At 63.5% G+C, this 53230-nt stretch carries 61 protein-coding genes, 4 tRNA genes and 1 riboswitch (2 of these 66 only partly in view); of the genes, 36 read left to right on the top strand and 29 right to left on the bottom strand.

Annotation, left to right across the window (positions count from 1 at the left end):
* Positions 1-577 carry the 5' portion of a DUF445 domain-containing protein gene (locus NEK97_RS12190; protein ID WP_257370174.1) on the bottom strand. It extends 770 nt beyond the left edge of the window, so 577 of the gene's 1347 nt are visible here — the first part of the coding sequence; the start codon lies at positions 575-577; its stop codon lies beyond the left edge, outside the window.
* A 50-nt stretch (positions 578-627) separates the two neighbouring features.
* Here NEK97_RS12190 and NEK97_RS12185 point away from each other — a divergent pair, with 50 nt between their 5' ends.
* From NEK97_RS12185 to NEK97_RS12170, 4 genes are read left to right on the top strand one after another with little or no spacing between them, the layout of a single operon-like run.
* Entirely contained in the window at positions 628-1515 is an 888-nt protein-coding gene (locus NEK97_RS12185; protein ID WP_257370173.1) for a glycerophosphodiester phosphodiesterase family protein, read from the top strand.
* A gap of 36 nt (positions 1516-1551) precedes the next feature.
* Positions 1552-1986: a hypothetical protein gene (locus tag NEK97_RS12180; protein ID WP_257370172.1), complete on the top strand. Its 435-nt coding sequence runs from the start codon at positions 1552-1554 to the stop codon at positions 1984-1986.
* Entirely contained in the window at positions 1983-2741 is a 759-nt protein-coding gene (locus NEK97_RS12175; RefSeq protein WP_257370171.1) for an AzlC family ABC transporter permease, read from the top strand. Before NEK97_RS12180 ends, NEK97_RS12175 begins: the two co-directional genes overlap by 4 nt.
* On the top strand, positions 2738-3049 hold the full coding sequence (locus tag NEK97_RS12170) for an AzlD domain-containing protein (protein ID WP_257370170.1): 312 nt from the start codon (positions 2738-2740) through the stop codon (positions 3047-3049). The genes NEK97_RS12175 and NEK97_RS12170 overlap by 4 nt, the downstream gene beginning before the upstream one ends.
* Here the strand turns inward: NEK97_RS12170 and NEK97_RS12165 are convergent.
* Positions 3046-3675 (bottom strand): TetR/AcrR family transcriptional regulator, encoded by a 630-nt coding sequence (locus NEK97_RS12165; protein WP_257370169.1) that lies wholly within the window; start codon positions 3673-3675, stop codon positions 3046-3048. The two genes, NEK97_RS12170 and NEK97_RS12165, sit on opposite strands and share 4 nt — an antisense overlap.
* A gap of 92 nt (positions 3676-3767) precedes the next feature.
* Between NEK97_RS12165 and NEK97_RS12160 the strand changes: the two genes are divergently transcribed.
* The 3 genes from NEK97_RS12160 to NEK97_RS12150 are packed head-to-tail and all read left to right on the top strand — an operon-like array spanning position 3768 to position 5319.
* Complete coding sequence (locus NEK97_RS12160) at positions 3768-4100, top strand: thiamine-binding protein (protein ID WP_211710833.1); 333 nt, start codon at positions 3768-3770, stop codon at positions 4098-4100.
* Between the two features lie 40 nt (positions 4101-4140).
* The gene (locus NEK97_RS12155) at positions 4141-4812 is read left to right on the top strand and encodes an O-methyltransferase (RefSeq protein ID WP_257370168.1); all 672 of its coding nucleotides are present in this window, start codon (positions 4141-4143) and stop codon (positions 4810-4812) included.
* A 3-nt stretch (positions 4813-4815) separates the two neighbouring features.
* Positions 4816-5319, top strand: coding sequence for a GNAT family N-acetyltransferase (locus NEK97_RS12150; protein ID WP_257370167.1), 504 nt, complete (start codon positions 4816-4818; stop codon positions 5317-5319).
* Between the two features lie 19 nt (positions 5320-5338).
* On the opposite strand, the gene NEK97_RS12145 is transcribed toward NEK97_RS12150, so the two are convergent.
* Complete coding sequence (locus NEK97_RS12145) at positions 5339-5494, bottom strand: hypothetical protein (RefSeq protein ID WP_257370166.1); 156 nt, start codon at positions 5492-5494, stop codon at positions 5339-5341.
* A 106-nt stretch (positions 5495-5600) separates the two neighbouring features.
* Here NEK97_RS12145 and NEK97_RS12140 point away from each other — a divergent pair, with 106 nt between their 5' ends.
* A complete protein-coding gene (locus tag NEK97_RS12140; protein WP_257370165.1) occupies positions 5601-6509 on the top strand; it encodes a fused MFS/spermidine synthase in 909 nt (302 codons plus the stop codon).
* Positions 6510-6518: 9 nt separating this feature from the next.
* Here the strand turns inward: NEK97_RS12140 and NEK97_RS12135 are convergent, their stop codons facing one another.
* Complete coding sequence (locus NEK97_RS12135) at positions 6519-7415, bottom strand: LysR family transcriptional regulator (RefSeq protein ID WP_257370164.1); 897 nt, start codon at positions 7413-7415, stop codon at positions 6519-6521.
* A gap of 137 nt (positions 7416-7552) precedes the next feature.
* Here NEK97_RS12135 and NEK97_RS12130 point away from each other — a divergent pair, with 137 nt between their 5' ends.
* A complete protein-coding gene (locus NEK97_RS12130; RefSeq protein ID WP_257370163.1) occupies positions 7553-8944 on the top strand; it encodes an MFS transporter in 1392 nt (463 codons plus the stop codon).
* Positions 8945-8948: 4 nt separating this feature from the next.
* Entirely contained in the window at positions 8949-9698 is a 750-nt protein-coding gene (locus NEK97_RS12125; protein ID WP_257370162.1) for a 3-hydroxybutyrate dehydrogenase, read from the top strand.
* Between the two features lie 81 nt (positions 9699-9779).
* Here NEK97_RS12125 and NEK97_RS12120 read toward each other — a convergent pair whose 3' ends face one another.
* Positions 9780-10157: a helix-turn-helix domain-containing protein gene (locus NEK97_RS12120; protein ID WP_235520178.1), complete on the bottom strand. Its 378-nt coding sequence runs from the start codon at positions 10155-10157 to the stop codon at positions 9780-9782.
* Positions 10158-10258: 101 nt separating this feature from the next.
* Here NEK97_RS12120 and NEK97_RS12115 point away from each other — a divergent pair, with 101 nt between their 5' ends.
* Positions 10259-11122, top strand: a complete 864-nt coding sequence (locus tag NEK97_RS12115) for an SDR family oxidoreductase (RefSeq protein ID WP_257370161.1) — start codon at positions 10259-10261, stop codon at positions 11120-11122.
* A gap of 76 nt (positions 11123-11198) precedes the next feature.
* Here the strand turns inward: NEK97_RS12115 and NEK97_RS12110 are convergent, their stop codons facing one another.
* Positions 11199-12635 carry an amino acid permease gene (locus NEK97_RS12110; RefSeq protein ID WP_257370160.1) on the bottom strand — a complete coding sequence of 479 codons (1437 nt, stop codon included), beginning with the start codon at positions 12633-12635 and terminating at the stop codon, positions 11199-11201.
* A 243-nt stretch (positions 12636-12878) separates the two neighbouring features.
* On the opposite strand from NEK97_RS12110, the gene NEK97_RS12105 reads away from it, so the two are divergent.
* Entirely contained in the window at positions 12879-13685 is an 807-nt protein-coding gene (locus tag NEK97_RS12105) for an IclR family transcriptional regulator (protein ID WP_211710815.1), read from the top strand.
* A gap of 4 nt (positions 13686-13689) precedes the next feature.
* On the opposite strand, the gene NEK97_RS12100 is transcribed toward NEK97_RS12105, so the two are convergent.
* Positions 13690-13833, bottom strand: a complete 144-nt coding sequence (locus tag NEK97_RS12100; RefSeq protein WP_257370159.1) for a hypothetical protein — start codon at positions 13831-13833, stop codon at positions 13690-13692.
* A gap of 229 nt (positions 13834-14062) precedes the next feature.
* Between NEK97_RS12100 and NEK97_RS12095 the strand changes: the two genes are divergently transcribed.
* The 3 genes from NEK97_RS12095 to NEK97_RS12085 all read left to right on the top strand — a co-directional run bounded on the left by NEK97_RS12095 (position 14063) and on the right by NEK97_RS12085 (position 17833).
* Positions 14063-15790: a urocanate hydratase gene (locus NEK97_RS12095; RefSeq protein ID WP_257370158.1), complete on the top strand. Its 1728-nt coding sequence runs from the start codon at positions 14063-14065 to the stop codon at positions 15788-15790.
* A gap of 4 nt (positions 15791-15794) precedes the next feature.
* The gene (gene hutH / locus NEK97_RS12090; RefSeq protein WP_257370157.1) at positions 15795-17387 is read left to right on the top strand and encodes a histidine ammonia-lyase; all 1593 of its coding nucleotides are present in this window, start codon (positions 15795-15797) and stop codon (positions 17385-17387) included.
* Positions 17388-17584: 197 nt separating this feature from the next.
* Positions 17585-17833: a hypothetical protein gene (locus tag NEK97_RS12085; RefSeq protein ID WP_257370156.1), complete on the top strand. Its 249-nt coding sequence runs from the start codon at positions 17585-17587 to the stop codon at positions 17831-17833.
* A gap of 106 nt (positions 17834-17939) precedes the next feature.
* On the opposite strand, the gene NEK97_RS12080 is transcribed toward NEK97_RS12085, so the two are convergent.
* The 5 genes from NEK97_RS12080 to NEK97_RS12060 all read right to left on the bottom strand — a co-directional run bounded on the left by NEK97_RS12080 (position 17940) and on the right by NEK97_RS12060 (position 21488).
* The gene (locus tag NEK97_RS12080) at positions 17940-18161 is read right to left on the bottom strand and encodes a hypothetical protein (protein WP_017198995.1); all 222 of its coding nucleotides are present in this window, start codon (positions 18159-18161) and stop codon (positions 17940-17942) included.
* Positions 18162-18353: 192 nt separating this feature from the next.
* Positions 18354-18427, bottom strand: a tRNA-Cys gene (locus NEK97_RS12075).
* 74 nt (positions 18428-18501) lie between these two features.
* Positions 18502-18963: a hypothetical protein gene (locus NEK97_RS12070; RefSeq protein ID WP_257370155.1), complete on the bottom strand. Its 462-nt coding sequence runs from the start codon at positions 18961-18963 to the stop codon at positions 18502-18504.
* A 60-nt stretch (positions 18964-19023) separates the two neighbouring features.
* Entirely contained in the window at positions 19024-19971 is a 948-nt protein-coding gene (hutG, locus tag NEK97_RS12065) for a formimidoylglutamase (RefSeq protein ID WP_257370154.1), read from the bottom strand.
* A 74-nt stretch (positions 19972-20045) separates the two neighbouring features.
* Complete coding sequence (locus NEK97_RS12060) at positions 20046-21488, bottom strand: NCS2 family permease (RefSeq protein ID WP_257370153.1); 1443 nt, start codon at positions 21486-21488, stop codon at positions 20046-20048.
* A gap of 113 nt (positions 21489-21601) precedes the next feature.
* Here NEK97_RS12060 and NEK97_RS12055 point away from each other — a divergent pair, with 113 nt between their 5' ends.
* Together NEK97_RS12055 and NEK97_RS12050 are read left to right on the top strand one after the other, a co-directional pair.
* Positions 21602-22234: a copper resistance CopC family protein gene (locus tag NEK97_RS12055; RefSeq protein WP_257370152.1), complete on the top strand. Its 633-nt coding sequence runs from the start codon at positions 21602-21604 to the stop codon at positions 22232-22234.
* Positions 22235-22384: 150 nt separating this feature from the next.
* Positions 22385-22577, top strand: a riboswitch (cyclic di-AMP (ydaO/yuaA leader).
* 3 nt (positions 22578-22580) lie between these two features.
* Positions 22581-23366, top strand: a complete 786-nt coding sequence (locus NEK97_RS12050; protein ID WP_257370151.1) for an NlpC/P60 family protein — start codon at positions 22581-22583, stop codon at positions 23364-23366.
* A 113-nt stretch (positions 23367-23479) separates the two neighbouring features.
* Here the strand turns inward: NEK97_RS12050 and NEK97_RS12045 are convergent, their stop codons facing one another.
* Positions 23480-24181, bottom strand: a complete 702-nt coding sequence (locus NEK97_RS12045; RefSeq protein ID WP_257370150.1) for an FAD-binding protein — start codon at positions 24179-24181, stop codon at positions 23480-23482.
* Positions 24182-24595: 414 nt separating this feature from the next.
* Here NEK97_RS12045 and NEK97_RS12040 point away from each other — a divergent pair, with 414 nt between their 5' ends.
* Both NEK97_RS12040 and NEK97_RS12035 read left to right on the top strand, forming a co-directional pair.
* Complete coding sequence (locus tag NEK97_RS12040; protein WP_257370149.1) at positions 24596-25633, top strand: universal stress protein; 1038 nt, start codon at positions 24596-24598, stop codon at positions 25631-25633.
* Between the two features lie 18 nt (positions 25634-25651).
* Positions 25652-28420, top strand: coding sequence for a PEP/pyruvate-binding domain-containing protein (locus tag NEK97_RS12035; RefSeq protein ID WP_374111529.1), 2769 nt, complete (start codon positions 25652-25654; stop codon positions 28418-28420).
* Here the strand turns inward: NEK97_RS12035 and NEK97_RS12030 are convergent.
* Together NEK97_RS12030 and NEK97_RS12025 are read right to left on the bottom strand one after the other, a co-directional pair.
* Complete coding sequence (locus tag NEK97_RS12030) at positions 28417-29337, bottom strand: cation diffusion facilitator family transporter (RefSeq protein WP_257370148.1); 921 nt, start codon at positions 29335-29337, stop codon at positions 28417-28419. The genes NEK97_RS12035 and NEK97_RS12030 overlap by 4 nt on opposite strands.
* A gap of 10 nt (positions 29338-29347) precedes the next feature.
* Positions 29348-29848, bottom strand: a complete 501-nt coding sequence (locus tag NEK97_RS12025; RefSeq protein ID WP_257370147.1) for a metallopeptidase family protein — start codon at positions 29846-29848, stop codon at positions 29348-29350.
* 90 nt (positions 29849-29938) lie between these two features.
* On the opposite strand from NEK97_RS12025, the gene NEK97_RS12020 reads away from it, so the two are divergent.
* A complete protein-coding gene (locus NEK97_RS12020; protein WP_235520162.1) occupies positions 29939-30862 on the top strand; it encodes a carbohydrate kinase in 924 nt (307 codons plus the stop codon).
* Here the strand turns inward: NEK97_RS12020 and NEK97_RS12015 are convergent.
* Entirely contained in the window at positions 30859-31800 is a 942-nt protein-coding gene (locus tag NEK97_RS12015; RefSeq protein WP_257370146.1) for a DMT family transporter, read from the bottom strand. The genes NEK97_RS12020 and NEK97_RS12015 overlap by 4 nt on opposite strands.
* A gap of 234 nt (positions 31801-32034) precedes the next feature.
* Between NEK97_RS12015 and NEK97_RS12010 the strand changes: the two genes are divergently transcribed.
* From NEK97_RS12010 to NEK97_RS12000, 3 genes are all read left to right on the top strand, one after another.
* Positions 32035-32107 (top strand) — tRNA-Glu (locus NEK97_RS12010).
* An 85-nt stretch (positions 32108-32192) separates the two neighbouring features.
* A tRNA-Asp gene (locus tag NEK97_RS12005) sits at positions 32193-32266 on the top strand.
* Between the two features lie 46 nt (positions 32267-32312).
* Positions 32313-32388: transfer RNA gene (locus NEK97_RS12000), tRNA-Phe, on the top strand.
* A 161-nt stretch (positions 32389-32549) separates the two neighbouring features.
* Here NEK97_RS12000 and NEK97_RS11995 read toward each other — a convergent pair.
* Positions 32550-33269, bottom strand: coding sequence for a hypothetical protein (locus NEK97_RS11995; RefSeq protein WP_257370145.1), 720 nt, complete (start codon positions 33267-33269; stop codon positions 32550-32552).
* A gap of 232 nt (positions 33270-33501) precedes the next feature.
* Entirely contained in the window at positions 33502-34152 is a 651-nt protein-coding gene (locus tag NEK97_RS11990) for a DUF6318 family protein (protein ID WP_257370144.1), read from the bottom strand.
* A gap of 186 nt (positions 34153-34338) precedes the next feature.
* On the opposite strand from NEK97_RS11990, the gene NEK97_RS11985 reads away from it, so the two are divergent.
* The 6 genes from NEK97_RS11985 (at position 34339) to NEK97_RS11960 (ending at position 37313) form a co-directional block, all read left to right on the top strand.
* Positions 34339-34785: an Asp23/Gls24 family envelope stress response protein gene (locus tag NEK97_RS11985; RefSeq protein ID WP_257370143.1), complete on the top strand. Its 447-nt coding sequence runs from the start codon at positions 34339-34341 to the stop codon at positions 34783-34785.
* On the top strand, positions 34782-34973 hold the full coding sequence (locus NEK97_RS11980) for a DUF2273 domain-containing protein (RefSeq protein ID WP_089593421.1): 192 nt from the start codon (positions 34782-34784) through the stop codon (positions 34971-34973). Before NEK97_RS11985 ends, NEK97_RS11980 begins: the two co-directional genes overlap by 4 nt.
* Positions 34970-35350, top strand: coding sequence for a hypothetical protein (locus NEK97_RS11975; RefSeq protein ID WP_257370142.1), 381 nt, complete (start codon positions 34970-34972; stop codon positions 35348-35350). The genes NEK97_RS11980 and NEK97_RS11975 overlap by 4 nt, the downstream gene beginning before the upstream one ends.
* On the top strand, positions 35347-35988 hold the full coding sequence (locus tag NEK97_RS11970) for a DUF6286 domain-containing protein (protein ID WP_257370141.1): 642 nt from the start codon (positions 35347-35349) through the stop codon (positions 35986-35988). Before NEK97_RS11975 ends, NEK97_RS11970 begins: the two co-directional genes overlap by 4 nt.
* On the top strand, positions 35985-36596 hold the full coding sequence (locus NEK97_RS11965) for a hypothetical protein (protein ID WP_257370140.1): 612 nt from the start codon (positions 35985-35987) through the stop codon (positions 36594-36596). Before NEK97_RS11970 ends, NEK97_RS11965 begins: the two co-directional genes overlap by 4 nt.
* A 78-nt stretch (positions 36597-36674) precedes the next feature.
* Positions 36675-37313, top strand: coding sequence for a DNA alkylation repair protein (locus tag NEK97_RS11960; protein ID WP_257370332.1), 639 nt, complete (start codon positions 36675-36677; stop codon positions 37311-37313).
* A gap of 12 nt (positions 37314-37325) precedes the next feature.
* Here the strand turns inward: NEK97_RS11960 and NEK97_RS11955 are convergent, their stop codons facing one another.
* Positions 37326-37727: a helix-turn-helix transcriptional regulator gene (locus tag NEK97_RS11955; RefSeq protein WP_257370139.1), complete on the bottom strand. Its 402-nt coding sequence runs from the start codon at positions 37725-37727 to the stop codon at positions 37326-37328.
* A gap of 247 nt (positions 37728-37974) precedes the next feature.
* On the opposite strand from NEK97_RS11955, the gene NEK97_RS11950 reads away from it, so the two are divergent.
* The 4 genes from NEK97_RS11950 (at position 37975) to NEK97_RS11935 (ending at position 42518) form a co-directional block, all read left to right on the top strand.
* Positions 37975-39318 carry an ABC transporter substrate-binding protein gene (locus NEK97_RS11950; protein WP_235520144.1) on the top strand — a complete coding sequence of 448 codons (1344 nt, stop codon included), beginning with the start codon at positions 37975-37977 and terminating at the stop codon, positions 39316-39318.
* 95 nt (positions 39319-39413) lie between these two features.
* Positions 39414-40379: a carbohydrate ABC transporter permease gene (locus NEK97_RS11945; RefSeq protein WP_235520143.1), complete on the top strand. Its 966-nt coding sequence runs from the start codon at positions 39414-39416 to the stop codon at positions 40377-40379.
* Complete coding sequence (locus NEK97_RS11940; RefSeq protein ID WP_257370138.1) at positions 40376-41341, top strand: carbohydrate ABC transporter permease; 966 nt, start codon at positions 40376-40378, stop codon at positions 41339-41341. The genes NEK97_RS11945 and NEK97_RS11940 overlap by 4 nt, the downstream gene beginning before the upstream one ends.
* 112 nt (positions 41342-41453) lie before the next feature.
* Positions 41454-42518, top strand: coding sequence for a LacI family DNA-binding transcriptional regulator (locus tag NEK97_RS11935; RefSeq protein ID WP_257370137.1), 1065 nt, complete (start codon positions 41454-41456; stop codon positions 42516-42518).
* On the opposite strand, the gene NEK97_RS11930 is transcribed toward NEK97_RS11935, so the two are convergent.
* The 5 genes from NEK97_RS11930 to NEK97_RS11910 are packed head-to-tail and all read right to left on the bottom strand — an operon-like array spanning position 42515 to position 46726.
* Positions 42515-43399 (bottom strand): hypothetical protein, encoded by an 885-nt coding sequence (locus NEK97_RS11930; protein WP_235520140.1) that lies wholly within the window; start codon positions 43397-43399, stop codon positions 42515-42517. The genes NEK97_RS11935 and NEK97_RS11930 overlap by 4 nt on opposite strands.
* Before the next feature lie 34 nt (positions 43400-43433).
* On the bottom strand, positions 43434-44240 hold the full coding sequence (locus tag NEK97_RS11925) for an exodeoxyribonuclease III (RefSeq protein WP_235520139.1): 807 nt from the start codon (positions 44238-44240) through the stop codon (positions 43434-43436).
* 60 nt (positions 44241-44300) lie between these two features.
* On the bottom strand, positions 44301-44867 hold the full coding sequence (locus NEK97_RS11920) for an HdeD family acid-resistance protein (RefSeq protein WP_257370136.1): 567 nt from the start codon (positions 44865-44867) through the stop codon (positions 44301-44303).
* Between the two features lie 27 nt (positions 44868-44894).
* The gene (locus NEK97_RS11915) at positions 44895-45521 is read right to left on the bottom strand and encodes a response regulator transcription factor (protein WP_257370135.1); all 627 of its coding nucleotides are present in this window, start codon (positions 45519-45521) and stop codon (positions 44895-44897) included.
* Positions 45518-46726 (bottom strand): sensor histidine kinase, encoded by a 1209-nt coding sequence (locus NEK97_RS11910; RefSeq protein ID WP_257370134.1) that lies wholly within the window; start codon positions 46724-46726, stop codon positions 45518-45520. Before NEK97_RS11910 ends, NEK97_RS11915 begins: the two co-directional genes overlap by 4 nt.
* A gap of 195 nt (positions 46727-46921) precedes the next feature.
* Here NEK97_RS11910 and NEK97_RS11905 point away from each other — a divergent pair, with 195 nt between their 5' ends.
* Together NEK97_RS11905 and NEK97_RS11900 are read left to right on the top strand one after the other, a co-directional pair.
* Positions 46922-47497, top strand: a complete 576-nt coding sequence (locus tag NEK97_RS11905) for a heme-binding protein (RefSeq protein WP_257370133.1) — start codon at positions 46922-46924, stop codon at positions 47495-47497.
* A 2-nt stretch (positions 47498-47499) separates the two neighbouring features.
* Positions 47500-48189, top strand: a complete 690-nt coding sequence (locus tag NEK97_RS11900; RefSeq protein ID WP_257370132.1) for an ankyrin repeat domain-containing protein — start codon at positions 47500-47502, stop codon at positions 48187-48189.
* Here NEK97_RS11900 and NEK97_RS11895 read toward each other — a convergent pair.
* The 3 genes from NEK97_RS11895 to NEK97_RS11885 are packed head-to-tail and all read right to left on the bottom strand — an operon-like array spanning position 48186 to position 50834.
* Positions 48186-49400, bottom strand: a complete 1215-nt coding sequence (locus NEK97_RS11895) for an acetyl-CoA acetyltransferase (RefSeq protein ID WP_257370131.1) — start codon at positions 49398-49400, stop codon at positions 48186-48188. The genes NEK97_RS11900 and NEK97_RS11895 overlap by 4 nt on opposite strands.
* The gene (locus NEK97_RS11890; protein WP_257370130.1) at positions 49397-50098 is read right to left on the bottom strand and encodes a CoA transferase subunit B; all 702 of its coding nucleotides are present in this window, start codon (positions 50096-50098) and stop codon (positions 49397-49399) included. Before NEK97_RS11890 ends, NEK97_RS11895 begins: the two co-directional genes overlap by 4 nt.
* A 19-nt stretch (positions 50099-50117) precedes the next feature.
* Entirely contained in the window at positions 50118-50834 is a 717-nt protein-coding gene (locus NEK97_RS11885; RefSeq protein ID WP_257370129.1) for a CoA transferase subunit A, read from the bottom strand.
* Between the two features lie 175 nt (positions 50835-51009).
* On the opposite strand from NEK97_RS11885, the gene NEK97_RS11880 reads away from it, so the two are divergent.
* On the top strand, positions 51010-51777 hold the full coding sequence (locus NEK97_RS11880; protein WP_257370128.1) for an IclR family transcriptional regulator: 768 nt from the start codon (positions 51010-51012) through the stop codon (positions 51775-51777).
* Here NEK97_RS11880 and NEK97_RS11875 read toward each other — a convergent pair.
* Entirely contained in the window at positions 51770-52342 is a 573-nt protein-coding gene (locus NEK97_RS11875) for a GNAT family N-acetyltransferase (protein ID WP_257370127.1), read from the bottom strand. The genes NEK97_RS11880 and NEK97_RS11875 overlap by 8 nt on opposite strands.
* 94 nt (positions 52343-52436) lie before the next feature.
* On the bottom strand, positions 52437-53230 hold the 3' portion of the coding sequence (locus NEK97_RS11870; RefSeq protein ID WP_257370126.1) for an MFS transporter. The gene runs 430 nt beyond the window's last position; the window shows 794 of its 1224 coding nt (coding positions 431-1224); its start codon lies beyond the right edge, outside the window; the stop codon is at positions 52437-52439.

The raw sequence follows: 53230 nt of genomic DNA, 5'->3' as shown, positions 1-53230 counted from the left end.
TGCCTTCGATGACCGCTTGGACGTCGTCGTCATTAAGGACGGTGAACACGCCGCGGATCGCAGCACCGCCTTCCTTCGCGACGCGTTCGGCACCACCCGGACCGGACAACCAGGCCCCGGCCTTGCGGGCAATATCGATGCTCGCCAACTTCTCCTGCACAACCTCCTGGGACAGGAAGTTGCTTTCCACGAACTCGCTGAGCGATTCGCCGATCTGGTCCTTGCGCCGCGGGATGATGGCGGTGTGCGGGATCCTAAGACCCATGGGGTACTTGAACAGGGCGGTGACGGCGAACCAGTCAGCCAGCGCGCCAACCATGCCACCCTCGGCCGCTGCGCGAACGTACTCAAGCCACGGGTACTGCTTCTGGAAGGCGAATGCCACCGTGAAGATCACGGCCATCCCGATCAGCAGGGCCAACGCCAGCCGCTTCATCCGTCGAAGCGCGGCTGCTTTTTCCAGGTCTCCCGCCGAAAGATCGACGACGGCGGGACCGGCCGGGGCGGGTACGGGACCTGACGCCGGACGGGGGTTGGTGACGTCTTCAGTTGGGATTTGTTCAGAGTTCACCTGCATTAGCCCAGCGTAGCCCCCGTGCGTACAACCGCGTGGGCTACCGTATCTCCATGACAAGCGACGACTTCGCCACCGTAAGGCCCAAGGTCTACGCCCACCGTGGCTCCAGTGCCGCCTTTGCCGAACACACCAGGGCCGCCTATTTGAGGGCCATCGACGACGGGGCGGACGGAGTCGAGTGCGATGTGCACCTCACCCGGGATCAGCACGTGGTGTTGTTGCACGACTCCAACCTGGACCGGACCTCCACGGGGACAGGACCTGTAGCCGAGCAAACCCTGGAAGAGCTCCGGGAGCTGGACTTCTCGTCATGGAAGGGTGCGCGGATCCCTGAAGCCTATGGGGGAGTGGCCGACCAATTCCTGACGCTGCCGGAGCTGTTGGATATCCTCCGCGGGGCCGGCCGCGACATCGGCTTGGCCATCGAACTCAAGCACCCAAGTCCCTACGGGCTGAAGCTTGAGGACCGGGTACTGGCCCTGTTGGCCGAGGAAGGCTGGACACCGGAGGAGTCCAGGCTGGAGAACATCCAGGTCTCCTTCATGAGCTTCGATTCGGACTCTGTACAGCGGTTGCTGGAGACTGTTCCCCCGCAGCATGTCTGCCAACTGGTGGATGACTACACGGTCCAGGAAATCCGGGAGGAACTGGGCCTGGGCTTCCTCACCGGCGGGGCGGTAGCCAACGTCATGAAGGCGATGCAGGAGGAAGCGGAGCGCGTGCTGGACGAGGGACAGGCGGGAATCGCGGGCCCGGGAATCGACTATGTGCGCGAGCATGCACGCAACGTGCAGCGGTGGTTGGAGGCTGGCCGCGTATTCCGGGTGTGGACTGTTGATTCCCAGAAGGATGTAGCGCTTTGCCAAGGTCTCGGCATCCATGAGATCACCACCAACAAACCGGCGCAGGTCCTGGCGCAGCTCATGGTTTCCAGCTGACTTTGGGGCTTACCGCGCTTGTGATTGAGTGGTCTCATGTCACTTCGCTGGTCACCCAAGGCAACACATACCGTCTCAGCAATAGGCTTGGGCGCCCTGCTCCTGGCCAGTGCCGCAAAGCATTTCCGGACCCCCGCCTTCTATTACCCCGTGGTGCCGGATTACCTGTGCCGCAGGGATGAGCCGGGGAGCCGTCCCAATGGGCCGTTGGCAGTGATGTCGCGGGAGGAATGGGTCGCGTCGTCGGGCCTGCTCGAGGTGGCTGCCGCCGTCGGTCTCCTGGTACCTGCCACCCGCAAGGTGGCGGCTGACGCAACCACAGCGATGTTCACTGCATTCCTTGCGGGGCATATTGATGCCCTCAGGCGCGCTTACGGACCGAAAGGCACTCCTGCCCAGAGGCGTATCCACACCGTGCGGCTGCCCCTGCAGATTCCGCTGATCCTCTGGTCGTGGAGCCTGCGGAAATGACCAGTGGTTCCGCGCCCCTGAAACTCAGGGAGTCGCCGGCGTTCAAGATCGCACTCTCCTTGAGCATCGCGACAGGACTCTACGGGGTTTCGTTTGGTGCCTTGTCTGTCGCGTCCGGCTTTGATTTCTGGCAGACGATGGTTCTGAGCCTCCTGCTCTTCAGCGGTGGATCGCAATTCGCGTTCATTGGTGTGGTGGCAGGCGGCGGCTCCGGGGTGGCGGCCATGACCGCCAGCGCACTCCTGGGTTTGCGCAACGGCATTTACGGCATGCAGATCAATGCGATGCTCCGGCCCGGCGGCTGGAAGCGCTACCTTTCCGCGCACGTCACCATTGACGAGTCGACGGCGACGGCGTCCGGCCAGACGGATCCGGATGAGCAGCGCCGCGGATTCTGGACAGCCGGAATTGGAATATTCATCTTGTGGAATATTTTTACGGCCGTTGGCGCCTTGGCAGGGGATGCCATGGGAGATCCCAAGCAGTGGGGCCTCGATGGTGCCGCCGTAGCAGCGTTCCTGGCCTTGCTCTGGCCCCGGCTGAAGGGCCGGGAACCGTGGGCCATCGCCGCAGCCTGTGCACTGGCCACCGTCATGGCGGTGCCCTTCGTGCCGTCAGGTGTTCCGATTTTGGTTGCTGCCGTCGTGGCCGGAATCATCGGGTGGTTCAGCCACGCGCGCATGGATGAAGGGCTTGAGCCGGACGTGGATCCCTACGCGGAAAAGCGCCAACAAGAACCCAGGAGCAACGCATGAACCTGTGGCTTTGGATCCTGATCGCGTGCGGCCTGGCCTACCTCACTAAGCTGCTGGGCTACTTTGTGCCCGCCAAGCTGTTGGAAAGCCCACGGATCATGCACGTAGCCGGCACCATGACCATCGGCCTGCTGGCCTCACTGACGGTGGTCAATGCTGTCGCTTCGGGGCAGGCCCTGGTTCTGGATGCCCGCATCGGGGCGTTGGCTGCGGCCGCGGTGGCCTTGTGGCTCCGGGCACCGTTCCTGGTGGTGGTGATTTCCGGCGCTGCCGCGGCCGCCCTGCTCAGGCTGCTGGGGTGGGGCTAGACAGCGTCAGTGAACGTCACGCCCGGGATGCCCGATTGTTCGGGAAGGGGCCGCGAAGGGCGCTCGGTGCGGATGGCGTCCTCGATCAGGGCGACGGGCCGCTTCCACGCTTCGGATCCCGGTTCCATCGTGTCCACAGCACCTATCAGCATGGCAACCAGCCGGACCATGTCCTCGATGGTGATGTCCCGGCGGAGTGAACCCTGGCCTTGGCCGCGCTCCAACAAGGTGGCCATGGAGCCGATGAGGCCACCGGTGATCCCCATGAGGAGTCCGCGGCGTCCGGCAACGGCGTCAAGGAGGTTGGCGTCTTCACTGGCTACCTGCATCACGGCATCGATGACGTTGATGAGGCCCTCGGCGGCGTCCATGCCGTCAAGGGCTGCGGCAGCCACGGGATCCACGTGCTGGCGGAGCTGGCGCGACAGGGCAGCGAGCACCAGCTGCTCTTTATCCGAAAAGTTGCGGAACAGTGTAGCCGGGCCAACTCCAGCGGTGGCGGCGATGGTCTGCAACGGCACTTCGGGGCCATGCTCCCGGAAGCACTGCCTTGCAGCGGTAATGATCTTGTCCACATTGCGTGCGGCGTCTGCCCTGAGGGGCTTGCGTTCCAAGGGCTGTTCCATGCTTGTCAGGGTAGCAACGGTCAGGTCCCTGCCTGTTGTTACGCGGGAGTAGGCCGTCATATGACAAACCGGTACGTGAAACACTGGATTCCATGTTGCTTGCATTCTCAGTCGCGCCTTCGGGCCAGCCCGCATCCGCTGCCAACGGTGGACCCACCCCCGACGCCTCAGTGCACGACGCCGTAGCCGCCGCCGTCAAAATCGTCCGGGAGTCCGGACTTCCCAACCAGACGGACTCCATGTTCACCACCATCGAGGGCGAGTGGGACGAGGTCTTTGACGTGGTCAAGCGCGCCACCGAGGCGGTGGGCCGTTACGGCAGCCGGGTTTCGCTGGTGATCAAGGCCGATATCCGTCCGGGTTACAGCGGCGAATTGACCGGAAAAGTGGAGCGCCTCGAAGAGGCCATCACCGCCACGGACTAGTTCCTTCCCCCAGCCTGCTGCGAGTGCAAGACTGGGGCGCATGATTGAACACGTCACCGAGCCTGGTTGGGTCGATGTGGAGCGGTACCTGACCGACGTCGTCGTGCGCCCTGATCCTGCCCACAAGCGTGCCTTGACGTCCGCCGTGGAGGCAGGCATGCCTGCGATCGAAGTGGCGCCCAATGCCGGCAAACTGCTGCGCATGCTCGTGCAGATGTCCGGGGCCAGGCGCGTGCTTGAGATCGGCACCTTGGCCGGGTTCAGCAGTATGTGGATGGCCCAGGGACTGCCCGACGACGGCAGGATCGTCACGTGCGAATTCCTCCGGAAACATGCGGACGTCGCGCGAGCCAACCTGGATGCTGCCGGCGTAGGACACAAGGTGGACATCCGTGTAGGTGCTGCCCTGGATACCTTGCCCACGCTTGTGGGCCAGGACCCGTTCGACTTCGTTTTCATCGATGCCGATAAGGAAAACGACGCCAACTACTTGGACTGGGCCATCAGGCTGGGCCGCCCCGGGACGGTGATCGTGGTGGACAACGTCATCTGGGATGGCGCCATCCTGGACCCGCAACGGGATGAGGTTAATGCGCCGGGCATCGTGAAGATGCTGGAGATGATGGGACAGGACCGCCGCTTGGACGCCACCGCCATCCAGACGGTTGGAAGCAAAGGCTGGGACGGCTTCGCGATGGCACGGGTGAGGTAGGCGGTGGATTTCACGATTCGTCCGGCGACGGTGGAGGACGCCGAAGAGATGGCCATCATGCACCTCCAGTCCTGGCGTGAGAGCTACGGGCGGTTGCTGCCGCCGGAGTTCTTCGCCAAACAGGAAGCCGCCTTGCCGGACCGCATCAACCGGTACCGGGAGTCCATTGCTGCCGGCCACTCCCGGAGGCTGGCCCACGGGCCGGACGGCGACCTTGTAGGTATTGGGGCCGCAGGCTCGGGCAGTGACGAGGACAAGCCCTGCGATATGGAGCTGTTCATGCTGTACACACTCGAACGTATCCATGGCCGCGGTGTGGGCCAGGCTTTGGTGGATGCCTTGATTGGAGACGGGCCGGCGTATCTCTGGGTCCTGGACGACAACCCGCGGGCCCAAGCCTTCTACCGGCGCAACGGCTTCGTCCCCGACGGCAAAAGGCAGCTCTGCGACCCGTCCTGGTACTCGCTGCCGGAGCATCGGATGGTGCGTACCGCCGTCGGCCGCTAACCGCCGCTAAAACCGGACACTATTCCAGCTCGCCGCTGGCCCCTTCTTCGTCGTCCAAGGACGAATCCAGCAGGCTCGGCGGCTTGGGCACGCGGGCCAGCAGCAGGAAGACCACGGTCAGCCATGCCGCAGCGGCGGTGAACAGTTCCGCCCATACCCACTCGCCAAGGTTCATGGATTGATCTTATGGCCCAACCGCCCATTATTGTAAGTATCCTTACTACTCACTGGGCTGCAGGGCTCCACTAGGCTGGAACCATGACTGAGGCAGGACGGAAGTAGTGGCAAAACGCGGCAGGGTGAGCAAGTCACAAAGGTCGACGGCGGGAGTCGTCGACGTGCCTTCCGGCACCCGTCTCGACGGCCCGGTAGAGGGTGTCTACTACATCGATACCGGCGATTGCGAGCTGATCCAGGACCAGGACAACTCCAACGGCTGGTTGCTGAAAATCAATGGCGTGATGAGCTCGCACATCGACCTTGCCGATCCGCTGTTCCTGGATTTCGAATACATGCGCTGGATCGCGGCTTTGGTGGAATCGCGCTGGCCCAGGGAACAGAAACCCAAGTTGCGCGCGCTCCATCTGGGCGGGGGAGCGTGTTCCATGGCCCGGTACTTCCACGCTGCCTACCCCGAGGCGCGGCAGGTTGTGGTGGAGCTCGATGGCAAGCTCGCGGAGTATGTCCGTGGTTGGTTCGAGCTGCCCAAGGCGCCCCTGTTGCGGATCCGGGTTGGCGAGGCGCGGCAGGTGACAGAGTCGCTGACTCCCGATACCCGTGACCTCATCATTCGCGACGTCTTCGCCGGAGCCTTTACGCCCCGCGCCCTGACAACGCGTGAATTCACGGCCCATGCGGACGCGGTACTCGCAGCCGATGGGCTGTATGTGGTCAACTCCGGCGACGCCCCGGACCTGAAGAACGCCCGCGCCGATGCCGCAACCATCGCGGACACCTTCGAGCACACCATGATTATCGCCGACCCCGCCATGCTCAAGGGTCGTCGCTACGGCAATATGATCATGGCCGGCAGCCACACGCCCTTCGGTGATGACCCCACCCTTGCCAGACGGCTTCTGGGCGGCGGCGTCCCAGCGCACATCTGGGACGATGCCCAAGTGCGCGCCTTCGCGGCCGGGACTCCGGTGCGCCACGATCCTCCTGCGGAAACGGAGCCGGCCCCCGCATAGGCGGCGCGGCTAGTTGGCCCCCAGCAGTTCCTCCCGTCGTTGCTCCGTCTCCTCGCGCAAGGCCTGGACGACGGCGGCTACCGCAGGCCGGCGCATCGAGTCCGGGCGGAGGACCATCCAGTAAGGAAGCAGCTCCGCGAAGTCCGATGGCAGGAGCCGCACCAAATCCGAGTGCCGATCGGCCATGAAGCAGGGAAGGAACCCAATACCTGCCCCGGCCCGGGTGGCCTCGACATGCACGAACACGTTGGTGGAGCTAAGGCCGTCGCGCATGGTCGGAACCAGCCTCCGGGGCGCATCCAAATCGTCCACCTGGAGCATTGAATCCACAAAGTAGACCAGTTGGTGTCGCGTGAGTTCCTCGATGCTCCCGGGCGTCCCGTGATCCGAAAGGTAGGCGCGGGACGCGTACATTCCCAGCCGGTACTCGCCCAGCCTGATCGCTTCGGCCCGGTGCACCTGCGGCGTCCCCACCACCACTTCGATGTCCAGGCCGGATCGTTGCTGCAGTGCCCGACGCGTCACGGTGACGATCTCCACGCTCAGTCCCGGGTGCTCCCGTCTCAGTCGCGCCACGGCAGGTGCGGCGATGTACGCGCTGAAGCCGTCTGTTGCGGTCATCCGTACGACGCCGGTTATGGGGTCGGGTGCGCGGTCGCTGGGTCCCAGCGCACCCACCGCAGCTTCGATCCGTTCCGCGACCAGTACGGCTTGGGCGCCCAGCTCGGTCACTTCCCAACCCCCGGCGGCTCGCGCCAGTACCCTGCCGCCCAGCGCCTTTTCCAGTGCCGCTATCCTGCGAGAGACGGTGGTGTGGTTCAGTCCCAAGGCTTGGGCCGCCGTCGTGAATTTTCCTGAGCGTGAGACGGCGAGGAAGATGAGGAGGTCGTCTGGATTGGGATTCATATCTGCAATTCTGCACACCTAAGGTGCCTTATTGGTCATTGAGGCATAACGAATCTGCGGCAATACTCAGTGGAGCATTCCGTGTTGTGGATCACATCACGTTCAAAAGGGTCAAAGAGGACACTGAGGAGATGGATATGAGCGTTGAGCAGCGCTCCGCATCAAGAGCCGGAAAAGATGCCGGCAAGGGCTCCGGCCTGAAGAAGATCGTCGCAGCCTCAATGGTGGGCACTGTAGTGGAGTGGTACGAGTTCTTCCTCTACGCCACTGCGGCAACCCTGGTCTTTGGGAAGTACTTCTTCCCGAGCACCGGCAACGAGCTGGACGGCATCATCCAGGCGTTCATCACCTACGCGGTGGGCTTCGTTGCCCGTCCGCTGGGCGGAATCGTCTTCGGCCAGATCGGCGACAAACTGGGCCGCAAGCCCACGCTGCAGTTGACCATCGTGATTGTGGGCGTCTCCACGTTCCTCATGGGCTGCCTCCCCGGCTTCGTGGACATCGGCTACTGGGCGCCTGCCCTGCTGGTGGCCCTCCGCTTCATCCAGGGCTTCGCGCTCGGTGGCGAGTGGGGTGGTGCGGTGCTCCTGGTGGCTGAACACAGCCCCAATAAATCCCGTGGCTTCTGGTCATCCTGGCCGCAGGCAGCCGTGCCGGTTGGAAACCTGCTGGCCACGCTGGTCCTGTTCGTCATGTCCACCACGCTCAGCAGTGAAGCCTTCCTCGGCTGGGGCTGGCGCGTAGCGTTCTGGCTCTCCGCCGTGATCGTGTTCGTGGGCTACTACATCCGCACCCATGTCACCGAAGCCCCGATCTTCCTTGAAGCCAAGGCGCAGGTGGAGGAATCCAAGGCCATCAGCTACGGCGTGGGCGAGGTCATCCGCAAGTACCCCAAGGGCATCCTGCAGGCCATGGGACTCCGGTTCGCGGAGAACATCATGTACTACCTCGTGGTGAGCTTCGCGATCGTCTATCTCAAGAGCGTCCACAAGTACGACACTTCCTCGCTTCTGCTGGCTCTCCTGATCGCACACCTCATCCACTTCCTGGTCATCCCGCAGGTTGGACGCCTCGTGGACTCGTGGGGACGCAAGCCCGTGTACCTGATTGGTGCCATCACCGGCGCGACGTGGCCGTTCTTCGCCTTCCCCATGTTCGACACCAAGAATGCCGTGGTCATCGTGCTCGCCGTGACCATTGGCCTGTGCCTGCATGCCTTCATGTACGCGGGGCAGCCGGCCATCATGTCCGAACTCTTCCCCACCCGCATGCGCTACTCCGGCGTTTCGCTCGGCTCGCAGGTCACCTCGATCTTCGCAGGCTCACTGGCGCCGCTGCTGGCAACGCAGTGGCTCAAGGACACCGGCTCCTGGCTCCCCACCGCGATTTACCTGGTGGTCGCCTGCGCGATTACCGCCGTCGCCGTGATCTCGCTCAAGGAGACCAAGGGCATCGCGCTCGAATCCGTGGACGAAGCCGATGCCGAACGTCACGGACTGACGACTGCCTCCACCACCTCGAAGGGCTGATTCGATGGACAACTCCTTGAACGGACGCAAAGCATTGGTGACCGGCGGTGCGAGCGGAATCGGTGCAGCCTGTGCCCGGGCGCTGGCCGCCCGTGGGGCGAAAGTTGTAGTGGCCGACGTCGACGCCTCCGGAGCTGCGGCCCTCGCCGATGAGCTGGGCGGCACGGCGTGGACGGTGGACCTCTTGGACGTCGACGCCCTGGCGGCACTGAGCCTGGACTGCGACATCCTGGTCAACAACGCGGGCATCCAGAAAGTTGCGCCGATTGAGGAGTTCGAACCCGCGGAGTTCCGGCGGATCCTGGCCCTGATGCTGGAGGCGCCGTTCCTCCTCATTAGGGCCGCGCTCCCGCACATGTACGCCAACGGGTTCGGCAGGATCATCAACATCTCCTCGGTCCATGGACTCCGGGCCTCGGCCTACAAGAGCGCCTACGTGTCCGCCAAGCACGGCCTCGAGGGGCTCAGCAAGGTCACTGCCTTGGAAGGGGGCGAGCGCGGGGTCACCTCCAACTGCATCAACCCCGGCTACGTCCGAACGCCCCTTGTTGAGAAGCAGATCGCGGACCAGGCCCGGCTCCATGGGATCCCCGAGGCCGAGGTCCTGGCCAAGGTGATGTTGACGGAGTCCGCTGTGAAGCGTTTGGTGGAGCCGGATGAGGTTGCGTCGTTGGCAGCCTGGATGGCCTCCGACGACGCCGGTATGGTCACCGGAGCGAGCTACACCATGGACGGTGGGTGGTCGGCCCGATAGCAGCCCCGGTGAGATGCCAAGTAATGCCAATGTTCGACGCGAACATTGGCATTACTTGTAGTTTCGGCGGTCGGAGCCGGCCTAACCTTCGCCGCCGATGATGGCCTCGGCATTGTCGAAGGCCCACGTCACCAAGGGGATGAGCAGGGCGGCAAGTTCGCGGCCTCGTTCGGTCAGGCTGTAGTCCACGCGGGGCGGGATGACGGGCTGCGCATCGCGGCGGACCAGACCGTCCTTTTCGAGTGTTTTGAGGGTTTGGGCCAGCATTTTTTCGCTGATGCCGTCAGCCCGGCGTCGAAGTTCGCTCCACCGTTGCTCACCCTCGGAGAGCGACAGCAGAATGAGCACGCCCCACTTGCTCGTGATGTGGTCCAGCACCGTCCGGCTGGGGCAGCCGGCCGGGAACACGCCGTCGGCGAGGGTGGCCGGGAGCGGGGCGGGTATGGCACTTACTTTCATGTCAGTACCTTACCTTAAAGTGCGTACTCTCTTTTGGGAAGTTTATGGCTTCTTGGCTCGTTGACCAGCATGACAGAGCAAAAACCTTGGAGAGGAACACCATGAGCATCGTTATCACTGGAGCAACCGGACAGCTGGGCCGTCACGTAGTAGAGGCACTCTTGGAGCGCAACGTCCCCGCAGAGACCATCATTGCTGCAGGCCGTTCGATCGAGAAGCTGGCCGATTTTGCGGACCGTGGCGTTCAGGTCAGGACAATGGATTATGAAGACGCCGCGTCAGTTGCAGAAGCACTGAAAGGTGCCAGCAAGGTCCTGCTGATCTCCGGCAGTGCCGTGGGCCAGCGCGTGGAGCAGCACCGTACGGTGATTGAAGCAGCGAAGGCGGAAGGAGTGGAGCTTCTCGCTTACACCAGCATCGCAAACGCCGAAACCACCGGAATGAAACTGGCGGCCGAGCACCAGGCTACCGAGGCCATCCTCAAGGAATCCGGCGTCCCGTTCGTGCTCCTGCGGAACGGCTGGTACTTGGAGAACTACACCGAGCAACTGCCGGGCACGCTGGCCCAGGGAGCGCTTGCGGGTAGCGCAGGAAATGGCAAGGTCAGTGGTGCAACGCGCGCCGACTATGCTCATGCGGCTGCGGCTGTCCTGGTCGCTGACAACCAGGCCGGAAAAGTGTACGAGCTCGGTGGGGACGATGCTTTCACCATGGCTGAACTCGCTGCTGAAATCACGGCAGCTTCCGGTCAAACCATCGCTTATAACGACCTGACCGCGGCTGAGTACGCGGGGCTGCTGACAAGCGTTGGCGTTCCGGAAGCCTTTGCGGAGATCCTGGCCGACTCCGATCTGGGCATTGCCCGCGGAGATCTCCTGGTGACCGGAGGCGACCTGAGCAAGCTGATCGGACGCCCGTCGACTCCGTTGTCCGAGGCCGTGCGTTCCGCCGCTGCTTCCGTCTAAACAGCTCCGCGAGATGACAGTTAATGCCAATTTTCTGCGTGAACATTGGCATTAACTGCACTCTCGGCGCAGGGAATCAGGCGGTCTCGTCCACCAGCTCAGCACGGCGCAGGCCCCCGCCGCGCACCCACAGCTTGTAAGCGACGAACAGCAGCACCAACCAGGTTCCACCCACGTACAGGGCAACGCGTGTGTCTTCGAAGACCCCCAGGATCACGATCACCATGGCCATGAACGCCATGGTCAGGATCGAAGCAGCGGGCCACAGCGGCGAACCGAACTCCGACGCCGGGAGCCCCTTGCGCTTGATCTCCCGCTTCATGGCGACGTGCGAAACCAGGATCATCACCCACACCCACACCGTGGCGAAGGTTGCGATGGACGCGATGAGCACAAACACGTCCTCCGGGATGACAGCGTTCAAAACCACCCCGACCAGCAGGATGCCACCCATCATCACCACCGTCATCCACGGCACCCCGTGCCGGGAGACCTTGCCGAAACTCTTCGGTGCGTGCCCCTGCTGGGCCAGTCCGAAGAGGATGCGGCCGGCTCCGAAGATATCGCTGTTGATAGCCGACAGGGCTGCGGTGATGACCACTGCGTTGAGGATGTGCGGCGCAGCCGGGATACCCAGGCCATCAAAAATCTGCACGAACGGGCTGCCGCTGCTGCCGATCTCGTTCCACGGGAAGATGCTCATCAGCACACCAAGCGTCAGGACGTAGAACAGCAGGACGCGGACGGGCACCGTGTTAACCGCCTGCGGAATGACCTTCTTGGGGTCCGCTGCTTCACCTGCGGTGATGCCGATGGTTTCGATCCCACCGAACGCAAACATCACGACGGCGAACGCGGCCAAGAGCCCTTCGAATCCGTTGGGGAACAAACCGCCGTGGTTCACGAGGTTCCCCAGCCCCGGTGCCACGCCACCGCCGTCGCCCGTTTGGAAGCCGAACACGACGATCGCCGCACCGCCGATGATCATGGCGATAATCGCCACCACCTTGATCAGCGAGAACCAGAACTCAAGCTCGCCGAACACCTTCACGCTGAGCAGGTTCATGGCGCCCAGGAACAAGATGATCGCAAGCACCCAAATCCATCTGTCCACCTGCGGGAACCAGAAGCCCATGTAGATACTGAAAGCCGTAACGTCGGCGATTGCTACGATCGCCATTTCAAATACATAGGTCCAACCGGTCACGAAGCCTGCGAACGGGCCGAGGTAGCGGCTGGCGTACTGGCCGAAAGATCCGGACACGGGGTGGCGAACGGCCATCTCGCCGAGCGCACGCATGACCATGAACACGGCCGCGCCGCCGATGATGTAGGCAAGCAGGACCGCCGGGCCTGCCTTTTGGATGGCGGAGGCGGAGCCGTAGAAAAGGCCCGTGCCGATCGCGGATCCGAGTGCCATGAAGCGGATGTGGCGGACGTTGAGGCCTCGGCTGAGCGCTGTACCCGCGGCTTGGAGCACAGAGCTCTCCGCAGCCAGCTTGGTTTGTTGCATAGTAAAACCTTCTCGTCTTTGGGAGGGGATCGCTATCCAGCAGATCACTTTTGGGGCCCTTGTGATGGGACTCACGCGGCTTTGGTGTCTTTGATCGCAGACAGCCGGATCCGTGGTCTGGCATTTCAGACACTCATCACCGCCAGCTGGTTGGTGGATGGGCAGCCGGGGGTGCACGCTTGAGTACGGGATACCGGACACTTCCGGTTCGGGGCTCCCGGATAAGCCGAGCAGCGAGGAACCATGACAACCACTCCAGTAGCGCCAGGAAAGGCCACGTCCAAGGTCCCGGCTGCCGAGAACACCCTGCGGATCCTGAAACTGCTGGCCTCGCGCCGTGGCCCCATGGCGGCGTCGAATATTGCGACGGCGCTCGGCCTGCCCCGGTCAAGCGTGTACCACCTGCTTGGCGTCATGGAGGCCAACGGCTTCGTCCTCCACCTGCACGAGGAACAGCGCTACGGGTTGGGAATCAGCGCCTTCGAGCTCAGCTCGGCGTACTCCCGGCAGGAACCACTTTCCCGGCTTGGCCGGCCCATGCTCGCCTCACTGGTCGACGTCATCGGTGAAAGCGCGCACCTCGCTGTGCTCCACGGTCGCGATGTCCTCTACATCGTTGAGGAACGCGCCAAGAACCGCCCGAGCCTGGTAACCGACGTCGGCGTCCGCCTTCCCAGCCACCTCACGGCCTCCGGCCGCGCCATCCTCGCCGCCCTGCCCAAGTCGCAGGTGCGGGCCCTCTATCCGAACGCCGCGGCCTTTACCTCCCGTCACGAAGTCGAGTTCCCCATCATGAAGTACTCGGCCCTGTCATCGCACCTGGACCAGGTCCGGCAGCGCGGCTACGCCACGGAAAACGGCGAAATCACCCCCGGATTCGGCTCAATCGCCGCTGCGGTAACGGACCATGTGGGATGGCCGACGGCGGCAGTCGCCGTCACGTTCCTGGAGGACAAAGTGCCGGCTGAGCAGTGGCCCGTGCTGGCCGCGCGCATCCGGAAGGCGGCGGACGAACTGTCGGTCCGGATCCACGGCCGCCCCGCCGGCTAACCCTTTACGGGTTGTCCCGGGCTTCGTGCTCGCGTTGGCCCTCCGGCACGAACCTGACGTCCGATTCGCCTTTCAGGATTGTGTTGCCGAAACGGGTCCGGATGTGCCGGGGCCGATCCACCGCAAGGATTTCAGTGGGGCTTGCCATCCGCCCAAACTCGCTCTGGTGAGGGTCCAGCATGCTCTCCTTGCCGCGTAAATACGAGGGCTGCTGGCGCCCCTCCAAGCACTCCGCGGACTGCCGGCGCAGCAAGGGCGTATGTCTGAAATACCGGACAGCAGCCTTCCCAAAGTCGTTCCGGCGGCGCGATTGAGGGGCTTTAGTAGAAGCAGAAGATCTTTCCAGTCCATACTTCCCCACAGACGAAGGAGTCACCATGGCACCCGCCGATTTCACCACTGGTGCCCGTCCGGTCAAGGCCGCGCGAGGTACTGAACTTACTGCCAAGTCGTGGCAGACCGAAGCGCCGTTGCGCATGCTGATGAATAACCTGGACCCCGAGGTTGCCGAGCGTCCGGATGACCTGGTGGTCTATGGCGGCACGGGCCGCGCTGTCCGCTCCTGGGCCGCATTCGATGCGATCACTCGGACCCTGGAAACCATGGAGAAAGACGAGACCCTCCTGGTCCAGTCCGGCAAGCCGGTGGGCGTTTTCCGCACCCACGAGTGGGCGCCGCGCGTACTTCTGGCCAACTCCAACCTGGTGGGGGACTGGGCAACGTGGCCCGAGTTCCGCCGGCTCGAGGCCGAGGGCTTGATGATGTACGGCCAGATGACGGCCGGTTCCTGGATCTACATCGGTACCCAGGGCATCCTTCAGGGCACGTACGAGACGTTTGCCGCCGTCGGAAACAAGCTCGCTTCAGAGGGCCGCCACCCGGCCCCCGCCGCTGAAGGTTCCACCGAAGGTCCCTTGGCTGGCACCCTGACGTTGACCGGCGGTTGCGGTGGCATGGGCGGAGCCCAGCCGCTGGCTGTCACCCTGAACGACGGGGCCTGCCTGATTGTCGACGTCGACGAAACCCGCCTCCGTCGCCGCGCCGGCAAGCGCTACCTCGACGAGGTTGAAACCGACCTGGACACCGCGATTGCCAAGGTCAACAAGGCCAAGGAAGAGCGCCGTGGCTGGTCCGTGGGGTATGTGGGCAACGCCGCCGAGGTGTTCCCTGAACTGCTTCGCCGCCACAAGGCGGGAGAGCTGACCATTGACGTGGTCACGGACCAGACATCCGCGCACGATCCGTTGTCCTACCTTCCCGAGGGCATCACCGTCGATGAGTGGCACACCGAAGCGGAATCCGACCCGGAAGGGTTCACCAAGAAGGCACAGGCCTCCATGGCCCGTCAGGTCCAGGCGATGGTGGAGTTCCAGGACGCCGGTGCAGAGGTTTTCGATTACGGCAACTCCATCCGTGACGAGGCCCGCAAGGGCGGCTACGACCGTGCGTTCGAGTTCCCGGGCTTTGTTCCGGCGTATATCCGTCCGTTGTTCTGCGAGGGCCTTGGCCCGTTCCGCTGGGTTGCCCTGTCCGGAGATCCGGAAGATATTGCCGTCACGGACAAGGCCATCAAGGAGCTCTTCCCGGAGAACACGCACCTGCACAAGTGGCTTGACGCTGCTGCGGACCGGGTGGAGTTTGAGGGGTTGCCGGCGCGTATTTGCTGGCTCGGGTACGGCGAACGCGCCAAGGCCGGCCTGCTGTTCAACCAGCTCGTGAAAGAAGGCAAGGTCAAAGCCCCGATCGTGATCGGCCGCGACCACCTGGACTCCGGCTCGGTCGCATCCCCGTACCGGGAGACCGAATCCATGGCTGACGGGTCCGACGCGATTGCTGACTGGCCGCTGCTCAACGCCATGCTCAACACCTCCTCCGGTGCCACGTGGGTCTCGATCCACCACGGTGGCGGCGTCGGCATCGGCCGCTCCCTCCACGCCGGGCAGGTCTCCGTCGCCGACGGCACGGACCTCGCCGCGCAGAAGCTCGAACGACTCCTGACCAACGACCCCGGCATGGGCGTCATCCGCCACGTCGACGCCGGCTACGACCGCGCCGTCGAGGTCGCCAACGAACGAGGCGTCCGTATCCCCATGAACGAGAAGTAAGAACATGACCATAACCTCCAACGAACAACTGACTGTCACCCTCGGCTCTTCCGGCGTGACCCCGGAAGACGTCGTCGCCGTCGCACGCCACGACGCCAAGGTGGCCATCTCCCAGGAAGCCCTGGACAACGTCGCCAAGGTCCGTGCGCACATCGACAGCCTCGCCACGAGCGACGTCCCGGCCTACGGCATTTCCACGGGCTTCGGCGCGCTGGCCAACCGCCACATCCCCAACGATCTCCGCACGCAGCTGCAAAAGTCGCTGATCCGCAGCCACGCTGCAGGAATGGGCCCGGCTGTGGAGCGCGAAGTGGTGCGCGGCATCATGTTCCTCCGCGCCAAGACCCTGGCCTCCGGCCGCACGGGTGTCCGTCCGGTGGTCCTGCAGACCATGGTGGACGTCCTCAACGCGGGCATCACCCCGCTGGTCCGCGAGTTCGGTTCACTCGGCTGTTCCGGCGACCTCGCCCCGTTGTCGCACTGTGCGCTGGTCCTCATGGGCGAAGGCGAAGCGACCGGACCCGACGGCGAACTGTACGGCACCGCCGGCAAGGCGCCCGTTGCTGAGCTGCTCGCGCAGCACGGCATTGAGCCGGTCACGCTGGCCGAGAAGGAAGGCCTGGCGCTGGTCAACGGCACCGAAGGCATGCTGGGGATGCTGCTGATGGCCATCGCCGACATCCGCATGTTGCTTGCGACGGCGGACGTCACCGCAGCGCTCAGCGTCGAGGCCCTCCTCGGCACCGACCAGGTGTTCCTTCCCGAGCTTCACGCAGCGCTGCGCCCGCACCCCGGCCAGGCTGCCAGCGCGGACAACATGCTCCGTGTGCTGTCCAACTCGCCGATCGTGGCGTCCCACCGGATCAACGACACCAAGGTGCAGGACGCTTACTCACTGCGTTGCGCACCGCAGGTCGCAGGTGCTGTCCGCGACACCGTGGACCACGCCGCGCTGGTCGCCTCCCGCGAACTCGCCGCAGCCATCGACAACCCTGTGGTCCTTCCCGATGGCCGGGTCACCTCCAACGGCAACTTCCACGGCGCCCCCGTGGCGTATGTCCTGGACTTCCTGGCCATCGCAATTGCCGACCTCAGCTCCATCGCTGAGCGCCGCACGGACCGCATGCTGGATCCGGCCCGCTCCCACGGACTGCCGGCCTTCCTCGCCGGAGACCCGGGCGTTGACTCCGGCCTGATGATCGCCCAGTACACGCAGGCCGGGCTTGTCTCGGACAACAAGCGGCTGGCCGTTCCGGCGTCGGTGGACTCCATCCCGAGCTCCGCCATGCAGGAAGACCACGTGTCCATGGGCTGGCACGCTGCCCGGAAGCTGCGGAAGGCTGTTGAGAACCTGCGTCGGGTACTCGCCGTCGAGCTCGTCACCAGCGCCCGCGCCATCGACATGCGGACGCAAATGTCCGACGGCGAACTCACCCCTGGCCCGGCCGGCGCGGCCGTGCTTGAGGTGCTTCGTGAAGTGGTCCAGGGGCCGGGAACCGACCGGTTCCTGTCACCGGAACTGGAGGCGGCTGACCGTTTGGTTGGCTCCGGCGCCGTTCGTGCGGCCGCCGAATCCGCCGTCGGGATTTTGGCCTGACGTCGAATAAAACGCTCATTTCGTGAGCAGATTTGTCATGCCCCGGTGTTTGTCCGCAACGCAACCACCGGGGCGCGGCAAATGTAGTAGAACTTATGGTGTACGTCACGTCCACGCCAGCGTTGCCGTGGGCTTGACGGTCAACCGTTCACAACTCAATACACAACAAAGAACATCCACAAAGGGGTAGAAGTTCAATGAAGGCACGCGGAGCAGTCCTGTCCAGGCGAAGCACCCACTCGGCTACGGTTTCGGACTGGAGGATGCTGAAAGTCGGCGAGTCGGTGGAAGTGGTCAAGTACGCCCACGTCATCGCAACCGGCCGGATCGAGGAGATTTCCAGCAGCGGGAACGTCGTGTGGCTTGAACATTCGGGACCTGGTGTCACCGAAGAGGGCAAGGAACTGTTCATGAAGTCCGACGGCGTGACTCTCCGCCGGGCGTAGCTTAAACAAAAACCGGGGCTCGTTCCCTTTCCGCGGGTAGTAGATGCGGAGAGGCAACGGGCCCCGGTTTTTTGTTCGCTGCCGTGGGTGCCGTCAGGGACGACAATCAGGCAGCGAGTACTTCGCGGGTCTGACCGAAGGGAACGGATTCGTCCAGAGCCACGGTGTAGGTGCCTGGCTCGTGCCGGGTCACCAGAATGCCGCAGTTAGCGTCTGCTGCTGCGTTTTCGATCAGTGCATCCACGGCGCGGTCGAGTCCGTCGTGGATCTCGTCTGCCTTGGAAAAGGACAGGCGGATTTCGCGTTCTGCAATCATTGCAGGGGTCATTGGGGGGCCTCCTATTAATTGCCGCATGCGAGGGCGACCCATCAATCATAGTCGGAGGAAGGCATATATCTGTAAGATGACTCCCACTTCCGTGACCTGGGTCTCAGGCGCGCCGAGGTGGCACTTTATGCCAATGTTTGGACGAAACACCCGCATTACGTGCCGCCTCGCTGGATGATCCGGGAGGGCGATTGGACGTGGTGGCGGGATTCGAACCCGCGTGCGCTGCTTTGCAGGCAGCTCCCTGGCCTCTTGGGTACACCACGCTCCAACGACACTAGGTGCCCGGATACGCGGTTTCCAACGTTCGTTGCCCTGCCTGTCGCGGGACTACGCGGGACTACGCGGTGTTGCCCTCGGTTGCCCGCAGTGACGCGCGATTGAGAAGCCTGGTTACTCCGGCGGTCACTACGAGGGTAAGAATCGCGGCAGCCATATGGGTGTAGAGCATGATGTGCGGCGAGCCGCCGTCGGAGGCACCCGCCGCGGGCACATCGCCGAGCCCCTGGCCCGTGCCATGAAGGTGCTGCACCAGCCCGGTGCCGGGGAAGTAGCCTCCGAACGCGACGAACCCCAAGTGCAACAGTTGCTGCGCCACACCGGATGCCAGCAGCAACAGCAAAGGCCCATGGACCCAGCGGGCCAGGAGTTGCGCAGCCAGGCAACACAGCGCGGCGAAGCCCAAGACGACGGGGATGGCCGGGGCGCTTCCGCCAGCGGCCATGTGGGCGGCCAGCCCCAACCCAACAGCGAGTAGCCCGGAGACCCAGGCCCACTTGTCCTGCACAGGAATTGCGCTCATCGCCGTCCTTCCTCCTCACAGGCTAAACGGCGGAGTGCGAACGGGAAAGGGCCCGCGAACCTATGCGAGGAGGGTGTTCACCAACCGGGCTGCGACTTTGGCGGTCCGGGAATCGATGTCGAACTCCGGATTCAGCTCTGCGACGTCAAGATGGAGCAACTTACCGCTGGCCGCAACCTGGCGACAGATCGCACTGATCACCGGCAAGGGCACCCCATACGCGGCGGGTGCGCTTACCCCGGGGGCTACTGAAGCAGGCATCACGTCAAGATCGATCGTCAGGTAGAGGGCGTCCACGCCGGCCAGGAAATCGGCAACAAAGATCTCCGCGGCTTCCGCCGAGCATTGTTCATCGAGAAGGTACTTCACGCCGAGCCGGTCCGCCGTGTCGAAGAGCGTCCGCGTGTTGTTTGGTTCGGAAATTCCGACGACGGCGTACTGCAGTTCGCGTCCCACGGCAGCTTCCGCGCGGGCCATCTGCAGGAACGGGGTGCCCGAGCTCGGCGTGGGGTCATCTCGCAGGTCAAAGTGGGCATCCAGGTTCAGGACGCCCAGCCGCTTGCCTTGGAGCACCTCAGAACCGGCAACGCCCAGGTAGCTGGCGAACGCGGTCTCATGTCCGCCGCCCAGCACCACGGTGAGGTTCCCGGCGTCGAGCAGTACCGAAATAGCGCGGCCGGCGCGCTTTTGGCCCGCTTCCAATGAGTCGTCCTCCACAACTACGTCACCGGCGTCGAACACGTCCCGGCCCAGATGGAAGGCAAGGGGGCCAAGCGCCGAACGGATCGCGGCAGGGGCCGCTGCCGCACCTGTGCGGCCCTTGTTGCGAAGCACCCCGGCGTCGCTGCAAAAACCAAGCACGACGGCGGGACGCGTGGCTGCTGCGGAGGCTTCGGGCGTGTGCGGGGCAATGGCCTGCCACCACCGGCGATGCTCAGCGCCGGTGCCGTCGAACCGGCCGGTCCACGGGGTGGGGCTGACATCTACTGTGGGGACGCTTGTTTCCATGGTTAAAGCACACCCCACCTCCGATGCCGAAACCAGCAAAAACAGGTGGGGTGTGTCTGGGATTGCGGACTGGGCTATTTGACGCCCAGCAGTTCCTCCACTGTTCCGATTCCGAAGAACAGCAGGAACGCAGCGGCGACGGCCCACATGAGCGGGTGTACTTCGCGGGCGCGGCCCTGGAACGTGCGGATCAGGACGAAGGAGATGAACCCCGCACCCAGGCCGTTTGCGATGGAGTACGTGAACGGCATGAGGGCGATGGTCAGGAAGGCGGGGATGCCCACGCCCCAGTCCTGCCAGTCGATCTTGCCCACCTGGGAAACCATCATGAAGCCCACAACAACCAGTGCGGGTGCCACTGCTTCAAAGGGGACGAGGTTGATCAGTGGTGTGAAGAACATGGCCACCAGGAACAGCACGCCGGTGACGATCGAGGCGAGACCGGTGCGTGCGCCTTCGCCGATGCCTGCGCCGGACTCAACGAAGATCTGGTTGGAGGAAACAGATGCGCCGCCGCCGACGATCGCGCCGAGGGCATCCACCTGCAGGACCCGGTCAACGTTGGGGATGTTGCCATCCTTGTCAACGGTCCCTGCTTCGTTGGCCAGGCCGACCATGGTGCCCATCGCGTCGAAGAAGATGCTCAAAAGGATCACGAATGCCAGGAGCGCTGCGGCAATAAAGCCGAGGTGTTCAAAGGCGCCGAACGGGTTGGCCTTACCTATAAGTGACAGGTCCGGGGCACCCCACTTGGTCAGGGTCGGGGCAACAAGGGACCAGCCGCGCGGGTTGATGTTCGTGCCGTCGTTGCTCGGGCCGATGTGGAGCGTGAACTCAAGGATGGCGGCCAAAGCCGTCGATGCCACGATGCCGATCAGGATGGCGCCACGGACCTTGCGGACCACCAGTGCGATGGTCAGGATCAGGCCGAGGGCAAACACCAGGGTGGGCCAGCCGAGCAGTTTCCCGTCGACGCCCAATCCCAGCGGAACGGTTGTGCCGGCGGCGTCAGGGATGCGGCGGACGAACCCTGCATTGACCAGGCCGATCAGTGCGATGAAGAGGCCGATGCCCACCACGATCGCGGTCTTGAGCGCTTCCGGTACGGCCTTGAATACGGCGGTACGGAAACCGGTGAGAACGAGGATCAGCATGGTCAGGCCCGAGAGGACCACCAGGCCCATCATGTCCGGCCAGGTCAGGCCCGGGTGCGAGGCGACGGTCACAGCTACGAACGCGTTAACGCCCAAGCCCGTGGCAACGGCGAACGGGTGCTTGGCCCAGGCGCCCATGAGGATGGTCAGGATGCCCGCGACGAATGCCGTGGTGGCCGCGACGGCGGTGAATCCCAGCGACGCTCCGCTGGAATCCTGCCCGGAAAGGATCAACGGGTTAAGGACCACGATGTAGCTCATGGCGAAGAAGGTTGCGAAGCCGCCTCGGATTTCCCGGGAGTATGTGGAGCCACGCTCGGAAATTTTGAAGTAGCGGTCGATGGCAGAACCTTGTTTAAGCATGAAGGACTCCGGGGATCGAGGGGAGTGTGCCCTCAAATCCTATGCCGTCGGATATGGGCCTCCTGACGATTCGCCTAGTCTGTAAGGAAGCCAACACTAGGAGAAACCGCCCCATGCGCACCATCCGCCCGCTTCTGGCCGCCGTCGTTGCCGCCCTGGCCTTCGCATCCGCTTTGCTGTTTTCCGCGGGCCCGGCCTCCGCGCACGACGTCGCCGAATCCACAGCGCCGGCCAACGGATCCAGCGTGGCAGCTGTCCCGGCGTCGGTCTCCATCACGTTCAACAACAGGCCGCTGGCCATCGGATCGGGCGTTACAGTCACTGCGGGTGGCGAAAACTGGGCGGATGGGCCCGTCGAAATCATCGACAACCAGGCGGTCCAGAAGATCCGAGAAGGCGCGCCGGCCGGCGAATACACCGTGGTCTGGAGGGTCGTCAGCTCCGACTCGCACCCCATCGAGGGCACCTTCACGTTCAAGGCCGCTGCTGGAAGCACGACGGCGACGAGCGGCGCCGCGGGTGCCTCGCCTTCGTCGTCGGCACCTTCAAATACGGTTCCGACGGCAGGAACTGCAGCGCCCGGTACTGCCACCAGCACCCCGGCCGCTGACGCGTCCCAACCTTTCCCGTGGAGCATCGTGGGACTGGCCGTGGTTGCTGTGGGCCTTGTGATCTATCTCGCCGTTACCGCCCGGAAGAAACTCGCCGCCTCCAGCGACTCAAATGCGGGAGATTCCGCGGAATAACAGGCTTTTCTACGTAGCTGCGAATATCTCGGATTGGTCACTGCGACACGCCAAAATCCCGGTTCTCGTTACTTAAATGTGACTTCGGCGAGATCATCGCGTACCGTAGTAGCTGTGCCTGTTCCACGTAGCGGGCACTTCCGGCCTGATTGCCTAGCTCTGCCGCAGTCCGGAATCCGTTCGCAGACAAACCTTACGGCAGAGACGGGGAACCCAATTTAGGTCGCTTTCGAGCGTGCCTTGGGGTGAAGTCACGATGCTTCCGCTGAACAGCGGGGGATAGTGGCCGGGTGACTCCCATCCGAATCCGACAGCTAACCTCGCAGGCATCGGGAGAGGCTTTTTCATGTCTTCAAGCATTCTTCGCGGCCGTCGTAAGGCGGACAGCGTACGTCCTAATCCGTTCATCTCCATCTCCAAGGCAGTCGCCAGCAACGCTTCCGGCGCTGGCCGCCAAGCAGCTGTTATCGCAGCGGCTTCGGGCCTTGTCCTGACCGGCTCCATCGCTGCCCACGCAGCCGAGACCCCGGTTCAGCGTGACTCCAGCCCCGCCACGGTCGCCGAGACCGTTTCCGAGGCTCCCACCAAGGTTGTAACCGCCGCAGCTACGGCTACCGTCAACTTCGAGCGCCCTGCTGTTGCTTCCGTAGCAGCTCCGGTCATCGAGAAGCCGGCTCCCGTCGTCGAGGCACCTGTTGCCAAGAAAGCAGCAGTGGCAGCAACTGCACCAGCCGCTCCTGTAGCAAAGGCTGCCGCGTCAGTTGCAGCCGCTCCGGCCGCCGCTGCTCCTGCAGCCGCTGCACCGGCCGTCGGTGGAGTCAACGCCGCCATGGTCGCCTCGGCTTACGCCCAGATCGGCATCATGCAGGACTGCACCGCCATGGTGGAGCGGGCCCTCGGCTCCGCAGGTATCCCCGTTGGTGACCTCGCGCCCATGCAGTTCATGAACTACGGCAAGGTCGTCAGCAGCCCCCAGCCCGGCGACATGATCGTCCAGTCCGGCCACGTTGCAATCTACATCGGCAACGGCCAGGCCATCAGCGGTGGCATCAACGGCAACCAGACGGGTATCCACCCGATCAGCTGGTTGACCGCAACTGGTCCCATCACGTACGTACGCGCAGGCGCATAAGCCTCACGCTTCAGTTCAAAGGCCGGCATCTTCGAAGATTCATTCTTCGAGGGTGCCGGCCTTTGGCGTTAAGAAATGTGCGCAAAAGTTCCAGTGGCGGTGAAGCGGCCGTCCTAGGCGATGGCTACGCCGCTTCCGGCCATGCCGTTGCCTGCCGGTAGGGCCACCCTGGCGGAAATTGCCTGCCCCACAGCTTTGGCCTGCCGAAGGACTTCTTTGGGAGTCGGGGTAATGAGTTCTCCGACGCCTACAAGGTGCATCCCCACGGCACGCATTGCCGCGGCGAAATTCTGGCCGACGGCAATTCCAAGTTCTGCCAGCATCCGGCGCAGCTGGCTCTGGGCGCAGCGCGTCACCACGACGTGGTCGGCCAGCAGGACACCTTGGGCGGTGTGGACCGCCCACTGACGGGGAGTGGATTCGAGGGGGCCGAAAACGATCCTGCCCCGGAGGGTGGCCGATGCGGTGCTTCCGGTGGGGCCGTGCCCTATCTGCTGCGACGGGTCGGAGCCCAGGAAATCCAGGCGAACGGCGCGGGTGGTGCTGCGAACGTCCAATTGATGGTTGGCGGCGTAGTTGCGCAGGTGGCGGAGAATCTCGCTGCGTTCCTGCATGGCGGGATCGGCGATGTCGCAGCGCTGGAGCATTCCAGTGTGGGTCGAAGGCCCGGTGGCTGACAGCGACCCGAACCCGTCAACGACGATGGAGCCCACCCCGTAGCGGCTAAGCTCGCTGGCAACAGCCAGACCGGAGAGGCCGGCGCCGATGACCACTGTGGTGGTTCGTTCCGTGCCGGAATCAGGCGTGAGTGACACTGCTTGGTTCCTCCTTGACGTGTGTGCCCTGCGGCATCGCGTGGGATCGCGTCCGAGTTCCCCAAGCGGCCGCAAATTAACGGCCGGGGTGTGTCATGAGACACGCTGCCCGGCTATTCGGTGACTCGAACACTACCGAACTTTTTCGGCCATGGGTAGCCTTCCCGGCGTCGTGTTTTTCGTGTCCGCCAGCAGGCCGATCCCGTGTGGTTTGAACTGAGCCCGGACCGTTATGCACATAGCCCGAAGTCGCCTTGATTCGGCACTTCCGACCGAGAATAGTGGGCATTGGAAGGAGAGATTCCAAGTTTCTCCTACCCCGGCCATTGACATTTGAAGAGTCAGGGAATCCAGTGCGGAGAACCTCTGGCAGAATAGCCGGAACATCAAGCAGTAGGTGGAGAGGCGGGCCCCATGGACCAGCACGAAGGACACAATGAAGTGCCACGCGATGGCGAGGAATCGGCGGTTGCTCCCGGCGGCATCGTCGTTGGAGTGGACGGATCCGAGCACGGCCAGTGCGCCTTGGTCTGGGCAGCGCGTGAAGCAGAGCGTCGCCAGCTCCCCTTGCATATCGTCACGGCCTACTCGGTCCCCATTTTTGCCGCATCTGGTCTGGACGGAGGCTACGCCACCGTGGACGACTCCGTCATCCGCGAAGGCGCCGATGCAATCGTCAAGCAAGCCATGGACAAGGTTTCTGCCTATTCGATCGACGTGGATGCTTCGGTCGAAAACGGTGATGCCGCAGGTGTCCTCCTCGACCTCTCGGCTGAAGCAGCGCTTCTGGTCTTCGGGAGCCGGGGCCGCGGCGGATTCGTTGGGCGCCTCCTGGGGTCGGTGAGCAGTGCTTTGCCCGCCCATGCCAAGTGCCCCACGGTGACCGTACCGCTGTACTGCGCGGACCGCCTTGGGGAGAGCACCGAGGACAAACACATCAAAGCCGAGCACGCCAAGGCCGGCCCCCGTACCGTCGAGAATGTTGTGGCAGTAGGCGTGGACGGCTCCGAGCAGGCCCGCGTAGCTGTTCTCGAGGCTGCGGAGCAGGCACAGCGCATGGGCGCCAAGCTCCGTGTGATCTGCGCTGTTCCCCAATACAGTGGTTCCCTCGCGTGGGTACCGGCCCCACTTGATCGCGATGCCCTCTTCGCCGACATCAAAGTGCAGTTGGATGCCGGCTTGGCGTGGCTTCAGAGCCATTTCCCGCGACTGACCATAGAGACAGAGCTCCGGGACGGCGCTCCGGTGGATGTCCTGGTCGAAACAAGCCGCGCCGTTGAGCTCGTGGTCCTCGGCACCCGTGGCCGCGGCGGATTCGCCGGGATGCTCCTTGGGTCCACGTCTGATGGAGTCCTCCATCACGCGAAGGGGCCGGTGCTGGTAGTTCCGGACCGGGAAGATCCGCGGCTTGCCGATCGGCCCAATTTCGGGCCAATGCTCGGCGCAGCTTAGCGGCAGCGATCCCCAGCGATGGACAGCCAGCAGCCACTGAACCAGCCGGAGGGCCACCCGGCTGGCCCTCGCAAGGCCGCCCAGGGTTTCATCGTGGACATCGCCACAATACGGGGAAGCATGCTTTCAGAGGTTGGGGGGAAGGCCGCCAACCTCGGTGAACTGGTTAGCGCGGGACTGCCTTTCCCGCCCGGGTTTTGCCTCACCACCCACGCGTACCGGCGGGCACTCGCTGCTGCTGGCTTGGATACAGTCCTTCGCGAACTCTCTGAGGCTGGGTCCACGGATACTGGCACGTTGAACAGTCTGGCTGCCCGCGCCCGGTCAGTGGTGCTCGACGCCGGTATCCCAGGCGAAGTCGCGGAGGCGGTCCTCGCGGCATACCGGGAGCTCGGCGAGGAGGTGCCCGTGGCCGTCAGGTCGTCTGCAACTGCGGAGGACCTGCCCGGCGCCAGCTTTGCCGGTCAGCAGGACACCTTCCTCAACGTCGTGGGTGCAGAGGCGGTCCTGGATGCCGTAGGCCGCTGTTGGGCGTCCCTCTGGACAGACCGCGCCGTCAGCTACCGGACCACCAACGGGGTTGACCATTCATCTGTGGCCCTCGCGGTGGTCATTCAGGAGATGGTTGCTTCCGCTACGGCAGGTGTCATGTTTACAGCCAATCCGGTCACTGGGAAGCGCCACGAGGCTGTGATAGACGCATCCCCCGGTTTGGGAGAGGCCGTTGTGTCAGGGGCGGTGAACCCGGACCAGTATGTGGTGGACATCAACAGCCGGACCATCGTAAAACGAAGCCTGGGTGACAGGCTCGTGGAGATCCGGCCGCTGCCCGGTGGTGGCACGGAACGGATAGAACGGGCCGCGTCGGAGCAGTCCGGTGGGTCCGCACTGAAAGCCTGCCTGGATGATCGGCAGATCCTGGACCTCGCCGGGTTGGCCCGCCGGGTAGAGCAGCACTACGGGGCACCCCAGGACACAGAATGGGCCATCGACGGCGCGGGCAAGCTCTGGCTGACCCAATCCCGGCCCATCACCACGCTGTATCCGCAGATGACCCGGAATCCTCCGCTCCCAGGAGAGCACGCGTTCTTGAATTTCAGCCTTGCCCAGGGTCTTACCCGGCCATTAACGCCTATGGGCTTGGCGGGCATCCGCCTAGTGGCCTCTTGCGTCGCGACAACGGCGTCCTTCGATGTGCCGGATCCACGCTCGGGCCCACCGGCATATTACGAAGCCGGGCAGCGCATCTTCTTCGATCTCACGGCGGTGCTGCGGAGCCGGATTGGCCGCGCCATTGTTCCCCGGGTGTTCGATGTCATGGAAGCCCGCTCCGCAATGCTGATGCGGGAGCTTTTCGAGGACCCGCGATTCTCAGTGACCATCAAAACACCCCTGAAGCTGATCCGGCACGTAGGACCAGTGGCCGCCAAGTACCGTGTCCCGGAGTCATTTCTCCGCGGGTTGTTCGCTCCGGCTTCAGCCATGAAACGTGTGGACCGGCTCTCTGCGGAACTCCGCCGTTCCTTTTCCGTCCCCGAGAACGCCACTCCCCATCAACGGATTGCGTATGTCCAAAGAATCCTGGGCGAACGGGTATTTCCCACGGTGCCCACCGTGTTGCCACTTCCAGTGCTCGGCTTCGCCATGCTCGCCCTGGTGCGCCGTCTCCTGGGGGCACAAGCTCCGTACAGCGAACTTCAAACCGTCATCCGCGGCCTCGCCGACAACGTGACCACGCAGATGGACCTGGCCCTATGGCACCTTGCCTCGGACATCCGGCAAGACCCCGATGCCACGTCTTTCATGGTGGGCCGCACGGCAGGGGAGTTGGCGCTCCACTACCGCGACGCCACACTTCCGCCCGTCGCCCAGTCCGGGATGAAGGCCTTCCTTCTGGAATACGGGCACCGGGCAGTGGCTGAAATCGACCTCGGCATGCCGCGATGGGCGGACGATCCAACCCATGTCCTTGGAGTCGTGGCCAATTACCTGCGCCTTGAACCCGGAGCGGACACTCCGGACCAGCAGTTCGACAAAGCCGCCAGGGAGGCGGATGACCAGGTCGCGCGCCTGGTGGCTCGTGCCAGGGCAAAGAGCCCGCTGCACGCAGCCGTCGTGCGTACCGCGCTGGACCGGACAAGGAGGTTCGCGGGGCTTCGGGAGCTGCCCAAGTACAACCTGGTCCTGGGGCTGGCAGCGGCACGGGAGCAGTTGCTCCTGGTCGGGAATGGCCTGGCGGCGTCCCAACGGATCGAAGACGCTGAGGACATCTTTTTCCTTGACCTCGATGACGCCGAGGTTGCGCTTGCCGGGGGAGACCTTCGTGGGGTTGTGGCGGAGCGGCGTGCGGCATACGAGCTGGAGTTGCGGCGGAGGCATATCCCCAGGCTGCTGTTGTCCGACGGTACCGAGCCCGAAGCTACCGCGCCACGGGGGCTTCAGGCGGGGCCGGGCACTCTGTCCGGCAGCCCGGCGTCGGCTGGCCTGGTGACGGCGCGGGCCAGGGTCATCATGGACCCCGTAGGCGCACACCTCGAGCCCGGCGAAATCCTCGTGGCCCCTTCCACCGACCCCGGCTGGACTCCTCTGTTCCTTACTGCCGGAGGGCTCGTCATGGAGATGGGCGGGCCAAACTCCCATGGCGCAGTGGTAGCCCGCGAGTACGGCATCCCGGCAGTTGTGGGTGTTCCTGATGCCACTGCCAGGATCGCCTCGGGCCAGCAGCTAACGGTCGACGGTGCTGCCGGGACGGTGACCGTGAAGGACGTCACCGGCGGAGGGGTTTAGGCGTGCTGGTGTGACTCGTGCTCTGAGTGGCTCACGGGCTCCAACTGGAACGTGCAGTGCTCGGTATCGAAGTGCCGGCCCAGGCACGATCCCAACTGATCCAGGATGAGGTCCGCGCCCCTGGCGTTGAGGACCTCGTCCTCCACAACCACGTGGGCTGAGAACACCGGGACCCCGGAGGTGATGGTCCAGATGTGGATATCGTGGGCTTCCACCACGCCGTCCACGGCAATGATGTGCTCACGGATCATGTTCACATCCACGCCCTTGGGAGTTGCCTCCAGCAACACGTCCACCACATCACGGAGCAGGTTCCATGCCCGCGGAATGATCATCAATGCGATCAGCATGGAGGCAATGGGGTCCGCCGCCGCGAACCCCGTGGTCATGATCACGATGGCCGCGACGATCACGGCGATGGATCCGAGAAGGTCGCCGAGGACCTCAAGGTAGGCCCCGCGGACGTTCAGGCTTTCCTTTTGGGCGCCTTGCAGGATGAGGAGCGAAACAAGGTTGGCAACGGCACCCACAATGGCTGCCCACAGCATGACATCCGTGTGGATCTCGGTGGTTTCGCCGAACCGCCGGATGGCCTCAAGCATGATCACCACGGCGATGACAATGAGGATCAGGGCGTTGGCCAGCGCGGCAAGTACTTCAGCACGCTGGTACCCGTAGGTCCGTTGGTCGCTGGCCGGGCGGGTGGCAATCCACGCTGCCATAAGTGCGATGAAGACGCCTGCGGCGTCGGAAAGCATGTGTCCGGCGTCGGCCAGCAGTGCCAGCGAGCCGGAGACGACGGCGCCGATCACCTGGATGCCCACCACACCGAGCGTGATGGCCAGGACGGCAATGAGCCGTTTCCGATGCTTGCCGGTTGCTGTGACTCCGTGGGAGTGGTTGTGGTCGTGCCCCATGCCTACAAGGCTATCCCCAGCCGAGCTCATGAAGGCGGTCGTCATCTATTCCGAAGTGATGTGCGATCTCGTGGACTACCGTGATCGCCACTTCGTCGATTACTTCCTCGCGTGTAGTGCAGATGTCCAGGATGGGCTGGCGGAAGATAGTGATCCCATCCGGCAGGGAGCCTGCCTCCCACCAGGAGTCGCGTTCTGTCAGCGGGACGCCCTCGTAAAGCCCCAGCAGCACGGTCTCCGGATCTTCGCCGGGTTGGGGCGTGTATTCGTCTTCGATAAAGATCGCCACGTTATCCATGGCGCTCGCGGCTTTGGGCGGGATGAGTTGAAGTGCGTCGCTGACGGCCTCTTCGAAGTCCTCCGGCGACATCTCGAAGGGGGTGCCGGCGGGGATGGCGTCCACGGTGCCGCCCTCAGCGGGGCTGCGCACGGGACTGCGCGCCGTCAGCTTGGACGAAGGAAGGTCGCCGTCCGGAACGATGGGCAGGCCGGGAGGAAGGTTCGCGGGCATGGTTCGACGTTAGTCCGCGGAGACAGCATTGGGCCCGGTCATCATGCGGGATACTGAATTCAATCCTTCTTCCATAGACTCAGGAACCGCATGACTGCCACCTCTTCCCTCGCGCCCGAACCACTCGACGTCGTCGTGGTGGGTGAGGCATTGATCGACATCGTGCAGTCCGCCGACGGCGTGGCCGAATACCCCGGCGGCTCGCCGGCAAATGTCGCCTACGGCCTGGGCCGCCTGGACGTCAAAGCAGGCTTGTTGACCGCGATCGGCCGCGACGAAAGGGGCGATGCTATTGCAGCGCACCTGCAGAGTGCCGGCGTCGTGCTGTTGCCTGGGTCCAAATCGCTGCAGGAGACGGCGACGGCGACCGCGCGGATCGCTGCCGACGGCTCGGCAACATACACGTTCGATATTGATTGGGCGCTGGCTCCCGTCGCCCTCCCGTATGCTCCGCGGATCCTGCACACCGGTTCCATCGCCACGTTCCTGGAGCCGGGTGCGGGAGTTGTCCGGAGTTTGTTGGAGCAGGCGCGCGGAGGCTGCATGGTCACGTACGATCCCAACATCCGCCCCGATCTCCTGGGAACCCACCGGGAGGCTCTGTCCCTGTTCGAAGAGATCGTGCCGTTGACCAGCGTTGTCCGGATGAGCGGCTCGGACGCCCGCTGGCTCTACCCCAACAAAACCCTGGAGGAAACCGCGAGTCACCTTCTTGGGCTGGGCACAGGCTTGGCAGTCATCACCCGGGGCGCGCAGGGTTCGTTGATGGCAACCCGGCACATACAGCTCAGTGTTCCCGCGATTCCATCGAGCGTGGCCGACACCATTGGGGCCGGAGATTCCTACATGTCGGCGCTGATCATGGGCCTTTTGCTGCGGGGGAGCGACGGCATGGCACCGACGGTGCTGGAACGGATCGGCAGCATCGCGTCCATGGCAGCGTCCATCACGGTGGGCCGCCCGGGGGCCAATCCGCCAACACACCGTGAGCTTTTGGCCGGGATGGCCCGCTAGCGGCCTCTGCGCCGGGTCAGTCCGACGCCGATCAAGCACACCACGCCGCCAATGAGTCCCCAGATGGTGGGCACTTCCTGGAGGATGGCCCACGAAATCAGGATGGTGGTACCTGGGACCAGGTACGTTGTGGCGGCGAGCTTTCCAGCCGAGATCAGGGATAGCGCGTACGCCCAGGTGGTGAAGGCGATGGCAGTAGGGAAGATACCCAGGTAGACGAGGCCCAAGGTGGCGGGGAGTGGTGCCGCCTGCACCTCCGAGATCAGTTGCCCGGTCCAGGGCAGGCAGCACACAGCGCCCACCATGATGCCAAACCACGTCGCCTGGCCGGCCGAAAATTTCCGCAGCACCGGCTTCTGCAGGATCGCGCTCACCGAGGCGAGCACGGCGGCAAGCAAGCACAACAGCACGCCGGCCACGTCCGCCGTCGAACGCTGTCCGGAACCCAACGCGATCATCGCCACCCCGCAGAACGCCACGCCGCTGCCGATCAGCAGCCACCTCGGAAAGCCTTCTTTGAGGAAGATGCCTGCGAGGATAGCGATCAGGATGGGCGAAACGTTGATCAGCATGGCGCTGGTTCCGGCGTCGAGCATGTGCTCCGCGGCGTTCAGCGCCACGTTGTAGCCTCCGAACCACATCACCCCGTATGCGAGGATCGGCAGCCACTCGCGTCCGCTCGGCCAGACCTTCAGGGTAGGCAGCACCACAATTCCAAGCACGACGGCGGCAACGGCCAAACGTCCGAGCGTCAAGGAACCGGGGGAGAAGCTGGGGCCGACGGCGCGTATGCCAACAAAAGCTGAAGCCCAAAGGACCACGGTGACAATGACGGCGACGACGCCGAGTTTACTGATGGCCGCAGCCGGCGCGGGGGTGGTGCGCTTGGGCAGGTCCGGGGAAGGCTGGCCGGGTTCGGCCGGGGTGGTGGTTGTCATAAAGCCAATGTAGCCGTGGAGGCCCCTGGGCGGCTGGCGGTTTTCGGACGCGTCAGGACAAGATCCTGCCAATCTTTGGGGGCACTTCCAGCGAGGGCCCCTGGGGCCTGCAGAGCTCGATTTGGGAATATCGCTATCTATGCTCTAAAGTTTTAGAGTCCAGTTCGGACGAGCGAGACACGGAAAGAACGCGTAAAGCGTTGTTTTTCCTTGCAAAATCCGAATTGAGTTCAGGCCCCCATCGTCTAGCGGCCTAGGACACCGCCCTTTCACGGCGGCGGCACGGGTTCGAATCCCGTTGGGGGTACGCAAGGCAAGTGGTAAATCGGATGAAAAAAGTCTGGTAAGCTAGAAGCCTTGAAAAAAACGCGGTAGAGATACTGCAAACGCAAGGCCCTGTAGCGCAGTTGGTTAGCGCGCCGCCCTGTCACGGCGGAGGTCGCGGGTTCAAGTCCCGTCAGGGTCGCTCTGAGCGCCGAAGAAATTCGGTTCTCAAGGTGACATGTCACCTAGGCTCTGTAGCTCAGTTGGTAGAGCGTTCGACTGAAAATCGAAAGGTCACCGGATCGACGCCGGTCGGAGCCACCACTGGGAAGCATCAGTTCTTCGGAACTGGTGCTTTTCTTCTTTAACCAGAGAATTCTTCTCTCCAACCGGCGAACTCCGGTACCCGAATCAAAACTTCTTCTGCGCTGAACCCGCGCCTCCATTTTCGCGAACGGTCCGCTCTGACCGACGATCCTGTGTTGTTACTTTGCTTGGGGGCAGCCCCATGATGTGGGGTTTTGGTCGCAGGTGTCGGCGACGAGGGCTTTTTCTGTTTTCCAGACGTGGATGGTTGTGGGTGGTGTGGTGAGGGTGAGGGTTCCGTTGATGGGTAGGGGTGGGCCGTTGTTGACGGAGTAGGTTCCGGTGTAGGTGGTGGTGAGTGTGGTGGGGTAGTTCCCGGTTTGGGTGTAGGTGTGGCTGTTGCGGGTGTTGGTGGTGAGCCATTGGGTTTGGGGGATGGGGTATCCGGCTTGGGGTGTGGGGCCGAGGGTGGTGCCGTCGCCGTAGTTGTAGGTGTAGTTGGTTGGTGTTGCGGTGAGGTGGATGTGTTGGCCGAGGATGGTGAGGTCGAAGGTTTGTTGTTTGGGTGTGGTGTAGAAGTTGGTGGGTCCGCCTTTGAGGGTGTTGGGGGAGGGTTGGGATTGGAGGGTTCCTGGGTTGATGGGTAGTTGGCGGAAGTCGTTGAGGATCCGGGCGGCGATGTTGGCCAGGACGTTTTCGGGTTTGGTGTCGTAGAGGCAGGTTGGTCCGCTGACAGGGAGCCAGTCGGTCCATCCTGGGTTGGTGATGGCTTTAGGGGCCTCTTTCCAGATGACCGGGGTACCTTCTTCGGCTCCGGGGGTCTTGGGTGGGCAGGTCAGGGCGTCGCAGCCCGGGTCCTTCGTGTCAGGTCCGTCGGCGCGGCAGTGAGTGTCGGCCATGTATTGGTTCGGATCCTCGGAGGTAGGCGAAGTTCTTGATCCTCCCAAGCTTGGCCTGAGCTGCCCTGTTGCGGGATCGGTAGTGAACCTCGCGCCGATATCGATAGCCTGATCGCCACCATTGTTTGCAGCCCAGGCATCATCGGCTGCTGCAGATGGTGCCGCCAGAAGGCAGCACGCAATTATCAAACCAAAGATCCAAAGCCCGGCCTTAGTGACCCGGAATGCGGTTCTATGCGATGACACCAAGGTCCACCACTGTCCAAGCACCTTCGATGTGCTTTGCATAGAACGCGAATGCGTCGTTGGACGCTTCCGACCTCGCGCGGCCGACGCTTCTGTCGGCGTTGTAGTAATCGATCCGCTCTTGGATTACCTGAACTGTTGCCGCGGGGACATCCTCAGTTGACCATTGCACGTGGATGACAGGAATTGTGATCCTGCCGCCAGCTATCCACCTGCCGTTGATGTAGGCGTCTTCGCCAGACTTCTGCAGTTGTGCGCAGAGTCTGCAGTTCGGAGAGTTGAGAGGAAGCCAAGCGGACATATCGCCCGTTTCGTCCACGTATGACAATTGTGCGTAGTAGTACCCAATAAACGCCTCCAACCCAGCCTTCGAGTTCTCCTTCGCCAGTTCCGGCATCACGGGGACGGGTACGTTTTGGGCCTTGCCGTTCGCGTCGGCCGGCTTGTAGGCGCCCGGACCGGTAGAAGACGGAGCGGGAACCGGCGCGCTCGAGGCGGGTGTCGCCGTCGTCGTGCTTGTGGGGGAAGGTGGGCCGACCTGCGTGGAGCAGCCCGTCAACAGCCAAACCGCGCACCAAACCACCGCCGCCACACGGACTCGGGAAGGCGATATTGCGGCAAGCGGACGGCATGGCATGACAGGCTCCCCAGAAGCTTTTGTGGCGATGTGTCGGCCAGTCTAGGTGGAGCGATCGGGCGCTACCCAGTCAAATATTGGTGGTTGTGGATAACCCGATCCGGACCACCGAATGGCTCGCGGCCCTTGTAGCCAAAGCGTCGGCGCTAGACGCTAGGGTGGTAGTCAAGAGAAGGGGAGTGCTCCATGGAAGAACAGAACGTGCAGCTTGAGCCCGTGCCTGGTAGCGAGATGGTCGGGACCGGACGCACCATCATCTCCGAGGCTGCGGTGGCCAAGGTAGCCGGGATCGCTGCCCGGACAGTTCCTGGCGTCTACTCCCTGGGTTCGGGCCCCTCGCGTGCCCTAGGCGCCATCCGCGACGCCGTGGGCAGCTCAGACCACGCAGCAGGTGTCCGGGCCGAGGTCGGCGAGACCCAGGTAGCCGTGGACATCAATCTTGTTGCCCTTTACGGCCATCCCCTTCACGGCGTCGCCAACCAAGTGCGGGCGGCTGTCTTCAGGGCTGTCGAGGAACTCGTTGGACTGCAGGTTATCGAAGTCAATGTCGAAATCACGGATGTCTATATCGCCCCGCCTGTGAAGTCCCCCGGTGGCAAAACCGTCGTAGTGGAAAGGGATGCGCTCCAATGAGTATGACCGTGGTGGGAATCGCGATCGGTGCCTTCGTGGCTTTCATGTCGCTGTCGTTCGGGTTGTGGGGCTTCCTCATATCGCTGCTTTTCATGGGCATCGGCGCGCTGCTGGGCCGCGCGGCTGACGGCAAGCTGGACTTGCGCAGCGTGCTGGACGCCATTACGGGCCGGCGCTCTTCGTCATGAGCGTGGCTGAGGCTGTGGAATCCACCACCAGCCTGGCCGGCCACAACCGGATCAGCACCCAGGCTCTGACATCCTTGGCCCGCGCCGCGGCCGCCGAGGCCCTCGGCGTTGAGGCCAGTGACATCCGGGCCGATTGGGCGGACGACGACGGCCTGCTGGCTTTGTCGATCGTGGCACCTATCAGTATTCCGGCCCTAACCGAGGTCGTTCGTGATCCCAACCGGGTCCAGGGCTTCGGAGGGTCGATCTGGGACCGGTCCGTGGCGGCCAAGGCCACAGTGTTGGAGATCGTCACACGGCTCAGCGGCTCCGAGCTAAGCCGTGTGGACATCAGGATCAGTGGAGCCCAGGTCACGGAGGGTGGGCGCGTCCAATGACGCAGGATCAAGAAACTCGAACCTTGAATGCAGTGGATTCCGGGGCCAGCCCGGTTGCCGGGGAGGACCCGGAGATGGCACGCATCCTGCGCCGTGAAACGCACTCGTCCCGTGCCGGAGCAGCCACCATTGCGGCAGTGCTGGTCATTGTCCTTTGCGTCTACGCTTTGCTCGAATCCGGTGTCCGTGCCGTTGGACAGCCCCCGTGGTTGATCGATCCGAGTACTGCGGCTGAACGCGCCATCGCCCTGCCGGAGGGTATCTCGCCGTTGCTGCTGGGTGCCAGTGGTGCTGTGATTGCCATGGTCGGGCTGTTTTTCCTCCTCCACGCAGTGCTGCCGGGCCGCCGCGCCCGCCATCTCCTTCGAGACCCGCGCACCGCCGTCGTCGTCGATGACGAAGTCTTGGCTTCGGCACTGGCCCGCAGGGCCCGCACCGCTGCGAATGTCACGCAGGAACAAGTCATGGTGGTCGTGTCGCGGCAACTGGTGGTGGTCAATGTAAGGCCCACTTCCGGCAGCCGCGTGAGCGAGGAAGCGGTTCGGTCCGCGGTCCAGGCTGAGCTTGAAGAAATGTCGCCGGTGCCGATGCCTTCGGTTCGGGTCAATCTTGCATCGTCGGGGGTGATCGGGGCGTGAATGGAACACCGCGGGTCCTTAACCGCGTGCTGCTGTTCATCATCGGAGTGAAGCTCCTTGCCGTTGGGCTTCTTCTCCTGCTGTTGGCCACGGTTCCTGCCGTTGCCACCTGGTGGCATGGCTGGTCCGCCGGAGCGTGGGCGCGGACGGAACAGCTCTTCAGGGACACCCGCTTTCCCGGGCGGGAGGAGAGCTGGCTGTGGATCGTGGCCGGCCTCGTCCTTGTGGCCATCATTGTGGCGATGATTGCCTGGCTATCCCAGCAAGGCAAAGGCCGGGCCAACTTCCTGGTGTCCAGCGATGACGACAGCGACATCGACGGCCAAGTCCGGATTGGCGGGGGCGTCGCCGAGCAGGCGCTGCGTGCCGCACTTTCCGAGAGGACCGACCTCGCCAGCGCGTCTGTTGCGACCCTTGAGGTGAAGGGAAAGCCGGGGCTGCGCATCCGGATCCAACCCAGGCAAGGAGTTGCCCCACACATCCTTGCTGCCGAGGTTTCCCAACTGGTTGAAGCCCTGGACCTGGTGATTGGGCAGAAGACTCCAGTCCTGGTCCACATGGTTTCAGGCGCCCGGTCAAAGTTCACCCGGGCTGAACGGGTTCGCTGATGGCAGGAAATGCTCCACGCAGGACGGGAGGCCGCGGTGGCTGGAACCCAGACGTTTGAGGCGTCACTGGCTGAGGTGATGGCCGAACTGGCCGCCTTGGAGGACCCCCGTGCGCGCGAAGTGAACGAAAGACACGGCGACGATCATGGAGTAAATCTCAGCAAGTTGCGTGCTGTGGCCAAAAGGCTGAAGACGCAACAGGACCTGGCCCGGGAACTTTGGAACACCGGAGACACTGCCGCCAGGCTCCTGTCTTTGCTGATCTGCCGGCCGAAAGCCTTTGCCAGAGACGAACTGGACAGCATGGTGCGCCAAGCGAAGACCCCGAAGGTCAACGACTGGCTCGTCAACTATGTGGTCAAGAAGAGCCCCTACTGCGAAGAACTGCGGATCTTGTGGTTTTCCGACGCGGACCCCGTGGTGGCCGCCGCCGGTTGGGCCCTGACCTCCGAACGTATCGTCAGGAAGCCCGAGGGCCTGGACCTGGACCAGCTCCTGGACCTGATCAAGGCCGACATGAAGGACGCCCCGGAACGACTCCAGTGGGCCATGAACAACTGCCTGGCACAGATCGGGATCGAGCACCCTGGGCATCGCTCCCGGGCGCTCAGCATCGGTGAGCGTTTGGAGGTCCTCAAGGACTATCCCACGCCGCCCAATTGCACGTCACCGTTCGCGCCCATCTGGATCACTGAAATGGTTCGCCGCAAGGGCTGATCTCCGCGGAGGCTAGCCCCTGTTGCGGTGCATCATGCGGTAGGTGATCTCGGCGAGGAGTTCCTCGTCGGAAAGGTGCGATGCCCGCGCGATGGGGGCAGCGGGAACGGCGACCCGGGGTGGGCCCTGCCGGGTTTCGTCGGCATTGCGCATGTCGTCCGGGGTGATCATGTCCGGGGCGAACGTTGACTTCCCTTTGAGGATCTCGGATACCGAACCGGCACGCCAACCCAAGGCATGTTCAAGCTTGCGTTGGTTGATCTCCTGCGCGCGGCGGGTTCCCGATTCCAGCGTCCGGACGGTCTTGATGGCCGTTCCAGCCTGCTTGGCCAACTGCACCTGGCTCAGCCCTTGCGCCAGGCGTTCTTCCTTGATCAGTCGGCCGATGGTCTGTAGTGCTTCAAGTTCATCCACACTTCTTAGTTTTCCATAGGCAATATTGGGCAATCAAATCGGATAATGGGCAATCATGCTCCACGCCCGCCATATCGGGGCCTATGGCGCCACGACTGGAGTAGATATAAATTAGGCAGGCTGCTTTGTATCGTTGTGGTTACGGTGCGTGTAAGCGCTTGCATATTTGCGATAATCATCGCTAGTGTGAGCGTCACCACATCAATTGCGCCGCCGAATCACTTGTACTCAGCGAGGAGTCTTTAGCATGAAGAAAACCAAGTACCTGCTACCGGTCGCAGCCGCCGGTGTCCTGGCACTTACCATGTCCGCCTGCAGCGGCAACAGCGGAGGCGGGGGATCCACTGCCGGATCCAGCGACTGTTCTGCCTACGACACATACGGCAAGCACGAAGGCAAGACCGTTTCGGTGTACTCCACGATCGTGGACACCGAGGCCACTAACCTCGAAGAATCCTGGAAGCAGTTCGAGCAGTGCACGGGCATCACCGTCAAGTACGAAGGCAGCAAGGAATTCGAGACCCAGATTGGCGTCCGTGCCCAGTCCGGAACCGCTCCTGACGTAGCGATCTTCCCGCAGCCCGGCCTGCTCGCCACCCAGGCCCGCGCCGGCTACCTCAAGCCCGCTCCCAAGACCGTCTCCGACCTGGTGGACAAGAACTGGTCCCCTGACTGGAAGAAGTACGGCACCGTGGATGGCACCTACTACGGCGCCCCGATGCTCGCGAACGTCAAGGGCTACGTCTGGTACTCACCCAAGACCTTCAAGGACAAGGGCTGGGAAGTTCCCAAGACGTGGGCACAGATGATGGACCTCACCAAGAAGATCGCCGATGACAAGACCATGAAGCCGTGGTGTGCCGGGTTCGAATCCGGTGAAGCAACGGGCTGGCCGGGTACTGACTGGATCGAGGACGTTGTCCTGCGCGCCCAGGGCCCCGAGGTATACGACCAGTGGGTCAACCACACGATTCCTTTCAACGACCCCAAGATCGTCAAGGCATTCGACCAGGTTGGCGACATCCTCCTCAACCCGAACTACGTCAACGGTGGCTTCGGTGACCCCCGCTCGATCCTGAGCACGGCATTCGCTCAGGCCGGCCAGCCGGTACTTGATGGCCAGTGCGCCATGCACCACCAGGCCTCGTTCCAGGCATCCAACTGGCCCGCGGGCACCAACGTTGCCGAGGACGGTGACGTCTGGGCGTTCATGACTCCTCCCATCGACGAGTCCAAGGGCACGGCCATCACCGGTGGCGGTGAAACCGTTGGCGCTTACAAGGACACCCCTGAGGTCCAGGCTTACCTGGCATTCATGGCAAGCGCAGACTTCGCCAACAACCGCGTGAAGCTCGGCGGTGCCATCAGCGCAAACAAGGGCCTTGACCCGAACAACGCCCAGTCGGCCCTGGACAAGCAGTCCATCCAGCTCCTCCAGGATCCCAAGACTGTCTTCCGGTTTGACGGCTCTGACCTGATGCCGAGTGCAGTGGGTTCCAACTCCTTCTGGAAGGGCATTGTTGCCTGGATCAATGGCAGCTCTTCGCAGCAGGTAACGGACAGCATCGAAGCCAGCTGGCCTAAGAGCTAACTACGAAAGCGCTGCCTCCCTGCCTGGTTTCGCCTGGTCGGGAGGCAGCGCTTTTCCCGGAACTCAGTGATTCACTCACGCCCCGGAGGTTGGGTATGGATTTTATCGGAGGAAAACTCCTTCAAGTAGTGATAGCGCTGGCGATCTTCGCGGCGATTATCGGCATCATCATGTTGGTGGTGGACAGGGCACCGAAATCGGTCAAGGACAAGGTCACCGTGGCCGGCTTCCTCGCACCGGCAGGTATTCTCATGCTCGTGGGACTCGTGTACCCCGCGGTTCGCACGTCAATGCTGGCCTTCACGGACGCCAGCGGCAACGGAAATGGTTTCGACAACTTTGTCTGGATGTTCACGCAGCCTGAGGCTTTGACCACGCTGCGGAACACCGTTATTTGGACCGTCCTGGTCCCCCTTTTGTCCACGAGCTTCGGCCTGGCCTACGCAGTCTTCATCGACAAGGCCCGCGGCGAGAAGGTCCTTAAGTCCTTGGTCTTCATGCCGATGGCCATCTCCTTCGTGGGCGCCGGCATCATCTGGAAGCTCGTCTATGACTACCGCGGCCCTGGCCTCGAACAGACCGGTGTCATCAACTTCCTCAGGGACGCCTTGGGGTTGGATCCAAAGCAGTTCCTCCTGGACGCCCCGGAAAACACGATCTTCCTGATCGTTGTGATGGTCTGGATCCAGACCGGCTTCGCCATGGTCATTCTCTCGGCTGCCATCAAGGGTGTTCCGGTGGAACTTATCGAGGCGGCCCGCCTTGACGGCGCCAATGCCTGGCAGCAGTTCCGCAACGTGACCGTGCCCGGCATCCGTGGAGCACTTGTGGTGGTCCTGACCACCATCACGATCGCCACCCTGAAGGTGTTCGACATTGTCCGGACCATGACGGCCGGCAACTACGACACCTCGGTTGTGGCCAACGAAATGTACACGCAGGCCTTCCGTGCCGGCGAACCGGGACGTGGTGCGGCATTGGCCCTGATCCTGTTCCTGATGGTGCTGCCGATCGTCGTGTACAACGCTCGAGTCCTTCGCAAGCAAAGGGAGATCCATTGACAGCCACGCCAGCCCCGAAAGAGGCCTCGAAGGCCGCAACCCGGCAGCGTCCTGGATCCGATCCCACGGAGGACGCCCAGCCGATGATGCGCCGGGTCAAGACCAAGCTCACCTCCAAGTGGGCAACAGCGGCGGCCATCATCATCGCCGTCGTATGGTCCGTACCGACGTTCGGCCTGTTCGTTACGTCGTTCCGTCCTGCTGCGAAGCAGGTTGGGCCCCGCTCCAACGGTTGGTGGAATGCCTTCGTTGACTGGGACTTCACGTTCAAGAACTACGCGGACGTCCTGACTCCCGCAGGCTCGCAGTCGGCCAACCTGTCCCAGTACTTCGTCAACTCGGTCGCGATCGTTATCCCGGTCACCATCTTTGTTCTGGTGCTCGCTTCGATGGCCGCCTACGTTTTCGCCTGGGGCAAGTTCAAGGGCCGCGACGCTCTTTTCATCTTCGTTTTCGCCCTGCAGATCATTCCGCTGCAGATGGCCCTGATCCCGCTGCTGCAGTTCTTCACGCAGACGCTCCACCTCCCTGCTGGTTCGTATGCGCAGCTGTGGATCGCCCACACCATGTTCGGGCTCCCGCTGGGTATCTTCCTCCTCCACAACTTCATCTCTGAGATTCCCGGTGAAGTGATCGAGGCTGCAAGGGTGGACGGCGCCGGGCACAGCACCATCTTCTGGCGGATCATCCTGCCGCTGTCCGTGCCGGCACTGGCATCGCTGGCGATCTTCCAGTTCCTGTGGGTTTGGAACGACCTGCTGGTGGCGTTGGTGTTCTCGGGTGGAACTGCGGACGTGGCTCCCATTACCCAGCGCCTGGCCGAAATTTCCGGTACCCGCGGTGCCCGGGATTACTTGAACCCGGCGGCGGCATTCGTCTCGATCATCATCCCGCTCCTGGTCTTCTTCGGCTTGCAGCGGTACTTCGTGCGAGGCCTTCTGTCCGGCGGTCTCAAGGGATAACCATTGCCGCCCCGGTTACGCAGCGCATTACGCCGTTGCGTAACCGGGTGCTGCAGACGGCAAGTCCCACATAAGGTAAATGCGGAGCAACGGCGGCCGGAGAGGGGAGCCTGTGTCACGAACAACGGGTAGATCCCAACGCGGCGGCCATACGGGCGTCAGCATCGAAGACGTCGCCATGGCGGCCGGCGTCTCTACAGCAACTGTTTCGCGGGCGGTCAGGGGCTTGCCGCGGGTGTCCCCGGCTACCCGCGAAAAGATCCTCGAGGTGGCCAGTTCGCTGGGCTACGTGGCGTCGTCGTCGGCTTCGGGGCTGGCCACGGGCCGCACCCGGACCATCGGCGTCCTGGCTCCATTCGTGAGCCGCTGGTTCTTCTCCAAGGCCATCGAGGGCGCAGACCGGGAACTGCATTCCCGCAAGTACAACTTGTCCCTGTTCAACCTCGGCGGCCACGGGAGCAACCGTGAGCGGCTGTTCAGCTCCACCATGGTTTACAAGCAAATCGATGCGCTCCTGGTGCTCTGCATGTCCTTGACCGAGGAAGAACTGGAACACCTCCACAAGATCGACATCCCGTTAGTAGTGGTGGGTGGTCACGTTGAGGATTGCGCGTACATCGGTATCAACGATTACGACGCCGCTTCCACCGCCGTGCGACACCTGCTGGACCTGGGGCACAAGGATATTGCCCTGCTCCATGGCGACGACGAAACGGACCTGAACTTCGACGTTCCCCGGGTGCGGATCCGCGCCTTCCAGGAGGTCATGACCGACGCCGGCCTGGAAGTCCGCCCGGAATGGGACCAATGGGGGGACTTCACTGTTGCCAGCGGTCAGCAGGCTTTCAACCGGTTGTGGAGCCAGCCCGGCCGTAAACCCACAGCCATCTTCTGCTCCTCGGATGAGATGGCCATGGGCGTGATCTTCGAAGCGGGCCGCCACGGTGTCAGGGTTCCCCAGGACCTGTCCGTCATTGGCATCGATGACCACGATTTCTCGTCGTCGCTGGGCCTGACCACCGTGGGCCAACGCCCTGACGACCAGGCCGAGCTTGCCACCAAGATGCTGCTGGACGAACTCGACGGCAACTTCGGGGCTGTTCATTCACAGGTCGCCCCGCACGAGTTGATCGTCCGGGAGACCACCGCCCCACCCAGCGGGGGAAGCCAAAGCTAGGAAGCGCGTGCCAGCTGCCTGATGGGAATCCACCGTGATGCCAGGCGCCGGTATGCGGCGGCAGCCCCCGTCATGTCGCCTTCGGCCAGGCATTCAATGCCCAGCCGGACATCCATGGGCGAGTCGTCCGGATAGACCTTGTCAGCCACCGCACCGTAATCGAGTTCCACCATGGACTGCGCATGGAACAGCTCCAGCCACTCTGTGAGCTGCGTGAGGTCGTCCAGCATGTCCAGGTCCGGGGCTGCCAACGCCAAATGGGCCACGGCAAAACGCGCCCTTTCCAATGCTTCGGTGAGGGGAGTCCATACCCGGACGGTCAGGATACGCCCGTCAGCTTCCACCACATCCTTGCGGTCCGACTCGGCAAAGAGCGAGAACCAACTGAACGGGATACCCCACGTGGACGCACGGGTGTGCACCCGCTTGGCGCCTTCACCGGCGTTGAGGCGGTCAATCCTGACCTGGTGTTTGTCCCTTTGCGATACCGGGATGAGCAGATCGGCCAGCGGACTGTGCACGCCGTCCATCAGGGCATTGGCCGCCAGACCGGCCCGAATCACCAGTTGGCTGGGGCAGTAAAGCAGCCGCCCGGCGTCGTCCCCGTCTTTATCAGGGGCGGCGTGCCGTCCCGCGGGCACGCGCGTCATCCGGACCAGGTCGGTGCGACCGGTCGGGAACGGATCCCCGCCGGGCCGCGTGATGCGGCCCAGCGAGGCCTGGAGCTCCGCATTTTCGACGGCGGCCCGGGAACCTGTCTTGCCGCCGGCCGCCGCGAGCTGTTGCTGCTGCTCGGGCGGGAACGCTTCGAGTGGCTCGTAAATGCGCAGCGACGAGGAGAAGGGTAGCCCTGCCTGGCCCCGGTACAGGTTTCCAGCCATGTCCAGCCATCCCCTTTCGTCGGTGTGAATGTGCCTAGTCTGCGAGCTCCACGATCACAGGTGCGTGATCCGAAGCGCCCTTGCCTTTGCGTTCTTCCCTGTCAATGGAAGCACCGGTGACCCGTGCGGCCAATGCTGGTGATGCGAGGCAGAAATCGATGCGCATGCCTTCCTTCTTGGGGAAGCGAAGCTGCGTGTAATCCCAGTATGTGTAGACGCCCGGGCCCGGGGTGTAGGGACGGACGACGTCGGTGAAGCCGGCTGCTTCGAACGCGTGGAACGCGGCGCGCTCGGGTTCGCTGACGTGCGTGAAGTTGTTGTCGCGGAAAAGCTGGATGTCCCAAACGTCCTCGTCGAACGGGGCGATGTTCCAGTCACCCATGAGGGCGATCTGGGCAGTCGGATCGGCCTTGACCCATTCGGCGGCGTGGCCTTGGAGGACGTCCAGCCACTTGATCTTGTAGGGCATGTGTTCGTCATCCAGCGAGCGTCCGTTGGGAACGTAGAGGCTCCAGATGCGGATACCGCCGCAGGTTGCCGCTATGGCGCGGGCTTCCTGGACGGGGTCCTTGCCGGCCTTGCCAAACGCCGGCTGGTCCAGGAAGGTGCGCTCCACGTCCTCCAGGCCTACGCGGGAGGCGATGGCCACACCGTTCCACTGGTTCACGCCGAAGTGCGCGACCTCGTAGCCCATGCGTTCAAAGAGCTCCCAGGGGAAGTTCTCGTCCTTGCATTTGGTCTCCTGGATTGCCAGGACATCGCAGTCGCTGCGCTCAAGCCAGGCTTCTACCCGGTCGGCGCGGGCACGGAGGGAGTTCACATTCCAGGTAGCTATCTTCACAGCAACTAACTTACCGAACTTGGCGCTGAGCGCATCCCCCTACCGCTTTTTACCGCCGGATCAGTGGCCGTACAGCGGTTGCGTGTGGGCGAGTTTGCGGAGCCCGATGCCGGAAGCGATCAGCAGCAACCCGGTCACGATGGCGAATGCCGCCAGCATGGCTACCAGGCCCAGCAAACCGAGCCCAGGATTGGCCAGGACAACGATGCCGAACACTGTGGTGAGCAAGCCGATCAGCAACCAGATTCCCCAGCTCCGCACGAAGGTCCGCGCTGCAAGGGCCAGGACGATCTGGGAAATGCCCAGCACCAAAGCCCACAAACCGATGAGCACACCGATGGCCGCAGCCGTCAGCCCGGGCCAGGCGATTGCCACGATCCCGGCGGCGATGGAAATGAAACCGCCAGCCACGGACCAGCGCGACCGGCCTGCGGGGTCGTAGAAGTAATGGGCCACACTGGTGATGCCGTCAATGATCGCGAAGAATCCGAACATGACCACCACCACGAAGGTAGTGGCACTTGGCAGTACCAGGATCAGCAAGCCAAAAACGATTGCGAGGGCTCCCCGGACCAGCAAAGCAGTTCCCGGGGTCTTGAACATTCTGCGATCCGCTGTGTCCGACATAGGGTCAGCGTAACCAACCACCGCGGGTTACCGCATCCCCTCGCGCCGGATGGCCGTGGCGATGGCCGCCGCACGGGTTTCGACGCCCAGTTTTGCGTAGATGTGCGCGAGGTGGGTTTTCACTGTTGCTTCGGAGATGAAGAGGCGTTTGCCCAGGTCACGGTTGCTGAGTCCCTGGGTCAACAGGCTGAGCAGTTCCGCTTCGCGCGGGGTGAGGATTTCGTCCGGATGACGCAGTTGTTGGAACAGCCGAGAGGCGACGGGAGCTGACATGACGCTCTTTCCCTGCACAGCCCCGCGGACGGCGGCGAAGATCTCCTCGGGTGCCGCATCCTTCAGCAAATACCCCATCGCTCCGGCATCGACGGCGCGGACAATGTCGGCGTCGGAATCGTAGGTGGTGAACACGATGATCGCCTGGTGCGGGGTGCGTTGGCGCAGTTGCTTGATTGCCTCGATGCCATCCATCCCGGCACCCATGGCCAAATCCATGAGGACCACCGCGGGTTGGTGCTGTTGGGCGGCTTCCAGCGCTTCTTCGCCTGATGCCGCTTCACCGACGACGGCGATATCGGCTTGGGTGCCCAGCAGCGCCTTGAGCCCGCTCCGGACAACTGTGTGGTCATCCACGAGCAGCACGGAAATGGTGCTCATCGGCGCTCCTTCGTCTCGGTGCCTGCAGCCGGCAGGGGCAGTTGCGCGGCGATGATGGTGCCCTCGCCGGGGGTGCTCTCCACGGACAATTCTCCGCCCAACTGCTCCACGCGTTGCCTCATGGCCCGCAAGCCGTAACCTCCTGTTGGCGACGGCGGAGGTACCGCTTCGGGATCGAAGCCGCGGCCGTCGTCGAACACGTCCAAGGTGACGGCGTCCGGGAGGTAGCCGAGGGTGACGCTGGCGTGCTCGGCCCCGGCATGCAGGTTGATGTTGGCCGCGGCACTTTGGGTAACCCGGAGCAGGGCGTGACGTACCTCGTTCGGTAGCGGCCGTGGCTCGCCGGTGACCTGGACCCGGATAGTGTCCACGTATTGGCGTGCTGCCTGTTCGAGGGCTTCGGGAAGGGGCCCGGATTCGAGGCCGGGGACCGAGAGTTCATGGACCAGGCTGCGGGTGTCGGCAAGGTTCCGCCGTAACAGGCCGGCCGCATGGCGCACATCGTCCTGGGCGGCTTCGGCTGGCCATGATCGCTGGGCCGCTTCCAGGAGCAGCAGGCTGCTGGCGAGCCCTTGGGTGACGGTGTCGTGGATTTCGCGGGAAACACGCTGGCGTTCCGTGGCGATCCCGGCTTCCCGTTCACGTGCGGCGAGTTGCTCCTGGGCTTGTGAGACGTCGTCGAAAAGCTTCTTTTGGAGGGCGGCGTCGCGCTCGATCTTGTCGTAGATGAGGGTCAAAAGCACCCCCGCGGCAAGCGGGCCGAGCAGCATTGCGACGTCCGTCCAGTCGCTCATGCGGAAGAGCCCGACGGCGGTGGCCGCCGCCGTCGCGCCGCCGGCCACGTATCCTGCCCAGCCGCGGAAAGCCGTGCGGGCCAGGAAGAAAATCGCGAAGGAGCACCACGCGAAGCTTGGGGCGACAATAACCAACACAGCCCAGGCAGCCAGCAGCGCGATCATCCATGGCCTGTTGCGGTGGCCCGGCAGGCGGGGCCCGGCCAGGAACGCTGTGACTGCGTAAAGCACGCACACTGCGGCCGCCAGGGCCACCGTCCACAGGTTGTCCGCGGGGGAGTGGCGCATGACGTATCGGACCCCGGACGCCACCATGAGCACGGCAAAGCCAAGGTGGACCACGGCATCGATGCGGCCATCGATCCGGCCGATCCGGCCGCCTGGTGCGGGCTGTGGAGGGGCAGTTGGCATGGTCGGTTCCGGTTCCCGTTTCCCTTGAAGGCGTTCTTTCCATGCTAGGTGCCCGCAGGGGTGTTGGTCTCTCCACCTTTTGGCTGATAAGGCCCGCGGAAAGTATGAGTCCGGGGACTGCTTCGGGCCGATGCGGTGCCCGGGCCCGCCCCGGGAGCATTGAGGTGTACCGACGTTGACTACAAGGAGATTGCCGTGAAGAAGTCCAACAAGATGATTGCCGTTGCCGCTGCTGGAGCGTTGTTGCTCACCGGTGGCGCCACGGCTGTGGCCAACGCCGTGGCGCCGGCCGCCGCCCCCGCCGCCGTCGAGGCCAAAGCCCCGGCTGACGTCCAGCCCGCACCGGAGAACGTGGTTGCCCAGAACCGCATCACAGTGGGTGCCTCGAGCAAGGCCGTCAACGCTGCGCTCGCCAAGTGCCAGACGGACAAGCTGCCGTTCGTGACTGTCGCACTGGTGGACCGTTTCGGCACGGTCCAGGCCATCCTCCGCGGTGACAACGCCGCCGAGCACACCATCGAGGCCGCCAAGCAGAAGGCCTACACGGCTGCCGCGTTCGGCGCTCCCACCAGCGAGCTAGCCAAGCGCGTCAACGGCAACGGCCCCTCGATCGCCGACCTCCCGGGCACCCTCTTCCTGTCCGGCGGCGTACCGCTGAAGGTGAACGGTGTCTCGGTGGCGGGAATCGGCGTCGGCGGTGCCCCTGACGGTGCCCTCGACGAAGCCTGCGCTACCGCTGGTGCGGATGCCCTGGCCGAGGCAGCGAAGTAGCGATGAAAAAGCGGATGGCGGGGGTTGGGTTGCTGATGGTCGGGCTGCTGGCGGGATGTACGACGGCGGGAACGTCGCCTTCCAGCCCAGCCTCACCTGGCGCGTCGCAGACAGCCCCCGCTTCCGCGTCGCCGTCGAGCGCCAGCCCTGTCCCGTCGTCGTTTGCTGCCCAGGCAACGCCGCCCAAACTGTCCCCGGAGGCCCAGATGGAAACCGACCGACTCCTCATCCTCGCCGCGAAAGCCAACGATCCTGCGCGGGTCCGGGAGCTCATCGCGGCGGGCGGCAACGTCAACGCCAAGGACGGTATCCAAGACTCCGCGTTCCTCTACGCAGGAGCCGAGGGTTTCAACGAGGTTCTCCAGCTCACCTTGGCCGCCGGGGCGGACGTGCGCAGCATCAACCGGTACGGCGGCACGGCCCTGATTCCGGCCAGCGAACACGGGCACACGGAAACCGTTCGGATCCTGATCGCCGCCGGCGTGCCCGTGGACCACGTCAACAACCTGGGATGGACAGCCATGCAGGAAGCCATCCTGCTCAACAACGGCGGCCCCAACCAGCAGGACGTGGTGCGGCAGCTGCTCGAGGCCGGAGCGAACCCGGACATCCCCGACCCCCAAGGCCGAACCGCCCTGCAGAACGCAGAGCGGCTCGGATTCACGGAGATCGCGGCGTTGATCCGGGGTTAGAGTGCTTCCAGCACGCTCACGTAGTTCGCGATGCCCACGCCGCCCATGTTCTGCACGGCTCCCCGCCGGGCGTTGGGAAGCTGCATGTCGCCAGCGGTACCCGTGAGCTGCATGGCGGCGATGACGTGCTGGGACACGCCGGTGGCGCCTACGGGGTGGCCCTTCGCCTTCAGGCCACCGGAAACGTTGATGGGAAGTTTGCCGTCCTTATATACCCACCCCTCCTGGATGGCGCGGGAACCTTCGCCGCGCGGGGCCAGGCCCATGGCTTCGTACATGATGAGCTCGGCGATGGTGAAGCAGTCGTGCACCTCGGCGAAGTCCAGGCCGTCAATTCCGACGCCGGCCATGGTGAACGCGCGCTCCCAGGACGCCCTGGTGGCGGCGAACTCCGTGGGATCGCGTTTCTCGGCCGGGAAGAAATCGTTCGCGTGGCCGAAACCCGCCAGGCGCACGGGTGCGGTTGCGCCTCCGGTTGCCTGGGTGGACAGTACGACGGCCGCGGCGCCGTCGGAGACCGGCGAACAGTCGGTGCGGCGCAAGGGCTCTGCCACCATGGGGTTCTTGTCAGAAATGGTCCGGCAGAACTCCTCGCCGAAGTCCCGGTGCATCTGGGCGTAGGGGTTGTCCATGCCGTTGCGGTGGTTCTTGGCGGCGATTGAACCAAGGACATCGCCGAGGCCGTTCTCGAAGCCGGGGCCGTTTAGCCCGGCGCCGTAACGTTTTTCGTAGTGCTTGGCGACTTCAGCGAAGAGACCCGTGAAACCGGTGGATGATGCCTTGCCGGCCATCTCGTAGGAAGCGCCGAGCAGGGCGGCTCCCACGACGTCGGCTCCGGCGTCGGTCATCTTTTCGGCGCCGATCACCAGGACGTTGCGGGCAGTTCCGGCGAGCACGGCCTTGACTCCCTGCTGGAATGCGGCAGAGCCGGAAGCGCAGGCGTTCTCAGTACGGGTCGCGGGGACGTTGGCGAGGTCCGGGGAGAGTTGGAGTGCCAGGGACGATGTGAATCCCAGCGGCTGCATGCCCGAGTTGAACTGGCCCAGGTAGATTTCGTCGATGTCCTTGGGGTCCAAGCCGGAGTTCCGGATGGCTTCGCCTGCCACGTGGACGATCAGCGATTCCAGGGTGTCATCCGTCAGCTTGCCGAACTTGCTGTGGCCCCACCCTGTGAGCAGGATGTCCTTACCGAACTGGTCTTGCAGGCTCATGCGTTGGCTCCTTCGAGGGTGTTTTCCTGCGCGTCTTCGTCCAGCGCCACCGTGAACCCGGCGTCGGTCTTGCTGCGGATGTCTTCCACGGTGACGCCTGGGGCGAGGCGGGTCAACACAAGGCGGGTGCCGCCGTCGTGCGTTGCTGTTTCGGGGGCTATATCGAATACGGCGAGGTCAGTGATGATCCTGTCCACGCAGTTAAGACCCGTGAGCGGGAGGGTGCAGTTGGTGACGATCTTGGCCGAGCCGTCCTTGGCGTTGTGTTCGGTAAGGACCACGACGCGCGGGGTCCCGGCAACCAGGTCCATCGCACCGCCCATGCCCTTGACCATCTTGCCGGGGATGGTCCAGTTGGCGAGGTCGCCGCCGCCGGACACCTGCATGGCACCCAGGATGGCCACCTTCACGTGGCCGCCGCGGATCATGCCGAACGAGGTGGCGGAGTCGAAAATGCTGCCGCCCGGGGTGATGGTCACCGTTTGCTTCCCGGCGTTGATGAGGTCCGCGTCTTCCTCGCCCTCGTACGGGAACGGGCCCATTCCGAGGAGGCCGTTCTCGCTCTGGAGGATCACCCTCACGCCGTCGGGCAGGTTGTTGGCTACCAATGTGGGGATGCCGATGCCGAGGTTGACGTAGTCGCCGTCGTTCAATTCTTCGGCCGCAATCGCGGCCATTTGGTCCCGTGTCCATGCCATGGTGATGTGCTCCTTTGCTTCAGACCGTCAGGGGTTCGGGCCGCTGCCGGACCGTGCGCTGTTCGATGTCCTTGACCCTGTTGCTTGCCTGGACAAGCCGCTGGACGTAGACGCCAGGGGTGATGATGTGGTTGGGGTCGAGCTGCCCCGGCTGGACGATCACCTCCGCTTCGGCGATGGTCACCGCACCCGCGGTGGCAACCACAGGGTTGAAGTTCCGGGCTGTATAGCGGTAGATCAGGTTGCCGTCGGTATCGGCGGTGTGGGCATGGACCAGCGCGACGTCGGCGGTGATGGCGCGCTCGCGGACGTACGTGACGCCGTCGAACTCTTCCAACGGTTTGCCTTCGGCAACCAAGGTGCCCACGCCGGTCCGCGTGTAGAAGGCCGGAATCCCCGCGCCGCCAGCGCGAAGACGCTCCGCAAGTGTGCCCTGCGGGGTGAACTCAACCTCCAGCTCTCCGGCCAAGTACTGCTCGGCGAAGAGCTTGTTCTCGCCAACATAGGATGCGATGACTTTCCGGACCTGCCCGGCCTCGATCAGCACCCCGAGGCCCTTGCCGTCCACGCCCATGTTGTTCGAGACGATGGTGAGGTCCTTGGCTCCCGACCCGCGGACGGCGTCGATCAGGTCTGCAGGAATGCCGCTCAGGCCAAAACCTCCGACGGCGATGGTCAGGCCATCCGCCATGAGGTCATGGAGCGCTTCGGTTGCGCTCGCGTGGATCTTGGACACGGGGAACTCCTCTTTGAGTTTGGTTGGCTTCCACTTTGTGGACATTGCTTTCTTGTTTAGGAGCCTAAGGTTTGGTCACCGCCGGGGTCAAGAAGTCGGAGTGTCAACCACCCATGGTGTGGACGATAGACTGGATGCTGTCCATAATGTGGATGAAATCTCTTTGGAGGGCACCGTGGTAATTCAGGGAGCGCAGGTAGTGGGCCGGGTGGCGGCACTGCTGCGGTTGGTGGGTCGCAAGCCTGAAGGCACGTCCTTGGCCGGGCTGGTCCGCGAATCAGGGCTGACCCGGCCAACTGTTCACCGGCTGCTGACGTCGCTGGCCGCCGAGGGCTTCCTGGAACATGATTCGTCCTCAGGAAAGTGGGTGCTCGGGCCCGAGATCTTCCTGCTCGGCTCTGTTGCAGCTGCCCGTTTCCCCATGGAGGACATCGCCCGCCCATCCCTTCGCAGGCTGGCTACCGAGACCGGAGAGAGCGCGTTCTTCTCGATCCGGCGCGGCAACGAAACTGTCTGTGTGCTGCGGGAGGAAGGCTCGTTCCCGGTACGGTCGTTCGTGCTCCATGAAGGTGTGCGGTTTCCCTTGGGCGTCGCCTCCGCGGGAACGGCGATCCTGGCCTTCCTGCCCGCCGAAGAACAGGAAGCGCTGCTGGCGGAATGGACAGTGCACGCGGGCGACTTCGCTGCCGGACACCCCGCTGATGTGGTGCGGAAGAACCTGGAACAAACAAGGCTGGCCGGGTATTCAGTAAATCCCGGCTTGATCCTCGAAGGCAGTTGGGGGATGGGTGCTGCAGTCTTCGACCCGCAGGGCCGGCCGGCCTGGGCGTTATCCCTGACCGGAATCGAACCCCGCTTCCGATCTGAACGCCAGGAATACCTCGGGAAGCTGCTGCTTGAGGAAGCGCACCGGATGACCGCACGGTTGCAAGGAACTAGCTGAGCTCCAGCCGCATCAATACCCTGGGGAAGCCGTTGAGTACGGACGTGGTTTCTGCGACCTTCTTGAAGCCGGCCTTCTCGAACAATCTCCTTGTGCCCACGTAGGCCATGGTCAGGTCCACTTTTCCGCCCTTGTTGTCCACCGGGTAGCCCTCCAACACAGGGGCACCGTGGGCCTTCGCGAAGTCGATAGCCCCACGCAAGAGTTCGTGCGAGATGCCCTTTCCCCGATGCCCTGGCCGCACCCGGATGCACCACACGGACCACACATCGGTCTTGTCCACATGCGGGATCTTCCGGTTCGTCGCGAAACTGGTGTCCGCGCGCGGGTGGACGGCCGCCCACCCAACTACCTCGTCGCCGTCGTACGCCAGAACCCCGGGCGGAGGATCCTCGGCGACCAGCTTCTCAACGTACGCGCCGCGCTCTTCGCGTTGGAGGCTCAGGTTCAGCTTGGATGGGATGCGGTAACTCAGGCACCAGCACACATTGGAGCCGGGGTTCTTGGGTCCCACCATGGTCCTGACGTCATCGAACACCGTGGCGGGGCGAACTTCGATAGCCATCCGCCCATCCTGCCATCGGGATTGGCTGCTCCGCCAGAGAAACTGTCTGTTGTATGGCCGGGAGAAGACTCGCTATCAGGCCGCTGACACTTCCTCAGGTCCCATCGGCGGTGAGCGTCCGGGCCCGTCTATCGAGGGAAAGGATTGCGCCGGCGATCAATACAGGGGCAGCGGCCGCAAGGAATCCCCATTGAAGGGAACCGGCGAGAACCAGGCCGAGCAAGGCTATGGATACCGGTTCGAGAATGACCCTGGGCAGTTCCAGCACGGAGCTGACCCGCCCCAGCAGATGGCTCGGGGTGCGGGTCTGAATGAATGTTGGGAGGGCCACATCGGTGCTGTAGGCGACGCCTATCCCCACCAGAGCGAGGATGATGGCCGCGATCCACGGTTCTTTGGTCTGGCCCAGGAGGGCAAAGGCGACGCCTTCCACGAGTGTCATGGAAATGATGAGAAGACCCCACCGCTGAGGAAGGCCGGTCACGGCGGCTGCTACGGTTCCGAGCAGCTGGCCTGCGCCCCATCCGGAGACGAGGATGCCAAGGGCAAGCGGCGAGTCACTGAGGGAAGTTGCCAGCATCGGCAGTCCGATGGCGAAGACTCCGCTGTAGCTCAGTGTGGCTGCACTGATAACCAGAAGGACTATGCGGGTCTCGTGGGATCGTGCCGCATGCTGAAGACCCAGCCCAATCTCGCGGAGGACTGCAGTGGCGCTGACCGACCCATTGCTGATGGGCCCCCGCGGGATGTTCAGGGATGTGAGGGCTGCGACCGTTAGCGTTAATGCGTTGACGGCAATAGCCAATCCCGCGCCGCCCCAAGCAGTAAGGACGCCCCCTGCCATTGGGCCGACAATGAAAGCAGCCTGTGCGACTGCCCCTTGAACTG

The sequence above is a fragment of the Paenarthrobacter sp. UW852 genome, from assembly GCF_024608385.1.
In the GTDB taxonomy this organism is placed as follows: Bacteria; Actinomycetota; Actinomycetes; order Actinomycetales; family Micrococcaceae; genus Arthrobacter.
The sequence above is the reverse complement of the archived record's forward strand: the minus strand, read 5'-3'. Positions and strand labels throughout refer to the sequence as shown.

Coding starts and splice junctions, on each gene's coding strand:
- NEK97_RS12025 (WP_257370147.1), bottom strand. CDS start 29,848: ATGCCCGCGAACCTTCCTCCCGGCCTGCCCATCGTTCCGGACGGCGAC.
- NEK97_RS12040 (WP_257370149.1), top strand. CDS start 24,596: ATGGACCAGCACGAAGGACACAATGAAGTGCCACGCGATGGCGAGGAA.
- hutG (WP_257370154.1), bottom strand. CDS start 19,971: ATGGAAACAAGCGTCCCCACAGTAGATGTCAGCCCCACCCCGTGGACC.
- NEK97_RS12030 (WP_257370148.1), bottom strand. CDS start 29,337: ATGGGGCACGACCACAACCACTCCCACGGAGTCACAGCAACCGGCAAG.
- NEK97_RS12185 (WP_257370173.1), top strand. CDS start 628: ATGACAAGCGACGACTTCGCCACCGTAAGGCCCAAGGTCTACGCCCAC.
- NEK97_RS11970 (WP_257370141.1), top strand. CDS start 35,347: ATGACGCAGGATCAAGAAACTCGAACCTTGAATGCAGTGGATTCCGGG.
- NEK97_RS12050 (WP_257370151.1), top strand. CDS start 22,581: ATGTCTTCAAGCATTCTTCGCGGCCGTCGTAAGGCGGACAGCGTACGT.
- NEK97_RS12125 (WP_257370162.1), top strand. CDS start 8,949: ATGGACAACTCCTTGAACGGACGCAAAGCATTGGTGACCGGCGGTGCG.
- NEK97_RS12155 (WP_257370168.1), top strand. CDS start 4,141: ATGATTGAACACGTCACCGAGCCTGGTTGGGTCGATGTGGAGCGGTAC.
- NEK97_RS12175 (WP_257370171.1), top strand. CDS start 1,983: ATGACCAGTGGTTCCGCGCCCCTGAAACTCAGGGAGTCGCCGGCGTTC.
- NEK97_RS11995 (WP_257370145.1), bottom strand. CDS start 33,269: ATGGCCGACACTCACTGCCGCGCCGACGGACCTGACACGAAGGACCCG.
- hutH (WP_257370157.1), top strand. CDS start 15,795: ATGACCATAACCTCCAACGAACAACTGACTGTCACCCTCGGCTCTTCC.
- NEK97_RS12120 (WP_235520178.1), bottom strand. CDS start 10,157: ATGAAAGTAAGTGCCATACCCGCCCCGCTCCCGGCCACCCTCGCCGAC.
- NEK97_RS12180 (WP_257370172.1), top strand. CDS start 1,552: ATGTCACTTCGCTGGTCACCCAAGGCAACACATACCGTCTCAGCAATA.
- NEK97_RS11980 (WP_089593421.1), top strand. CDS start 34,782: ATGAGTATGACCGTGGTGGGAATCGCGATCGGTGCCTTCGTGGCTTTC.
- NEK97_RS12135 (WP_257370164.1), bottom strand. CDS start 7,415: ATGAATCCCAATCCAGACGACCTCCTCATCTTCCTCGCCGTCTCACGC.
- NEK97_RS11920 (WP_257370136.1), bottom strand. CDS start 44,867: ATGTCGGACACAGCGGATCGCAGAATGTTCAAGACCCCGGGAACTGCT.
- NEK97_RS12165 (WP_257370169.1), bottom strand. CDS start 3,675: ATGGAACAGCCCTTGGAACGCAAGCCCCTCAGGGCAGACGCCGCACGC.
- NEK97_RS12080 (WP_017198995.1), bottom strand. CDS start 18,161: ATGACCCCTGCAATGATTGCAGAACGCGAAATCCGCCTGTCCTTTTCC.
- NEK97_RS12020 (WP_235520162.1), top strand. CDS start 29,939: ATGACTGCCACCTCTTCCCTCGCGCCCGAACCACTCGACGTCGTCGTG.
- NEK97_RS11975 (WP_257370142.1), top strand. CDS start 34,970: ATGAGCGTGGCTGAGGCTGTGGAATCCACCACCAGCCTGGCCGGCCAC.
- NEK97_RS11985 (WP_257370143.1), top strand. CDS start 34,339: ATGGAAGAACAGAACGTGCAGCTTGAGCCCGTGCCTGGTAGCGAGATG.
- NEK97_RS12160 (WP_211710833.1), top strand. CDS start 3,768: ATGTTGCTTGCATTCTCAGTCGCGCCTTCGGGCCAGCCCGCATCCGCT.
- NEK97_RS12055 (WP_257370152.1), top strand. CDS start 21,602: ATGCGCACCATCCGCCCGCTTCTGGCCGCCGTCGTTGCCGCCCTGGCC.
- NEK97_RS11950 (WP_235520144.1), top strand. CDS start 37,975: ATGAAGAAAACCAAGTACCTGCTACCGGTCGCAGCCGCCGGTGTCCTG.
- NEK97_RS12115 (WP_257370161.1), top strand. CDS start 10,259: ATGAGCATCGTTATCACTGGAGCAACCGGACAGCTGGGCCGTCACGTA.
- NEK97_RS12070 (WP_257370155.1), bottom strand. CDS start 18,963: ATGAGCGCAATTCCTGTGCAGGACAAGTGGGCCTGGGTCTCCGGGCTA.
- NEK97_RS12095 (WP_257370158.1), top strand. CDS start 14,063: ATGGCACCCGCCGATTTCACCACTGGTGCCCGTCCGGTCAAGGCCGCG.
- NEK97_RS12145 (WP_257370166.1), bottom strand. CDS start 5,494: ATGAACCTTGGCGAGTGGGTATGGGCGGAACTGTTCACCGCCGCTGCG.
- NEK97_RS12015 (WP_257370146.1), bottom strand. CDS start 31,800: ATGACAACCACCACCCCGGCCGAACCCGGCCAGCCTTCCCCGGACCTG.
- NEK97_RS11910 (WP_257370134.1), bottom strand. CDS start 46,726: ATGCCAACTGCCCCTCCACAGCCCGCACCAGGCGGCCGGATCGGCCGG.
- NEK97_RS11895 (WP_257370131.1), bottom strand. CDS start 49,400: ATGAGCCTGCAAGACCAGTTCGGTAAGGACATCCTGCTCACAGGGTGG.
- NEK97_RS12110 (WP_257370160.1), bottom strand. CDS start 12,635: ATGCAACAAACCAAGCTGGCTGCGGAGAGCTCTGTGCTCCAAGCCGCG.
- NEK97_RS12100 (WP_257370159.1), bottom strand. CDS start 13,833: ATGGCAAGCCCCACTGAAATCCTTGCGGTGGATCGGCCCCGGCACATC.
- NEK97_RS11900 (WP_257370132.1), top strand. CDS start 47,500: ATGAAAAAGCGGATGGCGGGGGTTGGGTTGCTGATGGTCGGGCTGCTG.
- NEK97_RS12130 (WP_257370163.1), top strand. CDS start 7,553: ATGAGCGTTGAGCAGCGCTCCGCATCAAGAGCCGGAAAAGATGCCGGC.
- NEK97_RS12085 (WP_257370156.1), top strand. CDS start 17,585: ATGAAGGCACGCGGAGCAGTCCTGTCCAGGCGAAGCACCCACTCGGCT.
- NEK97_RS11915 (WP_257370135.1), bottom strand. CDS start 45,521: ATGAGCACCATTTCCGTGCTGCTCGTGGATGACCACACAGTTGTCCGG.
- NEK97_RS11930 (WP_235520140.1), bottom strand. CDS start 43,399: ATGGCTGGAAACCTGTACCGGGGCCAGGCAGGGCTACCCTTCTCCTCG.
- NEK97_RS11945 (WP_235520143.1), top strand. CDS start 39,414: ATGGATTTTATCGGAGGAAAACTCCTTCAAGTAGTGATAGCGCTGGCG.
- NEK97_RS12105 (WP_211710815.1), top strand. CDS start 12,879: ATGACAACCACTCCAGTAGCGCCAGGAAAGGCCACGTCCAAGGTCCCG.
- NEK97_RS11890 (WP_257370130.1), bottom strand. CDS start 50,098: ATGGCATGGACACGGGACCAAATGGCCGCGATTGCGGCCGAAGAATTG.
- NEK97_RS12170 (WP_257370170.1), top strand. CDS start 2,738: ATGAACCTGTGGCTTTGGATCCTGATCGCGTGCGGCCTGGCCTACCTC.
- NEK97_RS12035 (WP_374111529.1), top strand. CDS start 25,652: ATGGACAGCCAGCAGCCACTGAACCAGCCGGAGGGCCACCCGGCTGGC.
- NEK97_RS12060 (WP_257370153.1), bottom strand. CDS start 21,488: ATGCTTAAACAAGGTTCTGCCATCGACCGCTACTTCAAAATTTCCGAG.
- NEK97_RS11960 (WP_257370332.1), top strand. CDS start 36,675: ATGGCCGAACTGGCCGCCTTGGAGGACCCCCGTGCGCGCGAAGTGAAC.
- NEK97_RS11875 (WP_257370127.1), bottom strand. CDS start 52,342: ATGGCTATCGAAGTTCGCCCCGCCACGGTGTTCGATGACGTCAGGACC.
- NEK97_RS11990 (WP_257370144.1), bottom strand. CDS start 34,152: ATGCCATGCCGTCCGCTTGCCGCAATATCGCCTTCCCGAGTCCGTGTG.